The 42,463-nt window shown below is 61.6% G+C and carries 36 protein-coding genes; 24 read left to right on the top strand and 12 right to left on the bottom strand.

The annotated features are described in order from the left end of the window. Nucleotides 1–193: 193 nt before the first annotated feature. The 6 genes from rluB to BLL38_RS24970 form a co-directional block, all read right to left on the bottom strand. Nucleotides 194–1,432, bottom strand: a complete 1,239-nt coding sequence (rluB, locus tag BLL38_RS24995) for a 23S rRNA pseudouridine(2605) synthase RluB (RefSeq protein ID WP_076964731.1) — start codon at nucleotides 1,430–1,432, stop codon at nucleotides 194–196. Between the two features lie 144 nt (nucleotides 1,433–1,576). Further along, nucleotides 1,577–1,768, bottom strand: coding sequence for a DUF1289 domain-containing protein (locus tag BLL38_RS24990; protein ID WP_076964730.1), 192 nt, complete (start codon nucleotides 1,766–1,768; stop codon nucleotides 1,577–1,579). Between the two features lie 254 nt (nucleotides 1,769–2,022). Continuing rightward, on the bottom strand, nucleotides 2,023–2,943 hold the full coding sequence (gene scpB / locus BLL38_RS24985; protein ID WP_076964729.1) for an SMC-Scp complex subunit ScpB: 921 nt from the start codon (nucleotides 2,941–2,943) through the stop codon (nucleotides 2,023–2,025). Nucleotides 2,944–2,955: 12 nt separating this feature from the next. Continuing rightward, entirely contained in the window at nucleotides 2,956–3,774 is an 819-nt protein-coding gene (locus BLL38_RS24980; RefSeq protein ID WP_076964728.1) for a segregation and condensation protein A, read from the bottom strand. Continuing rightward, a complete protein-coding gene (locus BLL38_RS24975; RefSeq protein ID WP_090412970.1) occupies nucleotides 3,775–4,404 on the bottom strand; it encodes an L-threonylcarbamoyladenylate synthase in 630 nt (209 codons plus the stop codon). It lies immediately after the preceding gene. A 13-nt stretch (nucleotides 4,405–4,417) separates the two neighbouring features. Further along, nucleotides 4,418–5,281 carry a PHP domain-containing protein gene (locus BLL38_RS24970; protein WP_076964726.1) on the bottom strand — a complete coding sequence of 288 codons (864 nt, stop codon included), beginning with the start codon at nucleotides 5,279–5,281 and terminating at the stop codon, nucleotides 4,418–4,420. An 87-nt stretch (nucleotides 5,282–5,368) separates the two neighbouring features. On the opposite strand from BLL38_RS24970, the gene BLL38_RS24965 reads away from it, so the two are divergent. From BLL38_RS24965 to BLL38_RS24935, 7 genes are all read left to right on the top strand, one after another. Next, nucleotides 5,369–5,965, top strand: coding sequence for a septation protein A (locus BLL38_RS24965; protein ID WP_076964725.1), 597 nt, complete (start codon nucleotides 5,369–5,371; stop codon nucleotides 5,963–5,965). A gap of 1 nt (nucleotide 5,966) precedes the next feature. Beyond that, nucleotides 5,967–6,266 (top strand): YciI family protein, encoded by a 300-nt coding sequence (locus BLL38_RS24960; protein ID WP_076964724.1) that lies wholly within the window; start codon nucleotides 5,967–5,969, stop codon nucleotides 6,264–6,266. A 106-nt stretch (nucleotides 6,267–6,372) separates the two neighbouring features. Further along, nucleotides 6,373–6,780, top strand: a complete 408-nt coding sequence (locus tag BLL38_RS24955) for an SH3 domain-containing protein (RefSeq protein ID WP_076964723.1) — start codon at nucleotides 6,373–6,375, stop codon at nucleotides 6,778–6,780. Nucleotides 6,781–6,787: 7 nt separating this feature from the next. Then, nucleotides 6,788–7,465, top strand: coding sequence for a response regulator transcription factor (locus BLL38_RS24950; RefSeq protein ID WP_076964722.1), 678 nt, complete (start codon nucleotides 6,788–6,790; stop codon nucleotides 7,463–7,465). Between the two features lie 153 nt (nucleotides 7,466–7,618). Then, nucleotides 7,619–8,080 carry a Spy/CpxP family protein refolding chaperone gene (locus tag BLL38_RS24945; protein WP_076964721.1) on the top strand — a complete coding sequence of 154 codons (462 nt, stop codon included), beginning with the start codon at nucleotides 7,619–7,621 and terminating at the stop codon, nucleotides 8,078–8,080. A 64-nt stretch (nucleotides 8,081–8,144) separates the two neighbouring features. After that, entirely contained in the window at nucleotides 8,145–9,488 is a 1,344-nt protein-coding gene (locus BLL38_RS24940; protein ID WP_076964720.1) for a sensor histidine kinase, read from the top strand. 40 nt (nucleotides 9,489–9,528) lie between these two features. After that, nucleotides 9,529–10,878, top strand: coding sequence for a CoA transferase (locus BLL38_RS24935; RefSeq protein WP_076964719.1), 1,350 nt, complete (start codon nucleotides 9,529–9,531; stop codon nucleotides 10,876–10,878). Nucleotides 10,879–10,997: 119 nt separating this feature from the next. Here the strand turns inward: BLL38_RS24935 and arcD (BLL38_RS24930) are convergent, their stop codons facing one another. After that, nucleotides 10,998–12,425 carry an arginine-ornithine antiporter gene (arcD, locus tag BLL38_RS24930; RefSeq protein ID WP_076964718.1) on the bottom strand — a complete coding sequence of 476 codons (1,428 nt, stop codon included), beginning with the start codon at nucleotides 12,423–12,425 and terminating at the stop codon, nucleotides 10,998–11,000. 447 nt (nucleotides 12,426–12,872) lie between these two features. Between arcD (BLL38_RS24930) and arcD (BLL38_RS24925) the strand changes: the two genes are divergently transcribed. The 6 genes from arcD (BLL38_RS24925) (at nucleotide 12,873) to BLL38_RS24900 (ending at nucleotide 19,903) form a co-directional block, all read left to right on the top strand. Further along, nucleotides 12,873–14,300, top strand: coding sequence for an arginine-ornithine antiporter (gene arcD, locus BLL38_RS24925; RefSeq protein ID WP_029296320.1), 1,428 nt, complete (start codon nucleotides 12,873–12,875; stop codon nucleotides 14,298–14,300). Between the two features lie 35 nt (nucleotides 14,301–14,335). Then, the gene (arcA, locus tag BLL38_RS24920) at nucleotides 14,336–15,592 is read left to right on the top strand and encodes an arginine deiminase (RefSeq protein ID WP_076964717.1); all 1,257 of its coding nucleotides are present in this window, start codon (nucleotides 14,336–14,338) and stop codon (nucleotides 15,590–15,592) included. Between the two features lie 69 nt (nucleotides 15,593–15,661). Beyond that, nucleotides 15,662–16,672: an ornithine carbamoyltransferase gene (locus tag BLL38_RS24915; RefSeq protein ID WP_032862522.1), complete on the top strand. Its 1,011-nt coding sequence runs from the start codon at nucleotides 15,662–15,664 to the stop codon at nucleotides 16,670–16,672. A gap of 182 nt (nucleotides 16,673–16,854) precedes the next feature. Further along, the gene (gene arcC, locus BLL38_RS24910; protein WP_029296314.1) at nucleotides 16,855–17,784 is read left to right on the top strand and encodes a carbamate kinase; all 930 of its coding nucleotides are present in this window, start codon (nucleotides 16,855–16,857) and stop codon (nucleotides 17,782–17,784) included. Between the two features lie 62 nt (nucleotides 17,785–17,846). Next, a complete protein-coding gene (locus BLL38_RS24905) occupies nucleotides 17,847–18,209 on the top strand; it encodes a DUF5064 family protein (protein ID WP_076964716.1) in 363 nt (120 codons plus the stop codon). A gap of 185 nt (nucleotides 18,210–18,394) precedes the next feature. Further along, nucleotides 18,395–19,903 carry a sigma-54-dependent transcriptional regulator gene (locus BLL38_RS24900; protein ID WP_076964715.1) on the top strand — a complete coding sequence of 503 codons (1,509 nt, stop codon included), beginning with the start codon at nucleotides 18,395–18,397 and terminating at the stop codon, nucleotides 19,901–19,903. Here the strand turns inward: BLL38_RS24900 and BLL38_RS24895 are convergent, their stop codons facing one another. Beyond that, entirely contained in the window at nucleotides 19,904–24,586 is a 4,683-nt protein-coding gene (locus tag BLL38_RS24895) for a DUF6543 domain-containing protein (RefSeq protein ID WP_076964714.1), read from the bottom strand. A 335-nt stretch (nucleotides 24,587–24,921) separates the two neighbouring features. Between BLL38_RS24895 and gcvH the strand changes: the two genes are divergently transcribed. From gcvH to BLL38_RS24865, 6 genes are all read left to right on the top strand, one after another. Continuing rightward, nucleotides 24,922–25,305, top strand: coding sequence for a glycine cleavage system protein GcvH (gene gcvH, locus BLL38_RS24890; protein WP_076964713.1), 384 nt, complete (start codon nucleotides 24,922–24,924; stop codon nucleotides 25,303–25,305). A gap of 10 nt (nucleotides 25,306–25,315) precedes the next feature. After that, nucleotides 25,316–28,165, top strand: coding sequence for an aminomethyl-transferring glycine dehydrogenase (gene gcvP, locus BLL38_RS24885; RefSeq protein WP_076964712.1), 2,850 nt, complete (start codon nucleotides 25,316–25,318; stop codon nucleotides 28,163–28,165). Between the two features lie 200 nt (nucleotides 28,166–28,365). Further along, entirely contained in the window at nucleotides 28,366–29,742 is a 1,377-nt protein-coding gene (locus BLL38_RS24880) for an L-serine ammonia-lyase (RefSeq protein WP_076964711.1), read from the top strand. A 39-nt stretch (nucleotides 29,743–29,781) separates the two neighbouring features. Further along, nucleotides 29,782–30,906: a glycine cleavage system aminomethyltransferase GcvT gene (gene gcvT, locus BLL38_RS24875; protein ID WP_076964710.1), complete on the top strand. Its 1,125-nt coding sequence runs from the start codon at nucleotides 29,782–29,784 to the stop codon at nucleotides 30,904–30,906. Nucleotides 30,907–31,294: 388 nt separating this feature from the next. Beyond that, nucleotides 31,295–31,507: a cold-shock protein gene (locus BLL38_RS24870; RefSeq protein ID WP_076964709.1), complete on the top strand. Its 213-nt coding sequence runs from the start codon at nucleotides 31,295–31,297 to the stop codon at nucleotides 31,505–31,507. Between the two features lie 96 nt (nucleotides 31,508–31,603). Next, complete coding sequence (locus BLL38_RS24865; RefSeq protein WP_076964708.1) at nucleotides 31,604–32,092, top strand: RDD family protein; 489 nt, start codon at nucleotides 31,604–31,606, stop codon at nucleotides 32,090–32,092. A 127-nt stretch (nucleotides 32,093–32,219) separates the two neighbouring features. Here BLL38_RS24865 and nadA read toward each other — a convergent pair whose 3' ends face one another. Next, entirely contained in the window at nucleotides 32,220–33,278 is a 1,059-nt protein-coding gene (gene nadA, locus BLL38_RS24860; protein ID WP_076964707.1) for a quinolinate synthase NadA, read from the bottom strand. Between the two features lie 154 nt (nucleotides 33,279–33,432). Continuing rightward, the gene (locus tag BLL38_RS24855) at nucleotides 33,433–34,326 is read right to left on the bottom strand and encodes a LysR family transcriptional regulator (protein WP_076964706.1); all 894 of its coding nucleotides are present in this window, start codon (nucleotides 34,324–34,326) and stop codon (nucleotides 33,433–33,435) included. A gap of 108 nt (nucleotides 34,327–34,434) precedes the next feature. Here BLL38_RS24855 and lldD point away from each other — a divergent pair, with 108 nt between their 5' ends. Continuing rightward, complete coding sequence (gene lldD / locus BLL38_RS24850; protein WP_076964705.1) at nucleotides 34,435–35,577, top strand: FMN-dependent L-lactate dehydrogenase LldD; 1,143 nt, start codon at nucleotides 34,435–34,437, stop codon at nucleotides 35,575–35,577. A 10-nt stretch (nucleotides 35,578–35,587) separates the two neighbouring features. On the opposite strand, the gene BLL38_RS24845 is transcribed toward lldD, so the two are convergent. Together BLL38_RS24845 and BLL38_RS24840 are read right to left on the bottom strand one after the other, a co-directional pair. Next, nucleotides 35,588–36,280, bottom strand: a complete 693-nt coding sequence (locus tag BLL38_RS24845; protein ID WP_076964704.1) for an RES family NAD+ phosphorylase — start codon at nucleotides 36,278–36,280, stop codon at nucleotides 35,588–35,590. Then, entirely contained in the window at nucleotides 36,274–36,678 is a 405-nt protein-coding gene (locus BLL38_RS24840; RefSeq protein WP_076964703.1) for an antitoxin Xre-like helix-turn-helix domain-containing protein, read from the bottom strand. Before BLL38_RS24840 ends, BLL38_RS24845 begins: the two co-directional genes overlap by 7 nt. A gap of 198 nt (nucleotides 36,679–36,876) precedes the next feature. Here BLL38_RS24840 and BLL38_RS24835 point away from each other — a divergent pair, with 198 nt between their 5' ends. From BLL38_RS24835 to BLL38_RS24820, 4 genes are all read left to right on the top strand, one after another. Continuing rightward, nucleotides 36,877–37,692 carry a hypothetical protein gene (locus tag BLL38_RS24835; RefSeq protein WP_076964702.1) on the top strand — a complete coding sequence of 272 codons (816 nt, stop codon included), beginning with the start codon at nucleotides 36,877–36,879 and terminating at the stop codon, nucleotides 37,690–37,692. Between the two features lie 100 nt (nucleotides 37,693–37,792). Further along, nucleotides 37,793–38,305 (top strand): sigma-70 family RNA polymerase sigma factor, encoded by a 513-nt coding sequence (locus BLL38_RS24830; protein WP_083743117.1) that lies wholly within the window; start codon nucleotides 37,793–37,795, stop codon nucleotides 38,303–38,305. Further along, a complete protein-coding gene (locus tag BLL38_RS24825) occupies nucleotides 38,281–39,249 on the top strand; it encodes a FecR domain-containing protein (protein ID WP_076964700.1) in 969 nt (322 codons plus the stop codon). The genes BLL38_RS24830 and BLL38_RS24825 overlap by 25 nt, the downstream gene beginning before the upstream one ends. Before the next feature lie 115 nt (nucleotides 39,250–39,364). Further along, entirely contained in the window at nucleotides 39,365–41,851 is a 2,487-nt protein-coding gene (locus BLL38_RS24820) for a TonB-dependent siderophore receptor (protein WP_076964699.1), read from the top strand. The last annotated feature ends 612 nt before the right edge of the window (nucleotides 41,852–42,463 follow it).

Below are 42,463 nucleotides of genomic sequence, written 5' to 3'. Positions count from 1 at the left end.
TCTGGCTAACACTTCCCCTTGCCGGGTGTGTAGAGGACTTTCACCTCCCAGTCACCAGCGTGGCCACCACAGCCAAGCTGGTTGCGCTTGCGCGCAACGCGCCATGCCTGGCGCACCAAAAAAAAGCGCCAACCCACAGGTTGGCGCTTTTTCTTACCGCTTGAAGCTTGCAGCTTAAAGCTTGCCGCTGCCCTTAAGGCTTCTTACGCCCAAACCCCGGACGCTGGCCGGAACCCGCCGGTGCGCCACGGCGCTTGCCCGATGGCTCGTCCGCGACCAGTTTCAGCCCTGGGCGCTTTTTCGGCGCGGGCTTGGCTGGGCGCTTGGCACCTTCGGCTGGACGATCGGTCTGCGGAGCCCCACGGCCCGTCTCGCCACGGTTGCTGCGACCACCGGTGGGTGCCTCGCCACGACCGGCCGGACGCGGGGTGCGCGGTGCACGTTCGCCATCCTGACGGGCCGGCGCCGACGGACGACGATCGCCCTCGATCTGCGGCTGGCGGGAAATGCGACCGCCCGTGGCCGGTGCATCCAGCGCCGGGCGCAAGGTGCGGGCAACGCGTTCGGTGCGTGCCACCGGGCGCGACGATTTACGCTGCATGCGCTCCAGCTTGTCCTTGCTCTTGGCGTTCATCTGCGGCATGGCCACAGGGGTCAAGCCTACTTCAGCACTGAGGATGTCGACTTCGTACTGGCTCATTTCGCGCCAGCGGCCCATCGGCAGGTCGGAGTTGAGGAACACCGGGCCGAAACGCACGCGCTTCAGGCGGCTGACCACCAGGCCCTGGGATTCCCACAGGCGACGCACTTCACGGTTACGCCCTTCCATCACCACACAGTGGTACCAGTGGTTGAACCCTTCGCCACCGGGCGCCTGCTTGATGTCGGTGAACTTGGCCGGGCCGTCTTCCAGCACCACGCCGGCCTTGAGGCGTTCGATCATCTCGTCATCGACTTCGCCCCGTACACGCACGGCGTATTCGCGGTCCATCTCGTAGGACGGGTGCATCAGGCGGTTGGCCAGTTCACCGTCGGTGGTGAACATCAGCAAGCCAGTGGTGTTGATGTCCAGGCGGCCGATATTGATCCAACGGCCTTCTTTAGGCTTGGGCATCTTGTCGAACACGGTTGGACGGCCTTCCGGGTCGTCACGGGTGCAGATCTCGCCGTCGGGCTTGTTGTACATGATCACGCGGCGCACCGACTCGGCGGCCTCTTCACGCTTGATGACCTTGCCATCAATGGTGATCGCGTCATGCAGGTCGACGCGCTGGCCAAGGGTGGCTTCGACGCCATTGACCTTGATGCGCTTCTGGGTGATCCAGGCTTCTACGTCGCGGCGCGAGCCGACGCCGATACGGGCGAGGACTTTTTGCAGTTTCTCGCCGGCTGGGCCGATTTCCTGGCTGTCGTTCTGGTCTTGGTCTTTCATCTTAAGCACCTCCCGGTGTGTCGCTTCAGGCGTGGCCTGAAGAGTATGCAAATCTGGAGCTTGGGCGAACGCATCGCCAAAGGGTCGCGAATCATACGCGCATGGCGCGCATTGCGCATCAGAGACTAGTCGATATGTGCCGGCTCATTTGCTTTTCCGCCGACCGGTGGCCCCCAGGGCGATCAACCGTAGCTCGGCTTCGGCCAGCACTGCGCGCTTGTCGACCTTGTCGAGCTTCTTCCAGGCCCGGATCTCGCGCTTGCTGCGCCCGCAGCCTAGGCAGATATCGTCGCTGAACTTGCAGAGGCTGATGCAGGGGTCTTTGGTGGAACTCATTACTACCTCATTGCACAGGGCTTTTCTGTGGGGCTTGCCTGCGATGGCGCTGGGTCAGCACCGGATAGGCTGGCTGATACACCGCCATCGCGGGCAAGCCCGCTCCCACAGGGGATCTCGTTTGCAGCACGAGTTTGGCTACACAACACATCAATGTGGGAGCTGGCTTGCCTGCGATGGCATCAACACGGTCTCCCTGATGTACCGAGTTGCCTGTATCGCAGGCAAACCAGCTCCCATATGGGCAGGCCGGGTCAGTCTTTGAATTCGCGGCGTTCGTTTTCGATGGCTTCGGCCAGTGCCCGGGCTTCGGCTTCTTCTTCGCTCAACTCGGGTTGTTCCAGGGCGGCGACGGCGGCCAGCAGTTTTTCGCGGGCCGCGGCCACGCCGAGGATATCCTCCTCGGGGGCCGCTTCCACGTTTACCTCAAGCTCAGGCTCAGACTCAGGCGCCACCGCCCCATCACGCAGCAAATCATCAAAGTCGGTCTTGATCCCCTGCTCCATATCGTCCAGCTCCAGCAGCAAGGTATGGAAACTGGTCTCGTCCTTCGGCTCTTCCGGTTCAGCGCTGGCATCGGCCAGTTCCTGCAAGCCGGCGGGCACCGGGGCATCGTCGAAGTCGAGCACCGGTTCGGCCTCGATCTCGCGCAGTTCGGCCAGTGGCGGCAAGTCGTCGAGGTTTTTCAGGTTGAAGTGATCGAGAAACACCTTGGTGGTGGCAAACATCGCCGGTTTGCCGGGCACGTCGCGGTAGCCGACGATGCGGATCCACTCGCGCTCCAACAGCGTCTTGACGATATGACTGTTGACCGCCACGCCGCGCACATCCTCGATTTCGCCACGGGTGATGGGCTGGCGATAGGCAATCAGCGCCATGGTCTCCAGCATCGCCCGGGAATAGCGTTGCGGGCGCTCTTCCCACAAGCGCCCGACCCACGGCGAAAATTTCTCGCGGATTTGCAGGCGGTAGCCCGAGGCCACTTCCCGCAGTTCAAAGGCCCGGCCGTCACAGGATTTGCGCAGGATTTCCAGGGCCTTCTTGAAGACCGGCGGTTCCGGGCGTTCGGCCTCTTCAAACAGTTCAAACAGGCGTTCCAGCGATTGCGGCTTGCCCGAGGCCAAGAGGAAGGCTTCCAACAAGGGCGCCAGTTCGCGGGGTTCAGTCAGATTCATCGATTCAGCTCGTTATTCGGCTCGCGCCCGCACGTGGATAGCCGCAAAAGGCTCATTCTGCACCAGCTCGACCAAGGATTCCTTGACCAGTTCGAGGACCGCCATAAAGGTCACCACCACGCCCAGCCGCCCCTCCTCGGCGGTAAACAGCTCGACAAACGGCACAAACCCACCACCCTTGAGGCGCTCCAGCACATCGCTCATGCGTTCGCGGGTGGACAAGGCTTCGCGGCTGACCTGGTGGCTTTCAAACATATCGCCACGGCGCAGCACCTCGGCCATGGACATCAGCAATTCTTCCAGACTTACATCTGGCAACAATTTTCGCGCCCGGGCCTCTGGCGCATCCAGCCTGGGCACCACCACGTCGCGCCCCACGCGGCTCAGGCCGTCGATACCTTCGGCGGCGGCCTTGAAACGCTCGTACTCCTGCAGGCGGCGGATCAGTTCGGCGCGGGGGTCATCCTCTTCCGCCTCGATCGTCTCCGAGCGTGGCAGCAGCATCCGTGACTTGATCTCTGCCAGCATCGCGGCCATCACCAGGTATTCGGCGGCCAGCTCCAGGCGCACCGACTGCATCAACTCGACATAGCCCATGTACTGGCGGGTGATTTCCGCCACCGGGATGTCGAGGATATTGATGTTCTGCTTGCGGATCAGGTACAGCAGCAAGTCCAGCGGGCCTTCAAAGGCCTCAAGGAACACTTCCAGGGCATCCGGCGGGATATACAGGTCCAGGGGCATTTCCATGACCGCCTGGCCATAGACCATGGCAAACGGCAGCTCCTGCTGCGCGCCGGCCTGGCTGTCGACGGTTTCCACGGCCGACATTCAGGCCTCGACCATGAACGGCGCCGGGTCGCCACAGCCCACGCGGATCACTTCAGGCTCGCCGTCGGCCAGGTTGATCACGGTGGACGCCTTGTTGCCGCCGTAACCGCCGTCGATGATCAGGTCTACGTGCTTTTCCAGGAGTTGGCGCATTTCATAGGGATCTTCCAGCGGCTCAGTGTCGCCGGGCATGATCAGCGATACGCTCATCAGCGGCTCACCCAGCTCGGCCAGCAGTGCCAGGGCGATGGGGTGCTCCGGCACCCGCAGGCCGATCGTGCGCTTCTTGGGGTGCAGCAGCAGGCGCGGCACCTCGCGGGTGGCATTCAGAATAAAGGTGTAGGGCCCCGGCGTATGGGCCTTGAGCAGGCGGAAGGTGCCGGTATCGACCTTGGCGAACAGCCCCAGTTGCGACAAGTCGCTGCAGATCAGCGCGAAGTTGTGGTTCTTGTCCAGTTCGCGCAGGCGTCTTACGCGCTCCACGGCGTTCTTGTCGCCGATCTGGCAACCGATGGCATAGGAAGAATCCGTGGGGTAGATCACCACCCCGCCACCGCGAATGATCTCCACCGCCTGCTTGATCAGCCGCGCTTGCGGGTTTTCCGGATGAATCTGGAAAAATTGACTCACGTTTTCTACCTGTTCAGACGGTGGCGGTAATGGGGTCATGCTTGAATCGCCCCCACAAAAGCGGCAGGTCTTCCGGGACCGGGCGGTATTCGCCGATCTCCGACCAGCCGCCTGGGCCATGGAAGTCACTGCCGGCACTGACCAGCAGACCAAATTCACGGGCAAGAATCGCCAGGCTGCCAACCTGTTCGGCGGGTTGATGCCCATTGACCACTTCGATGGCGTGGCCACCCGCTTGAATATAGTCGCCGATCAGCTTGCGACGCTTGCTGCGGGTAAAGTCGTAATGCCAGGGATGCGCCAGGCTGACCCAGGCCCCGGAGGCGCGCAGGGTCGCCACGGTGTCTTCCAGGGTCGGCCAGTGCAGCTTGACGTCCCCCAGCTTGCCGGCGCCCAGCCATTTGCGAAAGGCTTCGGCGCGATCCTTGACGAACCCTTCGCGCACCATCCAGTCGGCAAAATGCGGACGGGCCGGCGCATTGCCGCTGTCGCCCAGCGCCTGCTGGATGGCACGGGCGCCCTCCAGGGCACCGGGCATGCCCTTGAGCGCCAGTTTGCGGCTTATTTCTTCGGACCGCAGCCAGCGGCCATCGTGCAAACTGGCAATGGCCGCCACCAACGGCGGGGCAGTGACATCAAAACCGTAGCCCAGTACATGAATGGTTGCGCCGCCCCAGGTGCAGGACAATTCGACGCCATTGACCAGGTGCATGCCCAGCGCCGTGGCGGCAAGCCGCGCCTCGTCCAGGCCTTCAAGGGTGTCGTGGTCGGTCAACGACAGGACTCGCACGCCTTTTTCAAACGCACGCGCAACCAGTACCGCGGGCGCCAGGGCGCCGTCGGAGGCCGTGCTGTGGCAGTGCAAATCAACATTCACGGGAGTGTGTAACCTCAAGTCAGCTGGCGCTTACGCTACCAAGGATGTTTGTTATTATGCCGCCACATCCAGCTTCTGGCTCTTACTGTGAAACAATTCATCGACTTCATCCCGCTGTTGCTGTTCTTCATCGTGTTCAAAACCGACCCACGGGTCCTCGAGATTGCTGGCCATGAGCTGTCGTTCGGCGGCATCTACAGTGCCACGGCGGTGCTGATCATCAGCTCCCTGGTGGTCTACGGGGCGATCTTCATCTCCCAGCGCAAGCTGGAAAAAAGCCAATGGCTGACCCTGGTCGCCTGCCTGGTCTTTGGCGGCCTGACCCTGGCCTTCCACAGCGAAACCTTCCTTAAATGGAAAGCCCCGGTGGTCAACTGGCTGTTCGCCCTGGCCTTTCTCGGCAGCCACTTCATCGGTGACCGCCTGTTGATCAAGCGCATCATGGGCCACGCCTTGAGCCTGCCGGAGCCGATCTGGACCCGCCTGAACATCGCCTGGATCGGGTTTTTCCTGTTCTGCGGCGCGGCCAACCTGTTCGTGGCCTTTACCTTCCAGAACTACTGGGTCGACTTCAAGGTGTTCGGCAGCCTGGGCCTGACCGTGGTGTTCCTGGTTGCCCAGGGCATCTACCTGTCGCGCCACCTGCATGACACCGACCCCACCACGCCAAAAACCGAGGACTGACATGCTCTACGCCATCATTGCCACCGACGTCGCCAACTCCCTGGAAAAGCGCCTGGCCGCGCGTCCGGCCCACGTGGAGCGCCTCAAGGGGCTGCAGGCCGAAGGCCGCATCGTGCTCGCCGGCCCGCACCCGGCGGTCGACAGCAATGATCCGGGAGAGGCCGGCTTCACCGGCAGCCTGATCGTGGCCGAGTTTGCCTCCCTGGCCGACGCCCAGGCCTGGGCCAAGGCCGACCCGTATGTGGCGGCCGGGGTGTATGCCGATGTCGTGATCAAACCCTTCAAGCAAGTCCTGCCTTGATCCGGGTGGCGCTGAACCTATTGGGTTCGGCGTACTCCTAATCGCTCATTATTCTCGGTAACCTGCCGACAACGTTCTGAATATTCGTGTGGAATCAGGAGTTCCGATGCGCTTACGTCAGTTGTGTCTGTTGGCAGTGTTAATGATCGGGGCTACGGCCCAGGCTGAAGAAACCTCGAACACCGGCAGTTCAACGCCCCTGTCCTTGAGTGCCGGCAGCCAGATCACCGAGTTGCAGCAACGCTTGAAAGAAAGCGAACGCCTGCGCGAAGAACTGGGCAAACAATTGCAAACTGCCGATGCCGCCCGCGAGAGTGCGCAACTGAGCCGGCTGCGCCAGGACAATCAGCGCCTGGCCCAGCAACTCAAGGACGCGCAAGGTGGCGCCCTGCCACGCTGGCTGACCGACCAGCAGCAATGGTTCGTGATTGGCGCGGGAGTTGCGTTGGTTTCCCTGCTGTGCGGTATCTTCGCCAGTGGTGGGCATCGACGCCGTCGACAATGGCTAAATTGAGTGAGTCATGAGCGAGCTGTTACTGATAGATGATGACCAGGAGCTCTGTGAGCTGCTGACCAGTTGGTTGAACCAGGAAGGTTTCCAGGTGCGCGCTTGCCATGACGGCGTGAGCGCGCGCAAGGTCCTGGCCGAAGCCGCTCCGGCGGCCGTGGTGCTGGACGTGATGCTGCCCGATGGCAGCGGCCTGGAGTTGCTCAAGCAATTGCGCGCCGACCACCCGGAACTGCCGGTACTGATGCTCTCGGCCCGGGGCGAGCCCCTGGACCGGATCCTTGGCCTGGAACTGGGCGCCGATGACTACCTGGCCAAGCCCTGCGACCCCCGCGAACTGACTGCCCGCCTGCGGGCGGTGTTGCGCCGCAGCCACCCGACGGCCGTGTCGACCCAGCTGGAACTGGGCGACCTGTGCTTCAGCCCGGTGCGTGGCGTCGTGATCATCGACCATCAGGAACTGACCCTCACCCTGTCCGAAAGCCGCCTGCTGGAAGCCTTGCTGCGCCAGCCGGGCGAGCCCCTGGACAAGCAGGAGCTGGCGCAGATCGCCCTGGGCCGCAAGCTGACCCTGTATGACCGCAGCCTGGACATGCACGTCAGCAACCTGCGCAAGAAAATCGGCCCCCATGCCGATGGCCGCCCGCGGATCGTGGCCCTGCGCAGCCGCGGCTACTATTACTGTCTTTAAGGCAGCGACACGTGATGAGCGGCAAGTGAAAAGCCGGCTTGCCGCTGCCCCTCTCCCTTACCGAAACTTTACTCTGCGCTGACGGCGGCTGACCTTGATCTTTGTAATCTACTCACATCCGGACTCACCGGAACCGAGACAAGGAGAAACACCATGCGCAAGACCCTTATCGCTCTGATGTTCGCCGCAGCCCTGCCTACCGTCGCCATGGCCATGCCAGAAGGCCAAGGCCCGATGGGCGGTCCGCAAGGCCACATGATGGATGGCCCGGGCCACGGCGGTGAACACGGCATGCGCGGCAAAGGCGGCCCCTTCAGCCAACTGGACCTGACCCGCGAACAGCGCCAGCAGATCGGCAAGCTGATGGGCGAACAACGGGAAGGCCGCCAGCAACTGGTCAAGAAGTACCTGGATAAACTCCCGGCCGCTGAGCAAAAAGCCATGAACGACGAAATGGCCGCCGCCAAGCAGAAAACCCAAGCCGATATCCGCGCCCTGCTCAAGCCCGAGCAGCAGAAGAAGTTCGACGACATGGCGAAGAAACGCGCCGAGCGCCAGGCCGAGTGGCAGCAGTTCCAGGCCTGGAAAGCGCAACAACCGCAAAAAGCGCAATAATGCGCTAGCGACCTCCCAGCCCAGCGGCCCGTGCCGCTGGGCTTTTCCTGTTTGAGGGTTTCCTGTGCGTTCACTCTTCTGGCGCATCCTTGCCAGTTTCTGGCTGGCCATCGCCCTGGTTGCCGGGCTGTCGATCCTGCTTGGGCATATGCTCAACCAGGACGCCTGGATTCTCAGCCGCCATCCCGGCCTCAAGAACCTGGCCGAAGAATGGACCCAGCGCTATGAAACCCAGGGCGAGGACGCCGCCCAGGATTTGTTGCAACAGCGCAAACGCCAGTACCACGTCGATGTGCAGGTGCTCAATGAGAGTGGCGACCCGATGGTACGTGGCACCTTCCCGCGCCGCGCCGCCGCCTTTGAAGCCCGCCAGCATGAGAGCCATGAGGGCCGGCTGCCGTGGCGCCGCCTGACGGCCGAGTACACCAGCGAAAAAACCGGCGATACCTACCTGCTGATCTACCGCATCGCCCTGCCGGAGTTGGACGCCTGGCATCGCAGCAGCCTGCTCTGGCCGCTGAGCGCCCTGGCGATTGCCCTGGTGGTGCTGACCCTGTTCAGCCTGCTGGTGACCCTGTCCATCACCCGTCCCCTCAGCCGTCTGCGCGGTGCGGTCCACGACCTGGGCCAGGCCACATACCAGCAAAACAGCCTGGCGCGCCTGGCCAACCGGCGTGATGAGTTCGGCGTGCTGGCCACCGACTTCAATCGCATGGGCGCACGCCTGCAAAGCCTGATCGGCAGCCAGCGGCAACTGCTCAGGGATGTGTCCCACGAACTGCGCTCGCCCCTGGCGCGCCTGCGGATCGCCCTGGCCCTGGCGGAACGGGCCACGCCCCAGGCACGAGAAAAACTCTGGCCGCGCCTGACCCTCGAATGTGATCGCCTCGAAGCCCTGATCAGCGAGATCCTGGTACTGGCGCGGGTCGACGCCGACAACGCCAGCGCCGAAGACATCGACCTCAACCCCCTGCTCAAGACCCTGCAAAAAGACGCCCAACTCAGCGCCCCGGACCAGCACGTGCAGTTGCACACCGACCCTGTGCTCAAGCTCAAGGGCTGGCCACATATGGTCGAACGGGCGGTGGACAACCTGCTGCGCAATGCGCTGCGCTTCAACCCACCCGCCCAGCCCATTGAAATGCACGCCCAGCGCGACGGCGAGCGCATCGTCATCAGCGTGCGCGACCATGGCCCGGGCGTCGACGCCGAGCACCTGCAGTCATTGGGCGAGCCGTTTTACCGCGCCCCCGGGCAAACCGCACAGGGTCACGGCCTGGGCCTGGCCATCGCCCGCCGGGCCGCCGAACGGCACGGCGGCAGCCTGACCCTGGCCAATCATCCCGAAGGCGGATTTATCGCCACCCTGGACTTGCCCTTGCAGCCGGGGATTGCAGCACACCCCTGAAGATCTTCTATGATGGCCCTTCTCTTATGGAGGGCCTTTGATGACTGATCTGCTCACCTCGATCCAGCGTGCACTCGATCTGCCGCCCACGCCGCTGGCGTGCACTGAAGCCGGCGCCCTGCCGTCAACCTTCGCCGTCACTGAGCTGGCCTGCGCCAGCCTGGGGGCTGCAGCTCAGGCCCTGGCCCGCCTGCTGGCACAACAGACCGGGCGCCTGCCCCTGGTCAGCGTTGACCGGCGCCTGGCCTCATTCTGGTTCTCCAGCTCCCTGCGCCCACAGGGCTGGAGCGTGCCGCCGTTGTGGGACCCGATTGCCGGCGACTATGCCTGCGCCGACGGCTGGATCCGCCTGCACACCAATGCCCCCCACCATCGCGCTGCCGCCGAACGGGTGCTGGGGCCGGTCGCGGACCGGGCGGCGATGACGCTCAAGGTCGCCCCGTGGAGCGCTGCCGAACTGGAGCAGGCGATTATCGATGAGGCTGGCTGCGCCGCGCAGATGCGCACCTGGCAGGAGTGGCAGGCCCATCCGCAAGGGTTGGCGGTCAATCAGGAACCGTTGGTTGCGCGCGAGCGCTTCGACACAGCCGGCAACACCCGCTGGCTCGGCAACGTGGCGCGCCCGCTGGCGGGGGTCAAGGTCCTGGACCTGACCCGCGTCCTGGCCGGCCCCGTGGCCAGTCGTTTTCTCGCGGGGCTTGGCGCCGACGTCTTGCGCATCGATGCCCCCGCCTGGAACGAACCTGGGGTCGTACCGGAAATGACCCTGGGCAAGCGCTGCGCACGCCTTGACCTTAAAACCGCCAACGGCCGGCAATTATTCGAAAATTTACTCAAGGATGCCGACATTCTGTTTCACGGTTATCGGGCAGATGCCTTGGAGCAACTGGGTTACAACGCCACTGCACGCCAGCAACTGGCCCCCGGCCTGATCGACGTCAGCCTCAACGCCTACGGCTGGAGCGGCCCGTGGCGCAATCGCCGGGGCTTCGACAGCCTGGTGCAGATGAGCAGCGGCATCGCCCACGCCGGCATGCAGTGCAAGCAGGCAGATAAACCCGTGCCGCTGCCGGTGCAGGCCCTGGACCACGCCACCGGCTACCTGATGGCGGCCAGTGCGATACAGGCCTTGGCCGAGCGCTTAAGCAGCGGGCACGGCGGTTCGGCACGCCTGTCACTGGCGCGTACGGCGAAGCTGTTGGTCGAGGCGGGACAAGGCGTGAAGCAGCCCGCCTTGCGTGAGGAAGAGCCCGGTGATCAGGGGCTGCTGGTGGAGCAGACGGCCTGGGGGCCGGCGCATCGGCTGCTGGCGCCGGTCACTGTTACCGGGACCCCGTTGCAGTGGGATTTGCCGGCGGGGGAATTGGGGGCGCATCGAGCACAGTGGTGACCTTGAAAGGGTCATCGCGCCGATGCGGCGACCCGACAAGCCCGCTCCCACAGTTGACCGTGTACAACTTATGTGGGAGCGGGCTTGCCCGCGATAAGGCCCGCCCAGGCACAACAATTTCACAAGGTCAGCACACCACTGTACAACCCATACGCCGCCAGGCTGGCGCCAGCGATCACGCAGCTGAAAATGCCCTTTTCCAACAAGGTAAACAGCGGCTGGCCCTGTTCGCGCTTGGCCTGGGCAAACAGGATCACCCCCGGGGCATACAGCAGCGCCGACAGCAGCAGGTATTTCAAGCCTCCGGCATACAACAGCCACACCGCATAGCCAAGGGCAATCACCCCCACCAGCAGGTCCTTGAGCCGCTGGCCATGGGCCCCCTCGTAGGTTTCCCCCCTCCCGCACAGCAGCACGGCATAGGCCGCCGACCATAAATACGGCACCAGGATCATCGACGACGCCAGGTAGATCAGCGTGGTGTAGGTGCTGGCCGAAAACAGGGTGATCACCAGGAACAGCTGGATCATCACATTGGTCAGCCACAGCGCATTGACCGGCACACGGTTGGCGTTTTCCTTTTTCAGGAAGGCCGGCATGGTCTTGTCATGGGCGGTGGCGTAGAGAATCTCGGCGCACAGCAAGGCCCATGACAGCAACGCGCCCAGCAGCGACACCGCCAGGCCGATGCTGATCAACATCGCGCCCCAGGGGCCGACAATATGTTCCAGCACGCCCGCCAGGGACGGGTTCTGCAAGTTGGCCAAGTCAGGCTGGCTCATGATCCCCAGAGACAGCACGTTGACCAGCACCAGCAGGGCCAACACCCCGACAAACCCGATCACTGTGGCACGGCCCACGTCTGAGCGTTTTTCGGCGCGGGCCGAGTACACGCTGGCGCCTTCGATGCCGATAAACACAAACACGGTGACCAGCATCATGTTGCGCACCTGGTCCATCACCCCACCGAATTGCGGGTTACCCAGGCCCCAGATATCCCGGGTGAAAATGTCCGCCTTGAACGCCACGGCGGCGATCACGATAAACATCAGCAGCGGCACGATCTTGGCCACGGTGGTGACCTGGTTGATAAACGCCGCTTCCTTGATCCCGCGCATCACCAGAAAATGCACGGCCCACAGCAGCAGCGACGCGCAGCCGATCGCCCCCGGTGTATTGCCTTGGCCGAATACCGGAAAAAAATAACCCAGGGTGCTGAACAGCAATACGAAATAGCCGACGTTGCCCATCCAGGCACTGATCCAGTAGCCCCAGGCCGACGAGAAACCCATGTAGTCGCCAAACCCGGCCTTGGCGTAGGCATACACCCCCGAATCCAGGTTGGGCTTGCGGTTGGCCAGGGTCTGGAACACAAACGCCAGGGTCAACATGCCTATGGCGGTGATGCCCCAACCGATCAGGATCGCCCCCACCTCGGCCCGCGCCGCCATGTTCTGCGGCAACGAGAAGATCCCGCCGCCAATCATCGAGCCCACTACCAATGCCACGAGGGCGCTGAGGCGCAGCTTTTGTGCCGGTTGCGACATAGGAACTCCTGTTGATCAAACAGTCGTCAAGCTAACAACTGCACACACGGCTAATTTATCGAAAACAGGCAACGTTTATTAGCTATAGCGAATAAAACTGCTCGTCTCATAACTTAATGACATTTCTGTTAGGCGAGTTTAGGCAAATTTAGAATTTAAATACCACTTGTGTTTATCCATGAGAGGTATTCGGCAAAGCCTTTTGAAAAAGTTTGCACATCCGCGAAAACGGGCTAGCTTCAAACATCCACGCCTTGCGTCTATAGGCTGAACCCAAACGGGCCAAAGCTCTGGGACATGCTTATCCGGGCGATTATACGCCTGTGGCATTTATTCATAAGTCTTTAATTCACAATGGAATGTGCCAATGAAGTGATCTGAGTCAGTTGTTTGAATAGCGCACAGTTTTATTCTGTGATCTCTCTTCTCCTGCATTGGAGTCACGCAATGTCTGAATCTCCCGGAAAACTTCGATTAGGCGCCCTTGTTGCTCTTGTTGTGGGCTCAATGATTGGCGGCGGGATCTTCTCGTTGCCGCAAAACATGGCCGCCAGCGCCGATGTCGGTGCGGTACTGATTGGTTGGGTCATCACGGCCGTCGGTATGTTGACCCTGGCGTTTGTGTTCCAGACCCTGGCCAATCGCAAACCTGACCTGGACGGCGGTGTCTATGCCTACGCCAAGGCCGGTTTTGGCGACTACATGGGCTTCTCGTCCGCCTGGGGCTACTGGATCAGTGCCTGGCTGGGCAACGTCGGCTACTTCGTGCTGCTGTTCAGCACCCTCGGTTACTTCTTCCCCATCTTCGGCGAAGGCAATACCCCGGCGGCGGTGATTGGTGCCTCGGTGCTGTTGTGGGCCGTGCATTTTTTGGTGCTGCGCGGGATCAAGGAAGCGGCGTTCATCAACCTGGTGACCACCGTCGCCAAGGTCGTGCCGCTGGTGCTGTTTGTGCTGATTGCGCTGTTCGCCTTCAAACTGGACATCTTCACCGCTGATATCTGGGGCGTGAAAAACCCCGACTTGGGCAGTGTGATGAACCAGGTGCGCAACATGATGCTGGTCACCGTCTGGGTGTTTATCGGCATCGAAGGCGCGAGCATCTTCTCGTCCCGTGCCGAAAAACGCTCGGACGTGGGCAAGGCTACCGTCATCGGCTTTATCACCGTGCTGTTGTTCCTGATGCTGGTGAACGTGCTGTCCCTGGGGATCATGACCCAACCGGAACTGGCCAAGCTGCAGAACCCGTCGATGGCGGCCGTACTGGAGCATGTGGTCGGCCACTGGGGCGCGGTGCTGATCAGCGTCGGCCTGATCATCTCCCTGCTGGGCGCGCTGCTGTCGTGGGTGCTGCTGTGTGCAGAGATCATGTTCGCCGCCGCCAAAGACCACACCATGCCGGAGTTCCTGCGTAAGGAAAACGCCAACCATGTGCCGGTCAACGCCCTGTGGCTGACCAATGCCATGGTGCAGATCTTCCTGGTGATCACGCTGTTTTCCGCCAGTACCTACCTGTCGCTGATCTACCTCGCCACCTCGATGATCCTCGTGCCCTACCTATGGTCGGCGGCCTACGCGCTGCTGCTGGCGGTACGCGGCGAGACCTACGAGGCGGCCCTGGCCGAACGCAAGAAAGACCTGTTTATCGGCGCCATCGCCCTGATCTACGCGGTCTGGCTGCTGTATGCCGGCGGCACCAAGTACCTGCTGCTCTCCGCCCTGCTCTACGCCCCTGGCGCGATCCTGTTCGCCAAGGCCAAGCGTGAACTGGGCAAACCGATTTTCACCAACGTCGAGAAGCTGATTTTCGCCGCAGTGGTCATTGGCGCCCTGGTGGCGGCCTATGGGCTCTACGACGGCTTCCTGACCCTGTAACACCCTTATTGTTTATGTTCACTGGAGGATCTGTAATGACCACGGAAAAAGTTAAGTACGGCGTACATTCCGAAGCCGGCAAACTGCGCAAAGTCATGGTGTGTTCCCCAGGTCTGGCCCATCAGCGGCTGACCCCCAATAATTGCGACGAGCTGTTGTTCGATGACGTGCTCTGGGTTGCCCAGGCCAAGCGGGACCATTTCGACTTCGTCACCAAGATGCGCGAGCGCGATATCGATGTGCTGGAAATGCACAACCTGCTGACCGACATTGTCGCCATCCCTGAAGCCCTGGACTGGATCCTGGAGCGCAAGATCACCGCTGATACGGTTGGCCTGGGCCTGGCCGATGAAGTCGGCTCCTGGCTGCGCAGCCTGGAGCCGCGCAAGGTCGCCGAGTTCCTGATCGGCGGCGTGTCGGCCGATGACCTGCCGAGCAGCTTCGGTGGCAAGACCATCGAGATGTTCCGCGACTTCCTCGGCCACTCAAGCTTTATCCTGCCGCCGCTGCCCAACACCCAGTTCACCCGCGACACCACCTGCTGGATCTACGGTGGCGTGACGCTCAACCCGATGTACTGGCCGGCGCGACGTCAAGAAACCCTGCTGACCACCGCCATCTACAAGTTCCACCCCGAGTTCACCAACGCCGACTTCCAGATCTGGTACGGCGACCCTGACCTGCAACACGGTGCCGCCACCCTGGAAGGCGGCGACGTGATGCCGATTGGCAACGGCGTGGTGTTGATCGGGATGGGCGAGCGCTCGTCTCACCAGGCCATCGGCCAACTGGCGCGCAACCTGTTCAAGAACAAGGCGGTGGAAAAGGTGATCGTGGCCGGCCTGCCGAAGTCCCGTGCGGCGATGCACCTGGACACCGTGTTCAGCTTCTGCGACCGCGACCTGGTGACCATCTTCCCCGAAGTGGTCAACCAGATCGTCCCATTCACCCTGCGCCCTGACGAGAGCAAGCCCCACGGTATCGATATCCAACGGGAGAAAACCAACTTCCTCGACACCGTGGCCGCCGCCCTTGGCCTCAAGGCCCTGCGCGTGGTGGAAACCGGCGGCAACAGCTTCGCCGCCGAACGCGAACAGTGGGACGACGGCAACAACGTGGTCGCGGTAGAGCCTGGCGTGGTGATCGGTTACGACCGCAACACCTACACCAACACCCTGCTGCGCAAGGCCGGTGTGGAAGTCATCACCATCAGCGCCGGCGAACTGGGCCGGGGCCGTGGCGGCGGCCACTGCATGACCTGCCCGATCATCCGCGACCCTATCGACTACTAAACGACCATCTCCCCGGCGGCATCCACCCGATGCCGCACGGGCCGATTACCGAATCCAAGGAGAATCATCATGGCGTTCAACATCCACAACCGTAACCTGCTGAGCCTGGAACACCACACCCCGCGCGAACTGCGCTACCTGCTGGACCTGTCCCGCGACCTCAAGCGCGCCAAGTACACCGGCACCGAGCAGCAGCACCTCAAGGGCAACAACATCGCGCTGATCTTCGAGAAAACCTCGACCCGCACCCGATGTGCCTTTGAAGTCGCGGCCTATGACCAGGGCGCCAACGTTACCTATATCGACCCGAACTCATCGCAGATCGGCCACAAAGAAAGCATGAAAGACACCGCCCGCGTACTCGGGCGCATGTACGACGCCATTGAATACCGTGGCTTCAAGCAGGAAATCGTCGAAGAACTGGCGAAATTCGCCGGGGTCCCGGTGTTCAACGGCCTGACCGACGAGTACCACCCGACCCAGATGATCGCCGACGTGCTGACCATGCGTGAACACGCAGACAAGCCGATCCACGACATCAGCTACGCCTACCTGGGCGACGCCCGCAACAACATGGGCAACTCGCTGCTGCTGGTCGGCGCCAAGCTGGGCATGGACGTGCGCATCTGCGCGCCCAAGGCCCTGTGGCCCCACGATGACCTGGTGGGCCGCTGCAAAAAATACGCCGAAGAAAGCGGCGCCCGCATCACCCTCACCGAAGACCCGAAAGCGGCAGTCAAGGGCGTGGACTTTATCCACACCGACGTCTGGGTCTCCATGGGCGAGCCAGTGGAAGCCTGGGCCGAGCGTATCGAGCAACTGCTGCCCTACCAGGTCAACAGCCAGCTGATGAAAGCCACCGGCAACCCACGCACCAAGTTCATGCACTGCCTGCCGGCGTTCCATAACAGCGATACCAAGATCGGCAAACAGATTGCCGAGCAGTATCCGCACCTGGCCAATGGCATCGAAGTGACCGACGACGTGTTCGAGTCCCCGGCCTGCATCGCCTTCGAGCAAGCGGAAAACCGCATGCACACCATCAAGGCGATCCTGGTTTCGACGCTGGCTGACCTGTAACCCAACACCGCTCCCACTGATGTAACACGGTCAATGTGGGAGTCGGGCTTACCCGCGATGCAGTCACCTCGGTCTGCCAGACATAGTGAGGTGATGCCATCGCAGGCAAGCCAGCTCCCACATAAAGCCCGTTCCCACATTTGGTCCGGTGTTCACAAGCAGAATTCTAGAAGGATTGTATTATGCGTATCGTCGTTGCACTGGGCGGTAACGCCCTGCTCCGCCGTGGTGAACCCATGACTGCGGACAACCAACGCGCCAATATCCGAGTCGCCACCGAACAGATTGCCAAGATCCATCCCGGCAATGAGCTGGTGATCGCCCACGGCAATGGGCCGCAAGTCGGCCTGCTGTCATTGCAGGCCGCCGCCTACACCCAGGTTTCGCCGTACCCGCTGGACGTGCTGGGCGCGGAAACCGAAGGCATGATCGGCTATATCATCGAACAGGAACTGGGCAACCTGCTGGACTTCGAGGTGCCGTTCGCCACCCTGCTGACCCAGGTCGAAGTGGACGCCAAGGACCCGGCCTTCCAGAACCCGACCAAGCCGATCGGCCCGGTCTATTCCAAGGCCGAAGCGGAAAAACTGGCCGCCGAAAAAGGCTGGGCGATTGCCCCCGATGGCGACAAATATCGCCGGGTGGTGGCCAGCCCTCGGCCCAAGCGCATCTTTGAGATCCGCCCGATCAAGTGGCTGCTGGAAAAGAGCAGCATCGTGATCTGCGCCGGCGGCGGTGGCATCCCGACCATGTACGACGAGAACGGCAAGCTCAAGGGCATCGAGGCCGTGATCGACAAAGACCTGTGTTCCTCGCTGCTGGCCCAGCAACTGGAGGCCGACCTGCTGGTGATCGCCACCGACGTCAACGCAGCCTTTATCGACTTCGGCAAGCCAACGCAAAAGGCCATCGGCCAGGCGCACCCCGACGACATGGAAAAACTCGGCTTCGCCGCCGGCTCCATGGGGCCCAAGGTCCAGGCCGCCTGCGAGTTCGCCCGCAACACTGGCAAAACCGCAGTGATCGGTTCACTCTCGGACATCGAAGCCATTGTCCAGGGCACCGCCGGCACCCGTATCAGCACGGCAAAACCTGGCATCACCTACTTATAAATACACCCCGGGCGGCTGTTTGCAGCCGCCCTTCTCCAATGCCTTGTTAAGGAGAAACGCCTATGGCCATTTTTGAACCCGGTCACTTGCATGTTGAACGCCACGCGTTGAATGCCCAGGATCACAGCTACGACCTGTGCATCGACTATGAAATCAGCCAGGACCCAAAGGAAGGCAAGGGAATGCTCTTCAAGATGCACGGTTCGGTGCAGGGCAAAGAGCTCAAGGAAGAATTCTTCCTGCCCAAGGACCAGGCCTTCGACTTTGCCCGCCATGCCATGAACATCGCGCAGAAATACGGCATGCCGAAAACCGCGGTGCTCAACGGGAGCATGCATAAACAGTACGACCTGATGTTCGAGGATGTGCGCCACCAGCTGGATGTAAAGCCGGGCGACCCGATCAAGCCTGAACACCTGGAATAACCAAAACAGCTCAAATGTGGGAGCTGGCTTGTGTGGGAGCTGGCTTGCCTGCGATGCAGGCACCTCGGTGTGTCAGTCACCCCTCGATGATGCTATCGCAGGCAAGCCAGCTCCCACATTTTTGATCTCCACCCCCGCTCAGGCATACTGGCCACCCTCCGCATTGCAGAATCAACCGCCACCCCATGCGTATCCACGTCAGCTTCATCGACCGCGTCGGCATCACCCAGGAAGTCCTGGCCCTGCTCGGTGGGCGCAATCTCAACCTGGATGCGGTGGAGATGATCCCGCCCAACGTGTATATCGACGCGCCAACCCTGAGCGTGCAAGTGCTGGAAGAGTTGCGCGACGCGCTGTTCAGCGTGCAGGGCGTACAGGCGGTGACGGTGGTGGATATCCTTCCCGGCCAGCGCCGCCACTTGCAACTCGACGCCCTGCTGGCGGCCATGACCGACCCGGTCCTGGCCCTGGACAGTGCCGGCAAGGTGCTGCTGGCCAACCCGGCGCTGATTGCCCTGTATGGTCGCGAACCGGCGGGCGAAAGCATCGCCGAGCTGTTTGACGACCCGGCGCTGCTGGTGGCCTTGCTCGAACATGGCTTTCGCCTGCCCCTGCGCGAGATCAGTGTCAACGGCCAGACCTTGCTGCTGGACGCCACGCCGATTACCGATGCCGGTGCGCTGCTGACTTTGTACCAACCCAACCGCATCGGCGAACGGCTGTCGGCCCTGCACCATGACCATGCCGAAGGTTTCGACGCACTTTTGGGCGAGTCCCCGGCGATCCGCACCCTCAAGACCCGTGCGCAACGGGTGGCGGCCCTCGATGCCCCGCTGTTGATCCAGGGCGAGACCGGCACCGGCAAAGAGTTGGTGGCCCGCGCCTGCCATGCCATCAGCGCGCGCCACAGCTCACCGTTCCTGGCGCTGAACTGCGCAGCCCTCCCGGAAAACCTCGCCGAGAGCGAGCTGTTCGGCTACGCCCCCGGTGCCTTCACCGGTGCCCAGCGCGGCGGCAAGCCGGGGCTGATGGAGCTGGCCAACCAGGGCACGGTGTTTCTCGACGAGATTGGCGAGATGTCGCCGTACTTGCAGGCCAAGCTGTTGCGTTTCCTCAATGACGGCAGCTTTCGCCGGGTCGGCGGCGACCGCGAGGTCAAGGTCAATGTGCGCATCCTCAGCGCCACCCACCGCGACCTGGAGAAAATGGTCAGCGAAGGCACCTTCCGCGAAGACCTGTTCTACCGCCTCAATGTGCTGAATGTGGAAGTGCCGCCCCTGCGCGAGCGCGGCCAGGACATCCTGCTGCTGGCCCGCTACTTCATGCAGCAGGCCTGCGCGCAGATCCAGCGCCCGGTCTGCCGCCTGGCACCGGGCACCTACCCGGCGCTGCTGGGCAACCGCTGGCCGGGCAATGTGCGCCAGTTGCAGAACGTGATTTTCCGCGCCGCCGCCATTTGCGAAAGCAACCTGGTGGACATTGGCGACCTGGATATCGCCGGCACCTCGGTCGCGCGCCAGAGCGACGGCGAAGTGGCCAGCCTGGAGCAGGCGGTGGAGGACTTTGAACGCAGCCTGCTGGAAAAGCTCTACACCACCTACCCCTCGACACGTCAGTTGGCCAACCGCTTGCAGACGTCTCACACTGCTATCGCCCATCGGTTGCGCAAGTACGGCATCCCCGGCAAACCCTGATCACCAGAAAACCCGGCGCCCACGCTGCATCACCGCCCCTGTCGCGCTGAAAAACAGCTGCTGGGCCATGCCGGCGCTGATCCGTGAGTAGTAGATCGCGATCACATCGCTGTCGGTCTTGTCGGCCAGGCTGCGAAAGCTCATGAAGCGTTGTTCCGGTCTTTTCAAATGGCCGGCGCTGTATTCGGCGTTGGGAGCCCCTGGCGTGCGGTAATGGAAATGGGCGTAGGCCAAGACCTTGCCCTGCGTGTCCTTGACCACATACTCCTGGAGGAAGTCATTCTCCCGCTTGAGCGCAATGCGCCCCTCTATGGGGAGGATCTCAACCTCTTGCTGGCTCTTGAGATAGGCAATCCCTTCTTCATCAGGCGCCAGGCGCTTGACCATCTCGATGCGGATCAGACGGCCATGCTCCACCAGGCGGCTGGAGGCCTGCGCCAGTTCCTTGAGCAGGGGCAGCGTGGCGTCGGACGCTTTATCTTGCCCCAGAGCCTTGCGGATCTTGTCAGCCACCGCGTCGATTTTCCCGGCGTGGCGCAACACTCGGGCCTCGACACTGGCGGGTAGGTGGGAGAGGCGTGCTTCGTTGCGGGCTTGCCCAAGGACCGTTGACTGTCGATCCAGCAGCTTGCGCCCATCCTCCTTGAGCTTTTCCAGGGGGCGCACCGGGCGCACGGGCGGCGGACTGGCCTCGGTGATCGCCTCGAACTCATCACTGCCAGGCGCCTGCCGAAAGCTCGCCACCACGCTCTGATCGACCGGGTTGATGACATCGACGATGTCCTCGTTCAATTCCGGCGTACGCGCCCGGACCTGGCCCACCAGATAGCGGTTCTTGCGGTCACGGATCAAGCGTTTGCCAGAGGCCAGCGAGGGTCCGGGTGTACGCACAACCGTGCGCTCACGCTCGCGCAGCAACGCCGCCAGGGAGCCTTGCGCCTCATGCTCCAAGGCGTTGAGCATCCGACTCAAGCGTTCGACGCTGCCCTCATAAAGCAAGTCAGAAGCCATGTCGCCATACTCGCGCAGGGACGCTTGGGTAGTGTCGTAGTCGAGCAGGATGGCGCTATACCCGTCGATGCGCTGTTGCACTGTCAGCGGGCCTGGGTCCTGCAAGTCTTTTTGTGACTGGAGCGACTGAATGGCTTCGTCGATCAGCGACCCGATACGGATGAAATCGTCATACTCCTCAGGCAACGGCGGCCTGCGTACGATCACCCCACCCAATGCCTTCACCTGCAGGGATTTCCAGTCCAGCGGCGTGCCAAGCGTAGAAGGGAGCAGTGCTTGCGCCCGTGACTCATACCCTGGCACTTGGGCCAGCCTGGCATAGTTGTTTCGCTCCAGGATGCTCAATTCGATCAGTTTTTCGTTGTAGCCAATGATCGTCTGCATGGACTGGACCAGCGTGTTGTGGGCCGCCTGGACAACGGCCACGTCTTCATGCCCCAACTGCTCATGCAACTGGTTGCGACGCTCACTGGGAAACACCTCGGTCGAGCGTTTGGTAATCAGCATCGCCATTTGCACCCGCAGGTTTTCGACAAGATCCTCCAATTGCTGGATCTTCTCCTGCTCGAACCGCTCCACGGGTTTGTTGGCATGCTTTGCAATCAACGCATCGAGCTTGTCGAACTGCGCCCGGTTTTGTTGCTCCAGCGCAGTTAAATAACGGTCCCGCAGGCCTTGCAGGGAGGGGTCAAAGAGCTTTTCCGGGTCTGCCCCATGGGCCTCTTCAAAACGCTCTTCACTGGCCGCCACCTCACGCTCAGCCACCATCAGCCGCTGCGTTGCCTCCTGATAATGACGTTCAAACATCTGGTTCTGGCGCTGGATATTTGCGCGGCGGCTGGCCGCCGACAGCTTGGGGTGCCCACCGCGCAATTGCAGGCCCAGGTCGACTTTCCAGACCCCCTGTGCGTCCTTCCCGAGCCAGGGGCCCATGTGCTGGGGGTTTCTCAGGTCCACTACCCGCCAACGCCCCTCAACCTGCTTGACCCCGTACAAGTGGCTGTCAATCAACAGGTAATCTTCCTGGCTGACGGCCCCACTGGCGTGCCGCACCATGACCCGGCCGCGTACGGGGCTGTCTGGCGAACTGATCGCCGGGGTTGCCGGCCATTGCTCGCCAGGCCCCGGCGACCAGCGCAAGCTCTCAAGCTGTGCCCGCTGCGCGGGGTCGAGGCGTAACCGTGAGTTGGCCCAGGAAAAGTCCATGCCCGTCACATCCGCCAGTGAGCGCTGCCAGGCAAACGTCGACGGCGTCTGCTGCACATGCCTGAGCACAGGGGTTGCCAGCGAGCCGGTAAGGCGTGGTTGGGTCTCGCTCAGGCGCAAGCGCTGATCAAGGCTGACGACCGGGCTCAACAACAGGCCCGCCAGACTGCCGAGCAACTCGGCCAGGGCATTGGCCGACGCTTCCTGGCTGGCTCCGGCCGGCAGCGCCAGCACCGCGCGAAAACCGCCATACACCTGGGACAACCACCCGGCCACGGCCACCGGCCCCCGCAGCATGGGCAGCAAGGCGTTGAAAATCTGCCAGAGATTATTTTTGAACAGCGTCCAGCGCAGTGCCTCGACGGAGGTGGAGCACTGTTCGGCGGCCTGCCACAGCCCCCTGGCGTTTTCATCGAATACGGCCTCCAGAAATACCCCCGGCACGGGCTCGTCACTGAGCAATGCCGGGCTGGAAACCGCCTGCTCGCTGTATTCATCCCCCTGTAGAAAACGCTGGACATGGGGGTTTAGAAACCCGCCATTGCCAAACAAGGCCCGACTGCTTTCACTCAGGCGCTCAAGCACCAGCGCCTGTAGCTCGCTGCCCATCCGGGCGATCTCGTCAAGCAGCGCCTGGCGGCTGGAAAACTGTTGGAGCGCCGCCTCGTCCTGATCGGGCCGGTACAGGATAGAGGGCAGCTCACTGTGGTCCCTCGGGCCGATGACAAACAGGTTATCGGCCTTATGCACAACCCCACCGGCATGGGCGAGAAACGCCAGGGGCCGGGCCACGATCACATGGTTGCCGACGGTACGCTTGAGGGGGTCGCGCTGCAGCACCGCTTGCACCACCGCGACGCCTGACGGGGTCCACCCATGGCGCTGGCGCAGGCTGTTCTCCAGGGCACGCAAAGGCAGCTGGAGTGCCATTTGCTCGACAAACAATTGCCGTCGGCGCGCCGACTCGGCGGGGTCCGACAGCAACGCCTGCTTGAGCAGCGCCGGGTAATGCCGGCCCACATCGACCGTGTCGATAAGCCGCTTGAGGTATCCCGGCTGAAGCCACCTGGCCGGCAAGTGCCCCGGCGCGGCCTGATGGCTGATCTGCACATTGGCGTAGGGCGTGGCGAAGGGGTTTTCCAGCGCCCAGAGGGTCAGGGTCTTGGTGGTACGCTCCGTCCAGCCCACCGTGGCGCCTTGGGTGCGTTCAAATGTCAGCAGGCAATCATCCGGGTCGATCGGGACGGCTTGCGGGTAATCCAGGCGCATCTGACGTTGCAGCGCCTTGCGGGCATACACGTCAATCGGCTCCAGGCCGTCGAGGAACGACGCACCGCCCGTGCGTTTGTGCAAGTGCGCCAGGCGCTCAAGCCATTGGCCGTAGGTTTGCCGGTCGGCATCGCTGGCGGCCTGCAACCATACCGGCAGCTGTTCTTCGTGGGGTTGCTGGACATAGTCGGCCTCGAACCAGACCTGGGGCGCAGTGAGTTTGCGCAGCAGGCGCTTGTAGCTGTCGACCTCGGGCAGTGCCGACCAGTCGATTTGCCTGAGTGCCCTTAACTGGCGCTCCAGCAAGGCCTGGGCCTGGGCATCGAAGACATCGCCCTGGGGCTCCCTGAGCAGCCATTTGACGAGCAGGCCAGGGATGTAATTGCTCATGTAGCGTGGCAGCAGGTTGCCCAACTCATCCAACGCGGTGAGCTTGAGCACGCTCATCGCAGGAACATAGACCAGGTTGACCTGTTGCTGCGCCACCTGGCGCTGCAGGACCAGCAGCGGCAGCCATTCGCCCGGCTGCCCCTCGTGGCCGGCATAGACCTGGTAAATCCGCAGCACATGCTCCCCACCCAGCACTTGGCGATCCACCTGGTAGGCCCAGAGTTCCTGTGGCCCGTCCCCCAGGCCCAGCAGCTTTTTGCCTTCTAGCGGCGTCAGCGCCGGGTTCTGCCGGGCGGTGAGCAGGCACTCGCGCAGTTGCCTGCCAACGGCGCCCCAGCGACTCAACGTCGTGTCGTCGGGAACAGGCGCGTTCCAATAAGCCACCAGCCTTGCGGTAAAGCCATCGAGCAGCTCGGGCGCCAGGGTGTTGAGCATGAACGCAATATCATGGACCGCAACCGCACCGGTGAACGGTACGAGGCCCAGGGTGAGCGAGTTGACCAACACGCAATGATGGCCGGCCACGTAATTGAGCACGTCGCGGCTCATGCAGCGCTTGATCAGGGCGTCACTCAAGGTCGTGAGTTGGGTATAGCCGCGGTCATCCGCCCGGGCGGGCGGGTGCACGCCGATCCAGGTGATGTCGGCCCGCAAACCGGAAGCCGGGAACCACGCAGTGATCCACTCCTGGATCATGGACTCGGCCACCTGCGTCAACGTCGGCCGCTGGGCAAACAGGCGCCTCAGGTAGTCGCGGGATGCATCGACCTGTGAACGGCCCTGAAGTGCCCCGATTGGATTGCTCATGCCACGTGTCCTTAACATTCGATCACGGCAAAATAAGCCGTCACCTGCCACAGCGTGCGCTACATAAATCCACCTTTGCCCGTATCGAAAACGCTACAGCGGAACGTTTTCAATACACACCTGATCCCCCTTCGCTACGCAAGGCTTTGATCCAAATAGGCTTTTTTTGCACCACCGATCCGTAGCGATTTCGCTACAGCCCCTTGCATTGCACTACCGCCTATTCTTCACAACCTATTGATTTGTAATAATAAATTTATATTGGCCGCATTTTTGCTATGGACTTCCCCATTCCAATCCCGTCCACCAGACGATTCTGGCCCTGAGGAGTTTCCATGAGCGAATTGCGTTTTACTGAAGATCACGAATGGCTGCGTGTCGAAGCCGACGGCAGCGTCACCGTGGGTATTACCGCGTTCGCACAGAATGCGCTGGGTGATGTGGTGTTTGTGCAACTGCCAGAGTTGCAAGCCTACGACCAGGGCGCAGAAGCCTCCACCGTGGAGTCGGTCAAGGCCGCCAGCGGCGTGTACATGCCCCTGACCGGCAAAGTGCTGGAAGTCAACGACCAGCTCAGCGACAGCCCGGAGCTGGTCAACGAGGATCCGATGGGCGAAGGCTGGTTCTTCCGCTTTGAACCGGCGGATGCCGAGGCGGTAGCTAAGCTGTTGGATCAGGATGCCTACGACCGTCTGATCAAAGCCAACGCCCAAGCCTGAGGAGCGCGCCATGACTGTTAATTTGAGCACCGCCAACGAATTTGTCGCCCGCCACATCGGCCCGCGCTCGGACGACGAGCAACAGATGCTCGCGACCCTGGGCTTTGATTCCCTCGAAGCCCTGAGCGCCAGCGTGATCCCGGAAAGCATCAAGGGCTCCGCCGTGATGGGCCTGAGCGACGGCCTGAGCGAGGCTGATGCCCTGGCCTCGATCAAGGCCATCGCCGCCAAGAACCAACTGTTCAAGACCTATATCGGCCAGGGCTACTACAACTGCCATACGCCATCGCCGATCCTGCGCAACCTCCTGGAAAACCCGGCCTGGTACACCGCCTACACCCCGTACCAGCCCGAGATCTCCCAAGGCCGCCTGGAAGCGCTGCTGAACTTCCAGACCCTGATCAGCGACCTCACCGGCCTGCCGATCGCCAACGCCTCCCTGCTCGACGAGGCCACCGCCGCCGCCGAGGCCATGACGTTCTGCAAACGCCTGGGCAAGAACAAGGCCAGCAACCAGTTCTTTGCCTCCGTGCACAGCCACCCGCAGACCCTCGATGTGTTGCGCACCCGTGCCGAGCCGCTGGGCATCGAGGTGGTGGTGGGCGATGAGCACACACTGACCGACGTCAGCGCCTTCTTCGGCGCCCTGCTGCAATACCCGGCCAGCAACGGTGACGTGTTCGACTACCGCGAACTGACCGAGCGCTTCCATGCCGCCAACGTCCTGGTGGCCGTGTCCGCCGACCTGCTGGCCCTGACCCTGCTGACCCCACCGGGTGAGTTCGGTGCCGACGTGGCCATCGGCAGTGCGCAACGCTTCGGCGTGCCGCTGGGTTTCGGTGGCCCGCACGCCGCTTACTTCTCCACCAGGGACGCGTTCAAGCGCGATATGCCGGGGCGTCTGGTTGGCGTGTCCGTAGACCGTTTCGGCAAGCCGGCCCTGCGCCTGGCCATGCAGACCCGCGAGCAACATATCCGCCGCGAGAAGGCCACCAGTAACATCTGCACCGCCCAGGTACTGCTGGCCAATATCGCCAGCATGTACGCCGTGTACCACGGCCCCAAAGGCCTGGTACAGATCGCCACGCGCATTCATCACCTGGCCGCGATCCTCGCCAAAGGCCTGGGCGCCCTGGGCTTCAAGGTTGAACAAGCCACGTTCTTCGACACCCTGACCCTGGCCACTGGCGCCCACACCGCCGCCCTGCACGACCAGGCCCGCGCCCAGCGCATCAACCTGCGCGTCGTGGACGCGGCACGCCTGGGCCTGTCGGTGGACGAAACCACCACCCAGGCCGATATCGAAACCCTGTGGCGCGTATTGGCAGGCGATAAGGCCCTGCCGGACTTCGCCGCCCTGGCCGCCAGCGTCGACAGCACCCTGCCCGCCGCGCTGCTGCGCCAGTCGCCGATCCTCAGCCACCCGGTATTCAACCGTTATCACTCGGAAACCGAGTTGATGCGCTACCTGCGCAAGCTGGCCGACAAGGACCTGGCGCTGGACCGCACCATGATCCCGCTGGGCTCGTGCACCATGAAGCTCAACGCCGCCAGTGAAATGATCCCGGTGACCTGGGCCGAGTTCGGTGCCCTGCACCCGTTCGCCCCGGCCGCACAAAGCGCCGGCTACCTGCAACTGACCCGCGAACTGGAAGCCATGCTCTGCGCGGCCACCGGCTACGACGCCATCTCCCTGCAACCGAACTCCGGCGCCCAGGGCGAGTACGCAGGCCTGCTGGCCATCCGTGCCTATCACCAGAGCCGTGGCGAAGAGCGCCGCGATATCTGCCTGATTCCATCGTCGGCCCACGGCACCAACCCGGCCACCGCCAACATGGCCGGCATGCGCGTGGTCGTCACCGCGTGCGATGCCCGGGGCAACGTGGACATCGAAGACCTGCGCGCCAAGGCCATCGAGCACCGCGAGCACCTCGCCGCGCTGATGATCACCTACCCGTCGACCCACGGCGTGTTCGAGGAAGGCATCCGCGAAATCTGCGGGATCATCCATGACAACGGCGGCCAGGTGTATATCGACGGCGCCAACATGAACGCCATGGTCGGCCTGTGCGCCCCGGGCAAGTTCGGCGGCGATGTGTCGCACCTGAACCTGCACAAGACCTTCTGCATCCCCCACGGCGGTGGCGGCCCGGGTGTTGGCCCGATTGGCGTCAAGTCGCACCTCACGCCCTTCCTGCCCGGCCACGCAGCCATGGCACGCAAGGAAGGTGCGGTGTGTGCCGCGCCGTTTGGTAGCGCGAGCATCCTGCCGATCACCTGGATGTACATCAGCATGATGGGCGGCGCGGGCCTCAAGCGCGCCTCGCAGCTGGCGATCCTCAATGCCAACTACATTTCCCGGCGCCTGGAAGAGCACTACCCGGTGCTGTACACCGGTAGCAATGGCCTGGTGGCCCATGAGTGCATCCTGGACTTGCGCCCGCTCAAGGACAGCAGCGGCATCAGCGTGGATGACGTGGCCAAGCGCCTGATCGACTTTGGCTTCCACGCACCGACCATGTCATTCCCGGTGGCGGGCACGCTGATGATCGAGCCGACCGAAAGCGAATCCAAGGTAGAACTGGACCGCTTCTGCGACGCCATGATCGCCATCCGCGAAGAGATCCGCGCGGTGGAAAACGGCACCCTGGACAAGGACGACAACCCACTGAAGAACGCCCCGCATACGGCGGCTGAAATCGTCGGTGAATGGAGCCACCCGTACAGCCGCGAGCAGGCGGTGTACCCGGTAGCCTCGTTGATCGACGGCAAGTACTGGCCGCCGGTGGGCCGGGTCGACAACGTGTTTGGCGATCGCAACCTGGTGTGTGCGTGCCCGTCGATCGAGAGCTACGCATGATCTGACTGAAGAGATGCAGTCAGTGTGGGAGCTGGCTTTGTGTGGGAGCTGGCTTGCCTGCGATAGCCTCACCTCGGAGCTACTGATAGACCGAGGTGTCTGCATCGCAGGCAAGCCAGCTCCCACACAAGCCCGGCTCCCACAGGGATCGGGTACAACCGAAAATCTGCGCTCAATAATAAGAAACCGGAGAACCACTCATGTCTTTAAGCGTGTTCGACCTGTTCAAGATTGGCATCGGCCCCTCCAGTTCCCATACCGTTGGCCCGATGCGTGCCGCTGCCCGCTTCGCCGAGGGCCTCAAGCGTGACGGCCTGCTGCACGCCACCACCTGCATCAAGGTGGAGCTCTATGGCTCACTGGGCGCCACTGGCAAAGGCCACGGCAGCGACAAGGCCGTGTTGCTGGGCCTGGAAGGCGAACACCCGGACACCGTCGACACCGAAACCGTGGCCGCGCGCCTGGCGCAGATGCGCAGCGACGCGCGCTTGAACCTGCTCGGTGAACACAGCATTGCGTTCAACGAGAAAGAACACCTGGCGATGATTCGCAAACCCCTGGCCTATCACCCCAACGGCATGATCTTTCGTGCGTTTGACGCTGCCGGCCTGCAGATTCGCAGCCGCGAGTACTACTCGGTGGGCGGTGGTTTTGTGGTGGATGAAGACGCTGCCGGCGCCGACCGGATCGTCGAAGACACCACGCCCCTGACCTTCCCGTTCAAGCACGCCAAGGATTTGCTTGGCCATTGCACCACCTATGGGCTGTCCATCAGCCAGGTGATGCTGACCAACGAAAGCGCCTGGCGCCCGGAAGCCGAGACCCGCAGCGGCCTGCTGAAAATCTGGCAGGTCATGCAGGACTGCGTGGCCGCCGGCTGTCGCAACGAAGGCATCCTGCCTGGCGGCCTGAAGGTCAAGCGGCGGGCAGCGGCGTTGCATCGCCAGCTGTGCAAGAACCCGGAATCGGCGCTGCGCGACCCGCTGTCAGTGCTGGACTGGGTCAACCTGTATGCCCTGGCGGTCAATGAAGAAAACGCCAACGGCGGGCGCGTGGTCACCGCTCCCACCAACGGTGCCGCCGGGATCGTGCCGGCGGTATTGCATTACTACATGCGCTTTATCCCCGGGGCCAATGAAGACGGCGTGGTGCGTTTCCTGCTCACCGCCGCCGCCATCGGCATCCTCTACAAGGAAAATGCCTCGATCTCCGGGGCCGAGGTCGGCTGCCAGGGCGAAGTGGGCGTGGCCTGCTCCATGGCCGCCGGAGCCTTGTGCGAAGTGCTGGGCGGCACGGTCTCCCAGGTGGAGAACGCCGCCGAAATCGGCATGGAACACAACCTCGGCCTGACCTGCGACCCGATTGGCGGCCTGGTGCAGGTGCCCTGCATCGAGCGCAACGCCATGGGCTCGGTGAAGGCGATCAATGCGGTGCGCATGGCCTTGCGTGGCGATGGGCAGCACTTCGTGTCCCTCGACAAGGTGATCCGTACCATGCGCCAGACCGGCGCCGACATGAAAAGCAAATACAAGGAAACCGCCCGTGGCGGTTTGGCCGTCAACATTATCGAGTGCTGATGCTTATAAACGCGCCAGCACGTTTTTCAGGAGCTGAATATGTCCACCGAAACCCTGTTGAAAACCCCGCTGCACGCCCTGCACCTTGAACTGGGCGCACGCATGGTGCCGTTCGCCGGTTATGACATGCCGGTGCAATACCCCCTGGGCGTGATGAAAGAACACCAGCACACCCGTGAACAGGCCGGGTTGTTCGATGTGTCGCACATGGGCCAGATCCGCCTGACCGGTGCCAACGCCGCCAAGGCCCTGGAGAGCCTGGTGCCGGTGGACATCATCGACCTGCCCGTGGGCATGCAGCGCTACGCCATGTTCACCAATGACCAGGGCGGCATCCTCGATGACCTGATGGTCGCCAACCTGGGTAACGACGAGCTGTTTCTGGTGGTCAACGCCGCCTGCAAGGAGCAGGACCTGGCACACCTGCGCCAGCATCTGGGCGGGCAATGCCAGATCGAGCCACTGTTTGAAGAACGCGCCCTGCTGGCCCTGCAAGGCCCGGCGGCGGTGAAGGTGCTGGCGCGCCTGGCGCCGGAAGTGACCAAGATGACCTTTATGCAGTTCGCGCCCCTGCGCCTGCTGGGGGTGGAGTGCTATGTCAGCCGTTCCGGCTATACCGGCGAAGACGGTTTTGAAATCTCGGTGCCCGCGGCCAGTGCCGAAAGCCTGGCCCGCAGCCTGCTGGCCGAAACCGAAGTGGCAGCCATTGGCCTGGGCGCCCGCGACTCCCTGCGCCTGGAAGCCGGCCTGTGCCTCTATGGCCACGATATGAACAGCGAGACCACGCCGATTGAAGCCAGCCTGTTGTGGGCGATTTCCAAGGTCCGTCGCGCTGACGGTGCGCGTGCCGGTGGTTTCCCGGGCGCAGACCGGATCTTCACCCAACAGCAAACCGGTGTCAGCCGCAAACGTGTCGGCCTGCTGCCCCAGGAACGTACCCCGGTGCGTGAAGGAGCAGAGATTGTCGACGAACACGGCAGCGTGATCGGCCGCGTGTGCAGCGGTGGCTTTGGCCCTAGCCTCGGCGGCCCGCTCGCCATGGGCTACCTCGACACGGCATTTACTGTGTTGGATAGCGAAGTCAGCGCCTTGGTACGTGGGAAAAAGGTGCCTCTTCGCGTAAGTAAAATGCCATTCGTGCCACAACGTTACTACCGTGGCTGATTGACTGTTCCTATAAGTAACGCGGTTGTGTTCATTTGCACTAATCTGTAACACGACCGCCATTAAAAAGTGCACTGACGATAGTCAATTTTATATCGATCAACCTATAACAAGTGACCCACACTATCGAATATGACAGCGTGACAATTCTGACCGAAGTGTCATAAAGGCGAGTAAATACGTGGCTTGCAGAGGGCTTGTTTTTTCCTTGTTAGTTGTCGTAGAGTTTGCCCACTGTGTTTGCATGGGTCGCTTGAAACCTGGACCTGGGCAGTAGCCAAAGTCTGCTACAACCCGTTCGACGTCTCTTACTTTCCTGCAATCCAGCCCAGTACTCTTTCAGGTGAAAGGGGCTGTCATTAATTTTTAGCGTCAAGGAAATAAGAAAATGGCTGATCGTCAGAGCGGTACCGTCAAGTGGTTTAACGACGAAAAAGGGTTTGGTTTTATCACTCCAGAAAGCGGTCCGGATCTGTTCGTCCACTTCCGCGCTATCCAGGGCAATGGTTTCAAGAGCCTGAAAGAAGGCCAGAAAGTGACTTTCGTTGCAGTGCAGGGCCAAAAAGGCATGCAGGCGGACGAAGTACTCGCGGAAGGCTGACCCTTACTGCGACAAAAAGCCTCTGGTGATGACATCAGGGGCTTTTTTATGTGCGTTTGTCCGTAAAATGGCTTTTTTCCTCCAGAGAGCCGAGCCATGTCGAAACACCTGCTAAGCCCCCAAGGCGAATTCCCCGCCGTTGGCCTGGGCCGTCGTCTGGCAGCGATGTTCTATGACTTCCTATTGTGTACCGCCCTGCTGATCGTCACCGCCCTCCTCTATAAGCTGGTGTGGATCGCCTTTGTGGGTGAAGCAAAGATGCGCACACTCTCGGAGTCCGGCGCCCTGGACGGTGATCCGTTGCTGTCGACAATTCTGTTTTTTGTGCTGTTTGGCTTCTTTGCCAAGTTCTGGACCCATTCCGGGCAGACCCTGGGCATGCAGGTATGGGGCGTGCGCGTGCAGAACGCCGACGGCTCGCGCATCAGCCTGTGGCAGGCGCTGTTGCGTTTTGTGGTGTCGATTGCATCGTGGTTATGCGCGGGGCTGGGGTTTATCTGGTCGCTGGTGGACAAGAAAAAACGCGCCTGGCATGACATCTATTCCGACACGCAGCTGGTGCGAATCCCGAAGAAAAAGAAATAGCCCCAGGCCAATGAGATCTAAATGTGGGCTTGCCCGCGATTGCGGTCTGTCAGTTAATGCATCTCTGGCTGTTCCACCGCTATCGCGGGCAAGCCCGCTCCCACACTTTTACTGCGTCAGGCATGGATCAGGCGTTGCCCGCCAGCTTCAGGCGTGCCGCCTGGGTAAAGTCCAGCATGCGCTTGAGCGGGCGCACTGCATGGGGGATCAATGAGGGTTCGACGAAGATCTCGTTGCTCCCTTCCCGCAGGCATTGCAACGTGCGCTCCAGGGTATTCATCGCCATCCACGGGCAGTGCGCGCAACTGCGGCACGCTGCGCCGTTGCCGGCGGTGGGTGCCTCGACAAACACCTTGTCCGGGCACAACTGCTGCATTTTGTAGAAAATGCCGCGGTCAGTGGCAACGATGAATGTCTTGTTCGGCAAGCGCTGCGCCGCCGCAATCAACTGGCTGGTGGAACCCACGGCGTCGGCCAACTCGATGACCGAGGTCGGCGACTCCGGGTGCACCAGGATCGCCGCGTCCGGGTACAGCGCCTTCATGTCTTCCAACTGCTTGGACTTGAACTCTTCATGGACGATGCAGGCACCGTCCCACAGCAGCATGTCGGCACCGGTCTGGCGCTGGATATAGGTGCCCAGGTGTTTGTCCGGGCCCCAGATAATGGTTTCGCCGTTATCCATCAGGCTTTCGACGATTTCCAGGGCGCAGCTGGAAGTCACCACCCAGTCCGCACGAGCCTTGACCGCCGCCGAAGTGTTGGCATACACCACCACGGTGCGCTCCGGGTGCTGGTCGCAGAACGCCGAAAACTCGTCCACCGGGCAACCCAGGTCCAGGGAGCAGGTGGCTTCCAGGGTCGGCATCAGGATGCGTTTTTCGGGGGTAAGGATTTTCGCCGTCTCGCCCATGAAGCGCACGCCGGCGACCAGTACGGTCTTGGCCGGGTGGGCGGCGCCGAAGCGGGCCATTTCCAGGGAGTCGGAAACACAACCGCCGGTTTCTTCGGCCAGGGCCTGAATCACCGGGTCGCAGTAAAAGTGCGCCACCAGCACCGCGTCTTGAGCCTTGAGCTCGGCAGCAATGGCAGAACGTAAGCTTGCCTCTTCCTCGGCACTGAGCACCTTGGGTTGCTTGGCATCGAGGTGGGCTTGGACCAGAAGGCGTTCGGAAATTTGCGTCATGTTCGCAAGACCTGCAGGCGCAGTTGCGCGAAAGTCGAGTGTACCACCGGCTCTGGAGCCCTTCGGGCGCCGCCGGACGAAGTGATTGTGTTCATCAAGCACGGGTTAAGGTGAAGCTGCGCAAGGCTACAGAATATCGATTGGATTCAAAAGCCTAATATGGCACAGGAACATTGCCCATTTCCCTGGCCAGGTCCAGCCAGGCCCGTGCAGCCGGCGGCAGGTGAGCGTTACGCCGCCAGGTCAGGGCGATATGCCAGTCGGTCTGGGGCTCATCCAGGGCGATCAGGGCAATGCCGGCATGCAGGTGCTTGTAGGCCAGCATCCGCGGCAGGAAGGCGACGCCCAGGCCCGCACCCACCAGGTCGACGATAAAGTCGATCTGGGCGCTGCGCACCGAAACCTTCGGCGAGACGCCCCGCCGCTCACAGGCGGAAAGAATGATGCGATTCAGGGCAAACCCGGCCTCGAATAGTATGAAAGGCGAGTCGGACAGGTCCGAAAAATCCACACTGTTGCGCCCCGCCAAGGGGTGGCTGCTGGGCAGCACGACCATCAACGGCTCGACCCGTACGTCCTGATACTCAAACTCGCCCTCCACCGGCACCAGCAGGGCGGCCACATCCACCTCCCCCGCTTGCAGGCACTCGCCCAGTTTCTTGCTGCCGTGCTCGATCAGCTCGATCTCGATCTGCGGGTAACGCTGGCGGTACACGGCAAACATTGCCGCAAACAATTCACCACTGCCCACCGGCGGCAAGCCAATGCGCAACACGCCGCGCTTGAGCCCCAGCAGGTCATTGATCTCGGCCACCAGGTCGCTGCGCTCGGCCAGCAACACCAGGGCGCGGCGGTAGGCAATCTCACCGGCGGCTGTCAGTTCGCTCTTATGACCGATACGGCTGAACAACGGCGTGCCCAACTCCTCCTCCAGCGTCTTGACCGCTTTGCTGACACTCGATTGCGTCAGCGAAACCATCTCGGCCGCTTGTGAGAAACTGCCTTGGCGCACCACTTCGACAAAGGCTCGCAGGGTTCGCAGGTTCATGAATATTCCATTTGCGACTTGAATGAAGTTGTAAAAGTTGTTTTTACCATGGAATGCCTTTGACTATCCTCCACCCACCGTTTTCTTTATTCCGGGGCCTCACTGTTCATGATCATTTCGTCCGCATCGGATTACCGCGAAGCCGCACGCCGCAAACTGCCGCGCTTCCTGTTCGACTACATTGACGGGGGCGCGTACGCCGAGCACACCCTCAAGGCCAACAGTGCGGACCTGGCAGATATCAGCCTGCGCCAGCGCGTGCTGCGCAATGTCGAGAGCCTGAGCCTGGAGACCACCCTGTTCGACCAACCGCTGGCGATGCCGGTGGTCATGAGCCCGGTGGGCCTGACCGGCATGTTTGCCCGGCGCGGGGAAGTGCAGGTGGCCAACGCGGCAACCAATAAAGGCGTGCCTTTTTGCCTGTCGACCGTGTCCGTGTGCCCGATCGAGGAAGTGGCGTCCCAGACCGCACAGTCGATCTGGTTCCAACTGTATGTGTTGAAAGACCGCGGCTTCATGAAAAACGCCCTGGAGCGTGCGCAAGCCGCCGGGGTGAAAACCCTGGTGTTCACCGTTGACATGCCCACCCCCGGCGCCCGCTACCGCGATGCCCACTCCGGCATGTCCGGCCCGTACGCCGCCCAGCGGCGCATGTTGCAGGCCGTGAGCAAACCGGCCTGGGCGTTTGATGTGGGGCTGATGGGGCGCCCGCATGACCTGGGCAATATCTCCAGATACCTGGGCAAACCGACCCACCTTGAAGACTACATCGGCTGGCTGGCCACCAATTTCGACCCCTCCATCAGTTGGAAGGACCTGGAGTGGATCCGTGAATTCTGGAAGGGCCCGATGATCATCAAGGGCATCCTCGACCCACAGGACGCCAAGGATGCGGTGAGCTTTGGTGCCGACGGCATCGTGGTGTCCAACCACGGCGGCCGCCAACTCGATGGCGTGCTGTCCACCGCCAAGGCCTTGCCCGAGATCGCCCAGGCGGTTGGCAGCGACCTCACGGTACTGGTGGACTCCGGGGTGCGTTCGGGGCTGGATGTGGTACGCATGCTCGCCCTCGGCGCCCGGGGCGTATTGCTGGGACGAGCACCCGCCTACGCGCTGGCCGCCGATGGCCAACGTGGCGTGGAAAACCTGTTGGATATCTTTGCCAAGGAAATGCGCGTGGCCATGACCCTGACCGGGGTCACGTCCATTGCACAGATCGATGAGTCGATCCTGGTTCGCGGAAAGATCTGACCCCGCAGCCTCAGGTTTCGCTGATCTTGCTGACACTGGTGATGTGCCCATTCCAGACCATCTCGTAATGGGCGGCCTGGACCATCGACAACACCGGCCTGGGGCTCAGCAACGCCCAGCAGTGGTCGCCCTCCGAGCGTACTGACCGGTAACGAAGGCCGGGACAACCGGCCTTCTTCAGCGCGCCGCCCAGGCGCTGGGCGTGGCTGTAGTCGTCTGGGTCGTAGATCGGGTCGCTCATCGGCATCGACGTCGCGTCCTTCATGGCGTCGCCGGCAAAGGTGCAGGACAGCCCGCGAAAGACAAAGCGTTCATAGTTAAGGCCGTGGACCCCGGACCAGTACTGGTTCTGGTGATGACGCACCTCGGCCAGCGCGGTCTCGACCGTGGCCGCCAGGTACAACACGCCAAAGCGCCCATCACTGAAACGCGATCCTGCCGGATTGACGTGGGTGAACGGTGCAATCGCGTAGGAACATCCCACAATCCCAAAGGGGATTTCCCTACGAGGTATCAGCTCGATTCGACCGACCTCATTGCCCAGCCGCGGGTTGGTCAGGGCCTGGATCTGATAAAGCGCCTCAAATTCATCGGCATCCGCCACATCGTCAAACAACGCAATCGGCGGGAATTTGGAATTGACCAGGCGATAGGCCTGCAACTGCCCCGCGGGCAAATCGCCCAACTGGCTCACCCTCACCATTGCGCGCCACGTAACACATCGATGTGGCGGAAGGTCTCGTACAGGGAAATCATATCGCCCTGGGCCATGATCTCCAGGGGCGAACGCCCGTTGAAAAACGCGTTGTCGTTGGCCATCGCGGCAAAGCCATACACGTTCTCGGGGTTATCGAACACCATGCGCAGCGTGGCGTGGATGTTCAGCACGAAGCTGATGCGCTGCATCTGGTCGGAATCCAGGCTCACGGACCACGCGACATCGCGCTGCCGGGCACGGGTGTAGGTGCTGCGCGAGATCCGCAGGATGCGGCAGGCCTGCTCGCTGCTGGCCTGCCATTTCTCCAGGATGCTCACCGCCGCCCGGAGTCCGGCGACGCATTGCTCCCGGGTGAAGGGTTGTGCTTGGAGGGCCAGGCTCATGGTTGCCACCTCAAAATAAATCCACAGATTCAAATATAGATAAAGTGAGTCCACAGAGCAAATCAGCGTACATCAGCCCTTACAACCAAAAGCCCCAGTGAAATGCTTTTTTTGATTTCAAATCGCACTTTACCGCCTGATGGGTGAGAATGGTTCCCGTCTAACTTTCCCATCTATTTGTGTATGAGCCCCCAAGAAATGGAATTCAACCCGTCTTCTTCGTCCCGCTGGCTGCTGGCCTTGTTCGGTGCAAGCCTGCTGTCACTGTCCGGCTGCCAGAGCCAAACGCCAGAGCAGGCAGCAGCCTCGGCGGTAGAACAGGCACTGGAACAACAGAAGTACGAAAAATTCACCACCACATTCCAAACGATACTGCGCAGCTATGCCCTGGCCGCCAATGAACAGGGGCTGACAGGCGTGATGAACCTGATCATGACCGTTGACGCGCAGAACCACGTGGTGGACTGCTCAGTCAAACGCGGGACCCTACTGCCCAACATGAGCCAGAACAATCTGCGCCAGGCCAAGCTGGCCCAACTGGTCACCGAACTGTGCTGGACCACCCTGTTTCCCGAGGTCTCGCCCAAGGCTTTCACCGATGCCAAGGACACCCAGGTGATTGTCGCGCCCATGGTGTTCAGCCCTATGATCGGGCTTTCGGAAGAACAGCAACGGTTGCAGAACCAGCGGGTCGACCTCTACCGGCAGATCCGTTTCTTCCGTGAACAACTGTTTATCGGGCATGACGTCCAGAGCATTGGCGTCGCCAGCTTCCACCTCATCGCCGATGCACAGGGCAAAGTGAGTGAGTGCATGGTCAACCTGAATCAGAGCCCGTACCGCTCACAGGGCTTCAAGGTCGATAGCGCATTGCAACAACGCCTCGTCACGCAGTGCAAACGGCTGGACCTGCGGCAGATGCCGGGGTTTGCCAACTACCCTCAAGGCCTGCCCCTGGGTTATGTGCAGGTGGACTACAGCCCGTGGATGAATGGACGCAGCGCTACGAAATAAACAACCAAGCCCCACCTCCCCCAAGGGACGGATAGCCAATTGTCATAAATAGCCCCAAAGGTAATAATGCGAGACATTATCATTTGTGGCGATCAAGCTGATGGACGTCGGGATCAAACCTTCAACGCCAATGGATATCGAGCATCTCTACGGAAAGCACCACGGCTGGCTAAAAGGGTGGCTCTGCAACCGCGTTGGCAACAGCGCCGATGCCGCTGACCTGGCCCAGGACACCTTTATGCGCATGCTCACCCTGCGCCAGTTGCCCGTCCTGCGCGAGCCACGGCACTACCTGGTAACCATTGCCCGCGGCCTGATGATCGATAAGGCCCGCCGGCAAACTCTGGAACGGGCCTACCTGGAAGTGCTTGCCGCCCGGCCCGAGCCGCTTGAGGTTTCCCCGGAAACCTATCACTTGATCATCGAATCCCTGCTGGCCATTGATGCACTGCTCGATGGCCTCGGCGCGCGAACCCGGCAGATTTTCCTCCTGGTCCAGCTCGAAGGCCTGAGTTATGTGCAAGTCGGCAGGCAACTGGGCCTGTCAGTGACCACGATAAAAAATCACCTGGGCAAGGCGATGATGCAATGCATTCGGTTGATGGACGATTGAGCAGCCCACAGGTTGGCCCACCGTCCACGGCCCAGTTGCAGGCAGCGGTGCAGTGGTATCTGACGCTCAACGACGCCGATGTCAGCCCCGAACAACACCTGGCGTGGCAAGACTGGCTTGGCGCTGACCCCGAGCACGTCAAGGCCTGGGCCCGGATCGAAAAGCTCCAGCAACAACTCTGCGGGGTGCCCCGGGACGTCGCGTTGCCGATCTTGTCGCAGATGGGCGTCCAGCGCCGCCAGGGCCTCAAGATGCTGCTGGTGCTGGCCGCTGGCGCGACGGTGTTGGCCGGGTATCGACTCTCGCCCTACCACACCGACTTCGCCACCCGCACCGGAGAGCGGCGCCAGGTAACGCTGCCGGACGGCAGCCGCCTGGAGTTGAACACCGACACCCGAGTCGATATCGCCTATAACGCCCAGGAGCGGTTGATCCTGCTGCGCCGCGGCGAAATCCTGGTCACCACCGCAACAGACCGGTTGCCCGCTCGCCCCTTATCGGTGGAAACACCCCACGGTCGCATACGGGCCCTGGGCACCCGTTTCGATGTGCGCCTGCTGCCAGGCTTGAGCAGCGTGCACGTACAACAACACGCCGTCGAAGTACGCCCCCGTGACACACCACAGCACATACAACGCGTGGACGAAGGCCAGGCACTGACCTTCGGCTCATCCCAACTCGGCAACCTGCGCCCGGCCACTGCCGATAGCAGCGCCTGGACCCAAGGTCTATTGGTGGCTATCGACTGGCGACTGGGCGACTTTGTCGGCGAACTGGCCCGCTATCGGGTCGGCTACCTGGGGTGCGCCGATGAGGTCAGGGACTTGAGAATTTCCGGCGCGTTCCGCCTCGACGATATCGACGGCATCCTGGCCAACCTGCAGGTCTCGTTGCCCGTGAAGGTTCGCCACTTCTCACGGTATTGGGCGCGCATAGAAGCGTAATCGCGCCTGACGGCGAATAAACCAGGCAGATCTCCTTGCCGATTGTTTTTTTCGTTCGGCTCATCAAGTAGAGCGGTTAATCAGCCGCCTTTACTGCAACGGCATAGGAAGTCATATGAGCCACCCACGCCCCCTTCACAGTGCCGCGTTGCGGCTGCACCTCAATTCGAGGTTATTGCGCATGAGCTTCGCCGGGACACTGTGCGCATGCGCAATCATCCCGCCAACCTGGGCACAGCAAGCCCCTGAACGGGCCCAATACACTATCGCAGCCGGGCCGCTCGATATCGCGCTCAGTCAGTTCGCCGCCGCCAGCGGCGTGACCTTGTCGTTCGGTTCGACGCAAACCCAGGGCCTGACCACGCCGGGCATCCAGGGCCGCTACTCGTTTGACGAAGGCATCGCACGACTGCTGGCCCACAGTGGGCTGCAGGCGCGCCAGGAGGGCGTGGGACGCTACAGCCTGGTCAAGACACCCAGCGACTCGACGCTGGAACTCGGCGCGACCACCATCAGTGGCTCGGCCCTGGGCGATACGACCGAGGACACCGGTTCCTACACCACAGGCCCGATGGCAACAGCGACCAAGCTCGCGTTATCCAGCCGTGAAACCCCGCAATCGATCACGGTCATCACCCGCCAGCGCATGGATGACCAGAACATGCGCAGCCTGGAGGATGTCCTCAAGAACACCCCCGGCATTGCCGTGACCAAGGCTGGTCCACACCGTGCAACGTTCTACTCCCGCGGGTTTACCGTCGAAAACCTGATGACCGATGGCCTGTCCAACGACCTGTCCCATTACCTCAGCCGTGACATGAACTCCAGCCCCGACATGGCGATCTTTGACCGGGTGGAAGTGGTACGCGGCGCCACCGGGCTGATGCAAGGCTCAGGCAACCCGGCGGCGGCGGTCAACATGATCCGCAAGCGTCCAACTGCCACGCCGCGTGTCACCGTCACCGGCAGTGCCGGCAGTTGGGATAACTACCGCACCGAGTTCGATGCGTCCAGCGCGCTCAACGAGAGCGGCACCTTACGCGGCCGGGTGGTGACGGCCTACCAGTCCAAGGACAGCTTCCAGGACTTCGTCAGCGCCGAGCGCTCGGTGTTCTACGCCATTACCGAGGCTGACCTGAATGAAGACACAACCTTTACCTTCGGCGCCTCCAACCAGGATGCCAACAATAACGACTCCTGGGGTGGCTTGCCGGTTGCCCGCGATGGCAGCGACCTGCACCTCAAGCGCTCGACCTACCTGGGCAGCACTTGGGAATACTGGGACCAGGACAACACCACCGCCTTCAGCCGCCTGGAGTACCGTTTTGCCAATAACTGGAAAATGCTCCTGTCTGCCAGCAAAAGCTGGTCGCAATTAAATATGCTCGGTTCCATCCCGATGCGAACCTGGCAAAGCGACTTCGTTGAGTGGGGGCAGAACATCGGCAGGTATGAGTACAAAGACCAACAGAACAGCTACGACGGTTATGTCAGCGGCCCGTTCTCGCTGTTCGGCCGCACCCATGAACTGGTGGTGGGCGCCAGTAGGCGCGAGCTGACATTCAATGGCAAAGGCTTGCCCATCGATGTCGAGACCAACACCAACCTGTACCGCCCCACTGGCATCCCCAAGCCGGACGTCAGCGCCACGCCCTGGACCCAACACCGCACCAGCCAGCAGGAAGGCACCTACATCACCACGCGCCTGAACCTCTCCGACGACCTGAAACTTATCCTCGGCGGGCGCCTGGACTGGTACGAATACGACGTGGACACGCGCTGGGAAGGCAAATCTTCCGCCAGCAGCCTGCCGAACAAAGTCACCCGCCACCTCACACGCTATGCCGGCGCCATTTATGACCTGGACGCCCATCACTCGGTGTATGTCAGCTACACCGACATCTTCCGCCCACAGACCGAACTCGACGCGCAGAACAACGCACTCAAGCCCATCGAAGGCAAAAACTACGAGATCGGCCTCAAGGGTGAGTACTTTGACGCCAGCCTGAATGCCAGTGCGGCGATCTTCCGCATTGATCAGGAAAATCGCGCCAAGGAACTCAATCGCAACCTCTGCACGCCCAGGGGAACCACCTGTTATGAGGCGGCGGGCGCAGTGCGCAGCGAAGGTCTTGAGCTGGAAATCAACGGTTCTCCTGCACCCGGCTGGGAATTGGGTGCCGGTTATACCTATTCCTCGGCCAAGTACACCAAGGACAGCAACCCGGACAACGTCGGACGACTGTTCAGCACCGACACTCCTCGCCATATCTTCAAGGCATTCACCCGCTACCAACTGCCCGGAGACCTCAATCGCTGGACCATCGGTGGCGGTCTTTACCGGCAGAACACGATCTACAAAAAAGGCACCAACAGTGCTGACGCACCACCGCCGCACGCTTACCGCATAGAGCAGAAGGCTTACACCGTAACTGACCTGATGGCCAGCTACAAAGCGTCAGAGAACGTCGATGTGCGCCTGAACCTGAACAACGTCTTCGACACTCATTACTATCAGGCCATCAGCGCTAACACTGATTACGGCAACAACCTGTATGGCGCACCGCGTAATGCAATGGTGACGGTACGCTGGGAACTTTGAAGGGGCAGTAGAGCGTTTGTCCGAGGGTTAGCCATCATCTAATTCTTGGCTACGGGGGCCTCACTGCCCCCGACGGACACGCCACGGACGGAGTCGAGGTTCTGACTCGCAAGTTCTATGCTCGAGCAAAATCCCGAGCTAAACACGCCGACTCGATAAGGAAGAAGGTTGACTCACTGGCCAGTGGGGTGGAGACCTTTTACTTCAACATGGTAGATGCAGCTCGAAGCTTTTCGGAGAACTGTTCGATCTCTTTAGCTGATGCTTCTCGCTTGCTAGCGTGCCGTTTAAACGCTAAAACGGCCCTCGAGTTAGAGGCTCTCTATGAGGAATGCAATCAATACGACGCTGCTGCCAGCTAAGGTTAAAGATTTGACGCGGGGTTCTGTCGACTATGACTGTTAGCTTTTGGGCGATTGTTGTCAGTCAGGGAAAAAATCCACGGCTTTATCGGTGATGGATTGGAACCACTAAACTAAAGAGCTGGCGGTTGCAGGAGCTGAGTGCAACACGGTTATTGAATTGACGCAGGAGCATCATATTGCATAGCCAAGGCTTTCTGCATCACTTCGCTCATGACTTCGATAGGACATTTGAAATCGAAGCGCTTAC

Origin of the sequence: Pseudomonas gessardii, assembly GCF_001983165.1 — a bacterium.
In the GTDB taxonomy this organism is placed as follows: Bacteria; Pseudomonadota; Gammaproteobacteria; order Pseudomonadales; family Pseudomonadaceae; genus Aquipseudomonas; species Aquipseudomonas gessardii.
Note: the sequence above shows the minus strand (reverse complement) of the source record. Positions and strands in the feature narration are given on the sequence as shown.

What these genes read in the sequence shown, in the direction of transcription:
- BLL38_RS24830 (WP_083743117.1), top strand. Translation starts at nt 37,793, where the DNA reads ATGGACGTCGGGATCAAACCTTCAACGCCAATGGATATCGAGCATCTC.
- BLL38_RS24990 (WP_076964730.1), bottom strand. Translation starts at nt 1,768, where the DNA reads ATGAGTTCCACCAAAGACCCCTGCATCAGCCTCTGCAAGTTCAGCGAC.
- scpB (WP_076964729.1), bottom strand. Translation starts at nt 2,943, where the DNA reads ATGAATCTGACTGAACCCCGCGAACTGGCGCCCTTGTTGGAAGCCTTC.
- BLL38_RS24950 (WP_076964722.1), top strand. Translation starts at nt 6,788, where the DNA reads ATGAGCGAGCTGTTACTGATAGATGATGACCAGGAGCTCTGTGAGCTG.
- BLL38_RS24900 (WP_076964715.1), top strand. Translation starts at nt 18,395, where the DNA reads ATGCGTATCCACGTCAGCTTCATCGACCGCGTCGGCATCACCCAGGAA.
- BLL38_RS24865 (WP_076964708.1), top strand. Translation starts at nt 31,604, where the DNA reads ATGTCGAAACACCTGCTAAGCCCCCAAGGCGAATTCCCCGCCGTTGGC.
- BLL38_RS24915 (WP_032862522.1), top strand. Translation starts at nt 15,662, where the DNA reads ATGGCGTTCAACATCCACAACCGTAACCTGCTGAGCCTGGAACACCAC.
- BLL38_RS24855 (WP_076964706.1), bottom strand. Translation starts at nt 34,326, where the DNA reads ATGAACCTGCGAACCCTGCGAGCCTTTGTCGAAGTGGTGCGCCAAGGC.
- arcD (WP_029296320.1), top strand. Translation starts at nt 12,873, where the DNA reads ATGTCTGAATCTCCCGGAAAACTTCGATTAGGCGCCCTTGTTGCTCTT.
- BLL38_RS24870 (WP_076964709.1), top strand. Translation starts at nt 31,295, where the DNA reads ATGGCTGATCGTCAGAGCGGTACCGTCAAGTGGTTTAACGACGAAAAA.
- rluB (WP_076964731.1), bottom strand. Translation starts at nt 1,432, where the DNA reads ATGAAAGACCAAGACCAGAACGACAGCCAGGAAATCGGCCCAGCCGGC.
- gcvT (WP_076964710.1), top strand. Translation starts at nt 29,782, where the DNA reads ATGTCCACCGAAACCCTGTTGAAAACCCCGCTGCACGCCCTGCACCTT.
- BLL38_RS24980 (WP_076964728.1), bottom strand. Translation starts at nt 3,774, where the DNA reads ATGTCGGCCGTGGAAACCGTCGACAGCCAGGCCGGCGCGCAGCAGGAG.
- BLL38_RS24960 (WP_076964724.1), top strand. Translation starts at nt 5,967, where the DNA reads ATGCTCTACGCCATCATTGCCACCGACGTCGCCAACTCCCTGGAAAAG.
- BLL38_RS24825 (WP_076964700.1), top strand. Translation starts at nt 38,281, where the DNA reads ATGCATTCGGTTGATGGACGATTGAGCAGCCCACAGGTTGGCCCACCG.
- gcvP (WP_076964712.1), top strand. Translation starts at nt 25,316, where the DNA reads ATGACTGTTAATTTGAGCACCGCCAACGAATTTGTCGCCCGCCACATC.
- BLL38_RS24945 (WP_076964721.1), top strand. Translation starts at nt 7,619, where the DNA reads ATGCGCAAGACCCTTATCGCTCTGATGTTCGCCGCAGCCCTGCCTACC.
- gcvH (WP_076964713.1), top strand. Translation starts at nt 24,922, where the DNA reads ATGAGCGAATTGCGTTTTACTGAAGATCACGAATGGCTGCGTGTCGAA.
- BLL38_RS24880 (WP_076964711.1), top strand. Translation starts at nt 28,366, where the DNA reads ATGTCTTTAAGCGTGTTCGACCTGTTCAAGATTGGCATCGGCCCCTCC.
- BLL38_RS24935 (WP_076964719.1), top strand. Translation starts at nt 9,529, where the DNA reads ATGACTGATCTGCTCACCTCGATCCAGCGTGCACTCGATCTGCCGCCC.
- BLL38_RS24895 (WP_076964714.1), bottom strand. Translation starts at nt 24,586, where the DNA reads ATGAGCAATCCAATCGGGGCACTTCAGGGCCGTTCACAGGTCGATGCA.
- BLL38_RS24955 (WP_076964723.1), top strand. Translation starts at nt 6,373, where the DNA reads ATGCGCTTACGTCAGTTGTGTCTGTTGGCAGTGTTAATGATCGGGGCT.
- BLL38_RS24845 (WP_076964704.1), bottom strand. Translation starts at nt 36,280, where the DNA reads ATGGTGAGGGTGAGCCAGTTGGGCGATTTGCCCGCGGGGCAGTTGCAG.
- BLL38_RS24835 (WP_076964702.1), top strand. Translation starts at nt 36,877, where the DNA reads ATGGAATTCAACCCGTCTTCTTCGTCCCGCTGGCTGCTGGCCTTGTTC.
- nadA (WP_076964707.1), bottom strand. Translation starts at nt 33,278, where the DNA reads ATGACGCAAATTTCCGAACGCCTTCTGGTCCAAGCCCACCTCGATGCC.
- arcC (WP_029296314.1), top strand. Translation starts at nt 16,855, where the DNA reads ATGCGTATCGTCGTTGCACTGGGCGGTAACGCCCTGCTCCGCCGTGGT.
- BLL38_RS24820 (WP_076964699.1), top strand. Translation starts at nt 39,365, where the DNA reads ATGAGCCACCCACGCCCCCTTCACAGTGCCGCGTTGCGGCTGCACCTC.
- arcA (WP_076964717.1), top strand. Translation starts at nt 14,336, where the DNA reads ATGACCACGGAAAAAGTTAAGTACGGCGTACATTCCGAAGCCGGCAAA.
- arcD (WP_076964718.1), bottom strand. Translation starts at nt 12,425, where the DNA reads ATGTCGCAACCGGCACAAAAGCTGCGCCTCAGCGCCCTCGTGGCATTG.
- BLL38_RS24840 (WP_076964703.1), bottom strand. Translation starts at nt 36,678, where the DNA reads ATGAGCCTGGCCCTCCAAGCACAACCCTTCACCCGGGAGCAATGCGTC.
- lldD (WP_076964705.1), top strand. Translation starts at nt 34,435, where the DNA reads ATGATCATTTCGTCCGCATCGGATTACCGCGAAGCCGCACGCCGCAAA.
- BLL38_RS24905 (WP_076964716.1), top strand. Translation starts at nt 17,847, where the DNA reads ATGGCCATTTTTGAACCCGGTCACTTGCATGTTGAACGCCACGCGTTG.